Annotated in this window: 50 protein-coding genes, 1 pseudogene and 1 riboswitch (1 of these 52 only partly in view); of the genes and pseudogenes, 34 read left to right on the top strand and 17 right to left on the bottom strand. The window is 74.2% G+C overall.

The features are described 5' to 3' along the window. Positions 1-133: 133 nt before the first annotated feature. The 3 genes from ACIQ87_RS00155 to ACIQ87_RS00165 all read left to right on the top strand — a co-directional run bounded on the left by ACIQ87_RS00155 (position 134) and on the right by ACIQ87_RS00165 (position 2,566). Positions 134-490: a zinc ribbon domain-containing protein YjdM gene (locus ACIQ87_RS00155; protein ID WP_402399156.1), complete on the top strand. Its 357-nt coding sequence runs from the start codon at positions 134-136 to the stop codon at positions 488-490. 160 nt (positions 491-650) lie between these two features. After that, positions 651-2,114: an MFS transporter gene (locus tag ACIQ87_RS00160; RefSeq protein WP_402399159.1), complete on the top strand. Its 1,464-nt coding sequence runs from the start codon at positions 651-653 to the stop codon at positions 2,112-2,114. After that, the gene (locus ACIQ87_RS00165) at positions 2,114-2,566 is read left to right on the top strand and encodes a MarR family winged helix-turn-helix transcriptional regulator (protein ID WP_402399162.1); all 453 of its coding nucleotides are present in this window, start codon (positions 2,114-2,116) and stop codon (positions 2,564-2,566) included. The genes ACIQ87_RS00160 and ACIQ87_RS00165 overlap by 1 nt, the downstream gene beginning before the upstream one ends. Positions 2,567-2,609: 43 nt before the next feature. On the opposite strand, the gene cobF is transcribed toward ACIQ87_RS00165, so the two are convergent. Next, the gene (gene cobF / locus ACIQ87_RS00170) at positions 2,610-3,368 is read right to left on the bottom strand and encodes a precorrin-6A synthase (deacetylating) (RefSeq protein ID WP_402399165.1); all 759 of its coding nucleotides are present in this window, start codon (positions 3,366-3,368) and stop codon (positions 2,610-2,612) included. A 498-nt stretch (positions 3,369-3,866) separates the two neighbouring features. Between cobF and ACIQ87_RS00175 the strand changes: the two genes are divergently transcribed. Both ACIQ87_RS00175 and metE read left to right on the top strand, forming a co-directional pair. Further along, positions 3,867-4,319, top strand: coding sequence for an acyl-CoA thioesterase (locus tag ACIQ87_RS00175; protein ID WP_402399168.1), 453 nt, complete (start codon positions 3,867-3,869; stop codon positions 4,317-4,319). A 73-nt stretch (positions 4,320-4,392) separates the two neighbouring features. Then, positions 4,393-4,635: riboswitch (cobalamin riboswitch) on the top strand. Between the two features lie 156 nt (positions 4,636-4,791). Beyond that, complete coding sequence (gene metE / locus ACIQ87_RS00180; RefSeq protein WP_402399171.1) at positions 4,792-7,107, top strand: 5-methyltetrahydropteroyltriglutamate--homocysteine S-methyltransferase; 2,316 nt, start codon at positions 4,792-4,794, stop codon at positions 7,105-7,107. 93 nt (positions 7,108-7,200) lie between these two features. Here the strand turns inward: metE and ACIQ87_RS00185 are convergent, their stop codons facing one another. Next, complete coding sequence (locus ACIQ87_RS00185) at positions 7,201-8,055, bottom strand: SDR family oxidoreductase (protein WP_402399174.1); 855 nt, start codon at positions 8,053-8,055, stop codon at positions 7,201-7,203. Positions 8,056-8,124: 69 nt separating this feature from the next. On the opposite strand from ACIQ87_RS00185, the gene ACIQ87_RS00190 reads away from it, so the two are divergent. Next, positions 8,125-8,544, top strand: coding sequence for a MarR family winged helix-turn-helix transcriptional regulator (locus ACIQ87_RS00190; RefSeq protein WP_402399177.1), 420 nt, complete (start codon positions 8,125-8,127; stop codon positions 8,542-8,544). 106 nt (positions 8,545-8,650) lie between these two features. Here the strand turns inward: ACIQ87_RS00190 and ACIQ87_RS00195 are convergent, their stop codons facing one another. Then, entirely contained in the window at positions 8,651-9,607 is a 957-nt protein-coding gene (locus tag ACIQ87_RS00195) for an ABC transporter substrate-binding protein (RefSeq protein WP_402399179.1), read from the bottom strand. Between the two features lie 91 nt (positions 9,608-9,698). Between ACIQ87_RS00195 and ACIQ87_RS00200 the strand changes: the two genes are divergently transcribed. The 3 genes from ACIQ87_RS00200 to ACIQ87_RS00210 are packed head-to-tail and all read left to right on the top strand — an operon-like array spanning position 9,699 to position 12,663. Then, entirely contained in the window at positions 9,699-10,697 is a 999-nt protein-coding gene (locus ACIQ87_RS00200) for a FecCD family ABC transporter permease (protein ID WP_402399183.1), read from the top strand. Beyond that, entirely contained in the window at positions 10,694-11,806 is a 1,113-nt protein-coding gene (locus ACIQ87_RS00205) for a FecCD family ABC transporter permease (RefSeq protein ID WP_402399186.1), read from the top strand. The genes ACIQ87_RS00200 and ACIQ87_RS00205 overlap by 4 nt, the downstream gene beginning before the upstream one ends. Then, positions 11,803-12,663: an ABC transporter ATP-binding protein gene (locus ACIQ87_RS00210; RefSeq protein WP_402399189.1), complete on the top strand. Its 861-nt coding sequence runs from the start codon at positions 11,803-11,805 to the stop codon at positions 12,661-12,663. Before ACIQ87_RS00205 ends, ACIQ87_RS00210 begins: the two co-directional genes overlap by 4 nt. Positions 12,664-12,728: 65 nt before the next feature. Here ACIQ87_RS00210 and ACIQ87_RS00215 read toward each other — a convergent pair whose 3' ends face one another. Next, positions 12,729-13,577, bottom strand: coding sequence for a universal stress protein (locus ACIQ87_RS00215; RefSeq protein WP_402399192.1), 849 nt, complete (start codon positions 13,575-13,577; stop codon positions 12,729-12,731). Positions 13,578-13,784: 207 nt separating this feature from the next. Here ACIQ87_RS00215 and ACIQ87_RS00220 point away from each other — a divergent pair, with 207 nt between their 5' ends. From ACIQ87_RS00220 to ACIQ87_RS00300, 17 genes and pseudogenes are all read left to right on the top strand, one after another. Then, complete coding sequence (locus ACIQ87_RS00220) at positions 13,785-15,062, top strand: ABC transporter substrate-binding protein (protein WP_402399195.1); 1,278 nt, start codon at positions 13,785-13,787, stop codon at positions 15,060-15,062. After that, entirely contained in the window at positions 15,059-15,991 is a 933-nt protein-coding gene (locus tag ACIQ87_RS00225) for a carbohydrate ABC transporter permease (protein WP_402399198.1), read from the top strand. Before ACIQ87_RS00220 ends, ACIQ87_RS00225 begins: the two co-directional genes overlap by 4 nt. Then, positions 15,988-16,821, top strand: a complete 834-nt coding sequence (locus ACIQ87_RS00230) for a carbohydrate ABC transporter permease (RefSeq protein WP_402399201.1) — start codon at positions 15,988-15,990, stop codon at positions 16,819-16,821. Before ACIQ87_RS00225 ends, ACIQ87_RS00230 begins: the two co-directional genes overlap by 4 nt. A 98-nt stretch (positions 16,822-16,919) precedes the next feature. Beyond that, entirely contained in the window at positions 16,920-18,113 is a 1,194-nt protein-coding gene (locus tag ACIQ87_RS00235; protein ID WP_402399204.1) for an ABC transporter ATP-binding protein, read from the top strand. 86 nt (positions 18,114-18,199) lie between these two features. Then, positions 18,200-19,960 carry a multicopper oxidase family protein gene (locus ACIQ87_RS00240; RefSeq protein WP_402399207.1) on the top strand — a complete coding sequence of 587 codons (1,761 nt, stop codon included), beginning with the start codon at positions 18,200-18,202 and terminating at the stop codon, positions 19,958-19,960. A 151-nt stretch (positions 19,961-20,111) separates the two neighbouring features. Then, positions 20,112-21,026, top strand: coding sequence for a SigB/SigF/SigG family RNA polymerase sigma factor (locus ACIQ87_RS00245; protein ID WP_402399209.1), 915 nt, complete (start codon positions 20,112-20,114; stop codon positions 21,024-21,026). A gap of 93 nt (positions 21,027-21,119) precedes the next feature. Continuing rightward, the gene (locus ACIQ87_RS00250; protein WP_402399212.1) at positions 21,120-21,443 is read left to right on the top strand and encodes an STAS domain-containing protein; all 324 of its coding nucleotides are present in this window, start codon (positions 21,120-21,122) and stop codon (positions 21,441-21,443) included. After that, the gene (locus ACIQ87_RS00255) at positions 21,436-23,913 is read left to right on the top strand and encodes a SpoIIE family protein phosphatase (RefSeq protein WP_402399214.1); all 2,478 of its coding nucleotides are present in this window, start codon (positions 21,436-21,438) and stop codon (positions 23,911-23,913) included. Before ACIQ87_RS00250 ends, ACIQ87_RS00255 begins: the two co-directional genes overlap by 8 nt. 601 nt (positions 23,914-24,514) lie before the next feature. Then, complete coding sequence (locus ACIQ87_RS00260) at positions 24,515-25,258, top strand: ANTAR domain-containing protein (RefSeq protein WP_402399216.1); 744 nt, start codon at positions 24,515-24,517, stop codon at positions 25,256-25,258. Between the two features lie 59 nt (positions 25,259-25,317). Beyond that, entirely contained in the window at positions 25,318-26,043 is a 726-nt protein-coding gene (locus ACIQ87_RS00265) for a GAF and ANTAR domain-containing protein (protein ID WP_402399217.1), read from the top strand. Between the two features lie 134 nt (positions 26,044-26,177). Further along, positions 26,178-27,167, top strand: coding sequence for a DUF5133 domain-containing protein (locus ACIQ87_RS00270; protein ID WP_402399219.1), 990 nt, complete (start codon positions 26,178-26,180; stop codon positions 27,165-27,167). Between the two features lie 43 nt (positions 27,168-27,210). Continuing rightward, entirely contained in the window at positions 27,211-27,669 is a 459-nt protein-coding gene (locus ACIQ87_RS00275) for an SRPBCC family protein (protein ID WP_402399221.1), read from the top strand. A gap of 100 nt (positions 27,670-27,769) precedes the next feature. After that, positions 27,770-28,843 (top strand): hypothetical protein, encoded by a 1,074-nt coding sequence (locus ACIQ87_RS00280; RefSeq protein ID WP_402399224.1) that lies wholly within the window; start codon positions 27,770-27,772, stop codon positions 28,841-28,843. 190 nt (positions 28,844-29,033) lie between these two features. Beyond that, entirely contained in the window at positions 29,034-29,621 is a 588-nt protein-coding gene (locus ACIQ87_RS00285) for a restriction endonuclease (RefSeq protein WP_402399227.1), read from the top strand. Positions 29,622-30,266: 645 nt separating this feature from the next. Then, positions 30,267-30,536, top strand: a complete 270-nt coding sequence (locus ACIQ87_RS00290; protein WP_402399229.1) for a hypothetical protein — start codon at positions 30,267-30,269, stop codon at positions 30,534-30,536. A 166-nt stretch (positions 30,537-30,702) separates the two neighbouring features. Further along, positions 30,703-31,524, top strand: a pseudogene (locus tag ACIQ87_RS00295) (lipase family protein). 117 nt (positions 31,525-31,641) lie between these two features. After that, a complete protein-coding gene (locus tag ACIQ87_RS00300) occupies positions 31,642-32,442 on the top strand; it encodes a metal-dependent hydrolase (protein ID WP_392876617.1) in 801 nt (266 codons plus the stop codon). Between the two features lie 25 nt (positions 32,443-32,467). On the opposite strand, the gene ACIQ87_RS00305 is transcribed toward ACIQ87_RS00300, so the two are convergent. Beyond that, on the bottom strand, positions 32,468-33,211 hold the full coding sequence (locus tag ACIQ87_RS00305; protein ID WP_402399233.1) for a LuxR C-terminal-related transcriptional regulator: 744 nt from the start codon (positions 33,209-33,211) through the stop codon (positions 32,468-32,470). A 150-nt stretch (positions 33,212-33,361) separates the two neighbouring features. Between ACIQ87_RS00305 and ACIQ87_RS00310 the strand changes: the two genes are divergently transcribed. Next, positions 33,362-34,474: a LuxR C-terminal-related transcriptional regulator gene (locus ACIQ87_RS00310; RefSeq protein WP_402399235.1), complete on the top strand. Its 1,113-nt coding sequence runs from the start codon at positions 33,362-33,364 to the stop codon at positions 34,472-34,474. Between the two features lie 86 nt (positions 34,475-34,560). Here ACIQ87_RS00310 and ACIQ87_RS00315 read toward each other — a convergent pair whose 3' ends face one another. The 5 genes from ACIQ87_RS00315 to wecB all read right to left on the bottom strand — a co-directional run bounded on the left by ACIQ87_RS00315 (position 34,561) and on the right by wecB (position 39,148). Beyond that, positions 34,561-34,683 (bottom strand): hypothetical protein, encoded by a 123-nt coding sequence (locus ACIQ87_RS00315; RefSeq protein WP_402399238.1) that lies wholly within the window; start codon positions 34,681-34,683, stop codon positions 34,561-34,563. A gap of 94 nt (positions 34,684-34,777) precedes the next feature. After that, positions 34,778-34,900, bottom strand: coding sequence for a hypothetical protein (locus tag ACIQ87_RS00320; protein WP_402399241.1), 123 nt, complete (start codon positions 34,898-34,900; stop codon positions 34,778-34,780). Next, a complete protein-coding gene (locus ACIQ87_RS00325; protein WP_402399244.1) occupies positions 34,900-35,040 on the bottom strand; it encodes a hypothetical protein in 141 nt (46 codons plus the stop codon). The genes ACIQ87_RS00320 and ACIQ87_RS00325 overlap by 1 nt, the downstream gene beginning before the upstream one ends. Positions 35,041-35,106: 66 nt before the next feature. Next, on the bottom strand, positions 35,107-37,701 hold the full coding sequence (lanKC, locus tag ACIQ87_RS00330) for a class III lanthionine synthetase LanKC (RefSeq protein ID WP_402399247.1): 2,595 nt from the start codon (positions 37,699-37,701) through the stop codon (positions 35,107-35,109). A gap of 229 nt (positions 37,702-37,930) precedes the next feature. Beyond that, a complete protein-coding gene (gene wecB / locus ACIQ87_RS00335) occupies positions 37,931-39,148 on the bottom strand; it encodes a non-hydrolyzing UDP-N-acetylglucosamine 2-epimerase (protein WP_402399249.1) in 1,218 nt (405 codons plus the stop codon). 371 nt (positions 39,149-39,519) lie between these two features. On the opposite strand from wecB, the gene ACIQ87_RS00340 reads away from it, so the two are divergent. The 5 genes from ACIQ87_RS00340 (at position 39,520) to ACIQ87_RS00360 (ending at position 43,607) form a co-directional block, all read left to right on the top strand. After that, positions 39,520-39,726 (top strand): hypothetical protein, encoded by a 207-nt coding sequence (locus ACIQ87_RS00340; RefSeq protein ID WP_402399252.1) that lies wholly within the window; start codon positions 39,520-39,522, stop codon positions 39,724-39,726. A 54-nt stretch (positions 39,727-39,780) separates the two neighbouring features. After that, a complete protein-coding gene (locus ACIQ87_RS00345) occupies positions 39,781-40,398 on the top strand; it encodes an archaeosortase/exosortase family protein (protein ID WP_402399255.1) in 618 nt (205 codons plus the stop codon). Next, positions 40,395-41,882: a glycosyltransferase family 2 protein gene (locus ACIQ87_RS00350; protein ID WP_402399258.1), complete on the top strand. Its 1,488-nt coding sequence runs from the start codon at positions 40,395-40,397 to the stop codon at positions 41,880-41,882. Before ACIQ87_RS00345 ends, ACIQ87_RS00350 begins: the two co-directional genes overlap by 4 nt. Positions 41,883-42,030: 148 nt before the next feature. Continuing rightward, positions 42,031-42,783, top strand: coding sequence for a choice-of-anchor P family protein (locus tag ACIQ87_RS00355; protein ID WP_402399261.1), 753 nt, complete (start codon positions 42,031-42,033; stop codon positions 42,781-42,783). Positions 42,784-43,130: 347 nt separating this feature from the next. Next, entirely contained in the window at positions 43,131-43,607 is a 477-nt protein-coding gene (locus ACIQ87_RS00360; RefSeq protein WP_402399984.1) for a hypothetical protein, read from the top strand. Between the two features lie 111 nt (positions 43,608-43,718). On the opposite strand, the gene ACIQ87_RS00365 is transcribed toward ACIQ87_RS00360, so the two are convergent. From ACIQ87_RS00365 to ACIQ87_RS00380, 4 genes are all read right to left on the bottom strand, one after another. Next, positions 43,719-44,273 carry a hypothetical protein gene (locus tag ACIQ87_RS00365; protein ID WP_402399264.1) on the bottom strand — a complete coding sequence of 185 codons (555 nt, stop codon included), beginning with the start codon at positions 44,271-44,273 and terminating at the stop codon, positions 43,719-43,721. Between the two features lie 161 nt (positions 44,274-44,434). Beyond that, positions 44,435-50,638 carry a DNRLRE domain-containing protein gene (locus tag ACIQ87_RS00370; protein WP_402399267.1) on the bottom strand — a complete coding sequence of 2,068 codons (6,204 nt, stop codon included), beginning with the start codon at positions 50,636-50,638 and terminating at the stop codon, positions 44,435-44,437. A gap of 260 nt (positions 50,639-50,898) precedes the next feature. Next, the gene (locus ACIQ87_RS00375; RefSeq protein ID WP_402399270.1) at positions 50,899-51,141 is read right to left on the bottom strand and encodes a hypothetical protein; all 243 of its coding nucleotides are present in this window, start codon (positions 51,139-51,141) and stop codon (positions 50,899-50,901) included. 27 nt (positions 51,142-51,168) lie between these two features. Then, positions 51,169-51,405 (bottom strand): hypothetical protein, encoded by a 237-nt coding sequence (locus tag ACIQ87_RS00380; RefSeq protein ID WP_402399273.1) that lies wholly within the window; start codon positions 51,403-51,405, stop codon positions 51,169-51,171. Positions 51,406-51,741: 336 nt separating this feature from the next. Here ACIQ87_RS00380 and ACIQ87_RS00385 point away from each other — a divergent pair, with 336 nt between their 5' ends. Beyond that, on the top strand, positions 51,742-52,728 hold the full coding sequence (locus tag ACIQ87_RS00385) for a LuxR C-terminal-related transcriptional regulator (RefSeq protein WP_402399275.1): 987 nt from the start codon (positions 51,742-51,744) through the stop codon (positions 52,726-52,728). Between the two features lie 133 nt (positions 52,729-52,861). Then, complete coding sequence (locus ACIQ87_RS00390) at positions 52,862-53,653, top strand: hypothetical protein (RefSeq protein ID WP_402399278.1); 792 nt, start codon at positions 52,862-52,864, stop codon at positions 53,651-53,653. A gap of 43 nt (positions 53,654-53,696) precedes the next feature. On the opposite strand, the gene ACIQ87_RS00395 is transcribed toward ACIQ87_RS00390, so the two are convergent. The 3 genes from ACIQ87_RS00395 to ACIQ87_RS00405 all read right to left on the bottom strand — a co-directional run. Beyond that, positions 53,697-54,896: an MFS transporter gene (locus tag ACIQ87_RS00395; protein WP_402399281.1), complete on the bottom strand. Its 1,200-nt coding sequence runs from the start codon at positions 54,894-54,896 to the stop codon at positions 53,697-53,699. Between the two features lie 72 nt (positions 54,897-54,968). After that, complete coding sequence (locus ACIQ87_RS00400) at positions 54,969-55,994, bottom strand: MerR family transcriptional regulator (protein ID WP_402399284.1); 1,026 nt, start codon at positions 55,992-55,994, stop codon at positions 54,969-54,971. 3 nt (positions 55,995-55,997) lie between these two features. Continuing rightward, on the bottom strand, positions 55,998-56,330 hold the final stretch of the coding sequence (locus ACIQ87_RS00405) for a HEAT repeat domain-containing protein (protein WP_402399287.1). It continues 339 nt past the right edge of the window; only the last 333 of its 672 coding nucleotides appear in the window; its start codon lies off the right edge, out of view; the stop codon is at positions 55,998-56,000.

A 56,330-nucleotide genomic window follows, 5' to 3' on the forward strand; every position in this document is an offset into this window, starting at 1 on the left:
GCGGTCGTGACCGCGGCAATCGGCGGACGGCGGCCGCCCGCCCGGCGGTCGGGGGCGGGCGCGGAATGAGCCTCGCCAACCTCCTCACCCGTCCCACAGGCCACCCCCCGAACACCCTGGATAATCTGAACTCATGAGCGACAACCTCTCCCCGTGCCCGCAGTGCTCCAGTGAGTACACCTATGAGATGAACGCCCTCATGGTCTGCCCCGAGTGCGCCCACGAGTGGGTGCCCGGCGGCGGCGACCAGGCCGGAGCGCCGGCCGGCGAGCGCGTGATCAAGGACGCCGTCGGCAACGTGCTGAACGACGGCGACACCGTCACGGTGGTCAAGGCGCTGAAGGTCAAGGGCAGCGTCTCCGGCATCAAGGCCGGCACCAAGGTGCGCAACATCCGGCTGGTGGACGGTGTCGACGGGCACGACATCGACTGCCGGATCGAGGGCTTCGGCGCGATGCAGCTCAAGTCCAGCGTGGTCAAGAAGGCCTGACCCGCGCGCGCCTGAACGGCCGCGCCCCGCCGAGGAGATCGGCGGGGCGCGGCCGTTTCGTCGTTCGGGGGCCTCCTCGGGACGGAGGTGGAGTCGTCGCCCGAGTTAGTTGTATGCTCACAATAATTACAACAACACAAGTAATCATGGAGCGTTCGTCATGCCCGATGCCGCTCGACCGCGGCCCTGGCTCGTGCTCGCCATCTGCTGCATGAGCCTGCTGATCGTCAGCCTCGACAACACCATCCTGAACGTGGCCCTGCCCGCCATCCGGCGCGACCTGGACACCTCGGTGTCCGGACTGCAATGGACGATCGACGCCTACACCCTGGTACTGGCGAGCCTGCTGATGCTCTCCGGCTCCACCGCCGACCGGATCGGCCGCCGCCGGGTGTTCCGGATCGGGCTGGTGGTGTTCACCGGGGCCTCCCTGCTGTGCAGCCTGGCCCCCGGGCTCGGCTGGCTGATCGCCGCGCGGATGCTGCAGGCGGTCGGCGGCTCGATGCTGAACCCCGTCGCCATGTCGATCATCAGCAACACCTTCACCGACTCCCGGCAGCGCGCCCGCGCGATCGGTGTCTGGAGCGGCGTGGTGGGCATCAGCATGGCCGCCGGGCCGATCATCGGCGGCGCGCTGGTCGAGTCGGCCGGCTGGCGGGCGATCTTCTGGATCAACGTCCCGATCGGCCTGGCCGCCCTCTTCCTCACCACCCGCTACGTGCCGGAGTCGCGGGCGGCCCGCACCCGTCGGGTGGACCCGGTCGGCCAGCTGCTGGTCATCGTGCTGCTCGCCGCGCTCACCTACGCGATCATCGAGTCGCCGGAGCGCGGCTGGACCTCGCCCGTGGTGCTCGGCTGCGCCGCGGCCTCGCTGGCCGCCCTGCTGGGCCTGCTCCGGTACGAACCCCGGCACACCGACCCGCTGATCGACCTGCGGTTCTTCCGCTCCGCGCCGTTCTCGGGCGCCACCGTGATCGCGGTCGCCGCCTTCGCCGGCCTCGGCGGCTTCCTGTTCCTCAGCTCCCTGTACCTCCAGGACGTCCGCGGTCTCGACCCGTTGCACGCCGGGCTGTTCATGCTGCCGATGGCCGTCATGTCGCTGCTCACCGCGCCGCTGTCCGGCCGGATGGTGGCCACCCGGGGGCCGCGCACACCGCTGCTGCTGGCCGGGACGGCGCTGACCGCGAGCGCCGTGCTCCAGGCGGTCGGCTACTCCGAGCACCTGCCGACCGGGCTGCTGGTCGTCGCCTTCCTGCTCTTCGGCATCGGCTTCGGCGTGGTCAACGCGCCCATCACCAACACCGCCGTCTCCGGGATGCCCCGCTCGCAGGCCGGGGTGGCGGCGGCCGTGGCCTCCACCAGCCGGCAGGTCGGCCAGTCCCTGGGCGTCGCGGTGACCGGAGCCCTGATGGCCGGGACCGCCCTGACGGACCCGGCGGCGTTCACCGGGGCCGCGCGGACGGCCTGGTGGATCATCGCCGGCTGCGGGGTGGCCGTGCTGGTCACCGGTACGCTCACTTCCGGCCGCTGGGCCCGGGCGACGGCCGAGCGCGCGGCGCGACGACTCGCCGAGCAGGAGCCGGCCGAGGGAACCGAGGAGACGAAGGAGACGGTGGACGCCTGATGGAGCGCCTTGACACCGGTGGGCACCCGGAGGGGAGCGGGGCCGACGCCGCCACGGCGGCCCGGGTCTGGCAGGGGATGTACGCGCTCGTGCTCGAGCGCCACGACCGCCGCAAGACCGTCGCCGACGCCCTGGGCATGAGCTTCAGCCGGGTCAGGGCGCTGCGCCGGCTCGCCGCCGGCCCGATCACCCTGCGGGAGCTGGCCGAGCGACTGACCGCCGACCCGCCGTACACCACCGTCATCGTGGACGATCTGGTGCGGCGCGGGCTCGCCGAACGCATCACCAACCCGGCCGACCGGCGCTCCAAGCTGGTCCACCTCACCGAGGAGGGCGAGGCGAAGGCGGCGCTCGCCACCGGGATCCTCACCACCCCGCCGGACGCGCTGCTCGGGCTGCCGCCGGAGGACCTGCGCGCGCTCGACCGGGTGCTGGCGAAGCTGTTGGACTGAGGCCGCGGCCGGTTCACCACGGGAGGCCGCCGGCCGTCAGGGGTCAGCCGTCCGAGCGCCGGAGCAGGTAGGTGTCCATGATCCAGCCCTTGCGCTGCCGGGCCCGCTCGCGCAGTTCACGGATCCGCGGTGCCGCCTCGGCGAGCGGCCCGGAGTCAAGCACCTCGTCTTGGGTGCCGAGGTAGGCGCCGTAGTGGATCTCCAGCCCCTCGGGGTCGATCTCGGTGAAGGCGGCCCGGCCGTCGAGCATCACCACCACGTCGTCCACCCCCTCGGGAAAGCCCTCCGCCAGGCGGCGTCCGGTGGTGATCTGCACCGGGCGGCCGACCCTGGTCAGCGTGGTGCGGTGCCGGGCGGCGAGCGCGGAGACGCTGCTGATGCCCGGGATGACCTGGTACTCGAACGGCGCGCCGCCCCGGGTGGACACGTCGTCCACCACGGCGATGACGCTGTCGTAGAGGGCCGGGTCGCCCCAGACCAGGAACGCGCCGCTCTCGCCCGGGCCGAGGTGCTCGGCGAGCAGCCGTTCGACCAGGTCGGCGCGGCGGACGCGCCAGTCGTCCACGGCGGCCGCGTACGCCGGGGTCGTGCGGTCCCGCTCGGCGTCCGGCACCTCGACCACCCGGTGCCCGGGCCGTCCGTGCTCGGCCAGCATCCGGCGGCGCAGCGCGATCAGGTCCTGCCGTTCCTCGCTCTTGTCGAGGATGAAGAAGACGTCGGTGCGACCGATCGCCTTGACCGCCTGCAGGGTGAGGTGGTCCGGGTCGCCCGCACCGATGCCGATGACGAAGATGTGCCGCATGGGGGACATTCTGCCGTCCGCCCCGGCGTACGGCCCCGGGGGCCGTACGTGGCCGACCGAAGCGGTGGGCGGTGGCTGTGAGCTGCGCGGATGGACGTAAGCTGGCGGGGCAGCTGGTTCGCCCCGCCCGCCGGGCGGGGTGTCGTCACGAGGGAACCCGGCGGGAGTCCGGGACCGCCCCGCAGCGGCGAGCGGCAACGACCGCCGTCCTGCGCGCCGCGCCCGGCAACGGGTCCGGGGGGCGACGACCGGTGGGTGTCCGTCCCGGTTCGGCCGGGAGGGCGCGCCCACGAGTCCGAGGACGTGCCGCTGCCCGCGTGCCGTGGTGGCCCGCGGCCCACCACGACCCCGAGGGCGGGCCGATGGTGCGGGCGGGCCGTATACGGACGGCTGCCCGCTCCTTCGCGTGCCCGAGGTGCGCGACCTCACGAAGGAGAGTTCCGTGCAGCGGAACGCCGACCACGATTCCTCCGGCGCCATGACGGGCGGGCCGTCGCTGTGACCAGTCCCGCTGTCCTCTCCCGCACCCCGGCCGACTCGGCGGTCACCCTCGCCCACATCATGAGTGACCACGACACCAACCTCTACGGTTCGGTGCACGGCGGCGTGATGATGAAGCTGATCGACGACGCGGCCGCCGCCGCCGCGGGCCGGCACGCCGGTGTTCCCGCGGTCACCGTCTCCGTCCGGGAGATGTCGTTCCTCGCGCCCGTCCGGGCGGGAGACCTCCTCACCGTCCGCGCCCGGGTCGGCCGCGTCGGGCGGACCTCGATGGACGTGTCGGTGGAGGTGACCTCGGAGCGGTGGAACCTCGCCGGGCCGGTGACCCGGGTGGCGACGGCGGAGCTGGTCTTCGTGGCGGTCGACTCGGACGGCAGGCCCCACCCGGTGCCCGAGCTGCTCCCGGAGGACGGCGGCCCCGACAAGCTGCGCGGGCCTTCGGCCGAGTAACCGTACGCGGCGGCGACGTCCCACGATACGGACGCCTTTCGGGATTTGCGCCTCGACGGCGACGTCTTGCCCCTAAGCTGGCGACGCAGCTGGTTCGCCCCGTCCGCCAGGCGGGGTGTCGCAAGAGGGAACCCGGTGACGCCTTTCGACTGGCCAGTCCGGGACTGCCCCGCAGCGGTGAGTGGGAACGACCGCCGTCATACGCACTGGACCCGGGACGGGTCTGGGAAGCGACGGCCAGTAGGTGTCCGCCCCGGTTTCGGCCGGATGGGCGCGCCCGCGAGTCCGAAGACCTGCCACTGCCCGTACGCGACCGTTCGCGTGCGGCCATCCGGTGACCTCGTGGGCGGGTCGGCGACCATACCAGGCGGAGCCGTGCACGGGTGCGGGTGCCCGTCCGGTTCGTCATCCCTTCGCGTCCTCGTGCCACCACCGGTGCACTTGAGGATTCAGGCTCGCGAAGGAGAGTCCCTTGACAGCGAAGTCCGCCGCCGCGGCGTCCGTGGCCACCGCGTACGGCTACCCCCGGCAGGGTCGTAACCGTGAACTGAAGAAGGCGATCGAGGGCTACTGGAAGGGCGCGGTCACGGCCGAGGCGCTGCTGTCGACCGCGGCCGACCTGCGCCGGACCAACTGGGCCCAGCTCGCCGGGGCGGGGATCGGGGAGGTCCCGACCGGTGACTTCTCGTTCTACGACCACGTGTTGGACGCCAGCGTGGCGGTCGGCGCGATCCCGCCGCGGCACCGGGAGGCGGTCGACGCCGACCCGCTGGACGGGTACTTCGCGATGGCGCGCGGCAACCAGGACGTCGCGCCGCTGGAGATGACCAAGTGGTTCGACACCAACTACCACTACCTGGTGCCGGAGTTGGGGCCGGACACGGTGTTCGCCGCGAACCCGGCCAAGGCGGTCGGCGAGTTCGAGGAGGCCCTCGCGCTCGGCCACACCGCCCGTCCGGTGCTGGTCGGCCCGGTGACCTACCTGCTGCTGGCCAAGCCGGCCCCCGGGGTGGCCGAGGACTTCCAGCCGGTCACCCTGCTGGACCGGCTGCTGTCGGTCTACGCGAAGCTGCTCGCGGCGCTCAGGGCCGCGGGCGCCGAGTGGGTCCAGCTGGACGAGCCCGCGCTGGTCCAGGACCGGACCCCGGCCGAGCTGAACGCCGCCTCCCGGGCCTACCGCGAGCTCGGCGCCCTCACCGAGCGGCCCAAGCTGCTGATCGCGAGCTACTTCGACCGGCTCGGCGAGGCACTGTCGGTGTTGGCCAAAGCCCCGGTGGAGGGCCTGGCGCTGGACTTCACCGGCCCGGCCGCCGCCAACCTGGAGGACCTCGCCGCCGTCGGCGGCCTGCCCGGCAAGCGGCTGGTCGCCGGGGTGATCGACGGGCGCAACATCTGGATCAACGACCTGGAGAAGTCGCTGTCCACCCTGGCGACCCTGTTGGGCCTCGCCGACACCGTCGACGTCGCGCCGTCCTGCTCCCTGCTACACGTCCCGCTCGACGCCGCCGCCGAACGGGAGTTGGACCCGCAGATCGCCCGCTGGCTGGCCTTCGCCCGGCAGAAGGCCGGCGAGGCGGCGCTGCTCGCCCGCGGCCTGCGCGAGGGCACCGGCGCGATCACCGCCGAGCTCGCCGCCAACCGCGCCGACCTCGCCTCCCGCGCAAACTCCCCGATCACCCACGACCCGGCGGTGCGCGCCCGGGCCGCCGCCGTCACCGCCGACGACACCCGCCGGGCCCAGGCCTACCCGCAGCGGGCCGAGGCCCAGCGCGCCCGGCTCGGCCTGCCGCTGCTGCCGACCACCACCATCGGCTCCTTCCCGCAGACCACCGAACTGCGCACCGCACGCGCCGATCTGACAGTGGGTCGGATCGACGCGACCGCCTACCGGGAGCGGATGGAGGCCGAGGTCCGCGAGGTCATCGCCTACCAGGAGAAGGCCGGCCTGGACGTCCTGGTGCACGGCGAGCCCGAACGCAACGACATGGTCCAGTACTTCGCCGAGCAACTCACCGGCTACCTCGCCACCCGGCACGGCTGGGTCCAGTCGTACGGCACCCGATACGTACGCCCGCCGGTGCTGGCCGGGGACATCTCCCGCCCGCACCCGATGACCACCGATTGGTTCGGCTACGCGCAGAGCCTGACCGACCGCCCGGTCAAGGGCATGCTCACCGGCCCGGTCACCATGCTCGCCTGGTCCTTCGTCCGTGACGACCAGCCGCTTGCCGACACTGCCCGCCAGGTCGCCCTCGCCCTGCGCGACGAGGTCGGCGACCTGGAAGCGGCGGGCGCGGCCGTGGTGCAGGTGGACGAGCCGGCCCTGCGCGAGACCCTCCCGCTGCGGGCCGCCGCCCGCCCGGCGTACCTGGACTGGGCCACTGAGGCCTTCCGGCTTGCCACTTCCGGGGTGCGGGCCGACACCCAGATCCACACCCACATGTGCTACGCCGAGTTCGGCGCGATCATGACCGCGATCGACGACCTCGACGCGGACGTCATCTCGCTGGAGGCCACCCGCTCCCACATGGAGGTGGCCGGTGAACTCGCCGAGGCGGGCTACCCGCGCGAGGTGGGCCCCGGCGTCTGGGACATCCACTCGCCGCGCGTCCCCGGCACTGCGGAGGCGGTCTCCCTGCTGCGCGCCGGCCTGGCGGCGATCCCGGCGGAGCGGCTCTGGGGCAACCCGGACTGCGGGTTGAAGACCCGCGGCTGGGCGGAGACCCGGGCCTCGCTGGAGAGCCTGGTCGGCGCCGCCCGGACGTTGCGCGCCGAACTGGCCGGCTGACGGGGAGGGCGGCTGACGGGAGCCGGAGCGGGCGCGGTGAGGCCGCCGCGCCCGCTCCGGCCGGCCACCTAGCCGGCCCCGCGGCTCGGGTGGTCACGGGTTGACCCAGCCGGCGGTCAGGGTCTGCACGGCCGAGCCGTCGAGGTCCCTGAGCTTCACCCCGGCGAAGGCCCGGGCGGCGTCGGAGGTGAGCAGCCGGAAGGCGGGGCGCTCGGCGTCGAGCAGGCCGAGGATCCGCCCGGCCACGTCCTCGGCCGCCTGCGCGTCGGCGAAGGCGTCGCGGGTGCGGTCCAGGTAGTCGGCCAGGGCCGGCGCGTACGGCCCGGCCTGCTCGGCGGCGTCGTCCGTGAGGCCCACGTTGTTGACGAACTCGCTGGCCACCGCGCCCGGTTCGACCACGCTGACGGACACCCCGGCGGTGGCCGCGACCGGGGCGAGGGACTCCATGAAGCCCTCCACCGCGAACTTGGCGGCGCAGTACGCCTCGTTGAAGGGCTGGCCGACCACGCCGCCGACGCTGGTCACGGTCAGCACCCTGCCCCTGCTCGCCCGCAGCAGGGGCAGGGCGGCCTTGGTGACGTGCAGCACGCCGAAGAAGTTGACCTCCATGACGGCGCGGACGTCGTCGACGCTCTCCTGCTCCAGGGTGCCGATGTGGCCGGCGCCGGCGTTGTTGACCAGGGCGTCCAGCCGGTCGACGCCGGCCAGGCAGGCCTCGACCGAGGCCGGGTCGGTGACGTCCAGCGCCCGGACGTCGACGGTGACCCCGGCCTGCTCGGCGGCGGCCCGCAGCGGGCCGGCCTTCGCGGTGTTCCGCATGGTCGCGATCACGTGCCAGCCGCCGCGGGCCGCGGCGACGGCGGTGGCCAGGCCGATGCCGGAGGAGGTGCCGGTGATCAGGACGGTCTTGTTGCTCATCGCGCTGGACTCCATATGCTTATGGTCCATAACCAATATGATCCATAACTATGCGGCCCGATATTTCTCCCTGTCAAGCACCTCGATACCCTGGTGGTCATGCCCCACCCATCGGATGACCTCACCCAGGAGATCGTCGGACTCTTCGCGGCCGTCAACCGCCGCTACGGCCGGGAGTCCGAGGCGGCCGCGGCGGTCCACGAGCTGACCGCGCTGCAGGCCAAGGCGCTGCTCGCGGCCGAAGCACCGGTCCCGACCCGCCGGATCGCCGAGAAGCTGCACGCGGAGCCGTCCAACGTGACGGTGATCATCGACCGGCTGGAGTCCCGCGGCCTGGTCGAGCGCAGCGTCGACCCCGCCGACCGCCGCGTGAAGCGGGTCGCCGCCACCGCCGCCGGGCGCGAGGTCGCCGCCGACCTGCGCGCCCGGATGCCCTTCGCCGGGGATCCGCTGGCCCGGCTCGGCGCCGAGCAGCGCGAGTCCCTGCGCGAGCTCCTGCGGCTGGTCCTGGAGGCGTGACGAAAGCCCCCCGGACGGTTGTCCGGGGGGCTGCGGCCCTTCCCTCGGAACTCCCTCGGAGTCCCTTCGGAAAGTCTCGGGGGGGGGAATTCCCCTTCGGATGGGGCTACTTCGCGCCGAAGGCCTTCTCGATGTCCTCGACGACCTTCTCCGCCGCGATCGGGCCGGAGCTGCTGCTCCACACCTGGCCGTCGACGCCCGTGAGCTGGTTGCCGCCCACCGCCTTGAGGCGGGTGAAGGCCTCCTGCTTGCGGGCGGTCTCCAGGGCCTTCTCGCCGTCGGCGTTCAGGGTGGCGACGAACACCCGGTCGGCGTCGGCCTTGTTGAGGTTCTCCAGGGACAGCGGGTCCGAGTGGGGCTGGGCGCCCAGGCCGTCGGCGATCGGCATGGTGCCGGCCTTCTTCAGCAGGTCGCCGGGCATGTTGGTGGTGTTCATCACGATCGGCCCGTTGGGCATCCAGCGCATCACCACGGCGCTGCCGCTCCTGCCCTCGCCGGCCCTGGCGGCGCGCTTGTCCAGCGCGTCCAGCTTGGCCGTCAGGTCGGCCTTGTGGCCGAGCGCGTCGCCGTACACGGCGAGCACCGAGCGCCAGTCGCCGGCCTTGGGGACGATGGTCGGGGCGACCGCGGAGAGCTTCTCGTACTGCGACTTCTCGATGCCCGAGGAGGCCAGGATGAGGTCGGGGGTGGCCTTGAGGATGGCCTCGATGTTGGGCTCCTTGACCGTGGCCACCAGCGGGATGCCGTCGGCCTTCAGGTAGGCGGGGGCGGTGGTGCCGCCACGGCTGGAGCTGGTGCCGACCGGGGTGACGCCGAGTGAGAGCGCGGTGTCCAGCGAGGTGTCGTTGAGGGCGACGACCCGCTTGGCCTCGGCCGGGACCTCCACGGCGCCGAAGGCGGTGTCGATGCTGCGCTTGCCGTCCTTCGCGGCGGCGGTGGACGAGGAGCCGGAGTCACCCGCGGAGCCCTCGGACCCGGAGGAGCCGCACGCGGTCAGGCCCAGGGAGAGGGCGCCGACGGCGGCCGCGCCGAGCAGGGTCTTGGTCATGCGGGTGCCAAGCATGGGTGTTCTCCGAGCAATGGTAGTTTACGGACGAACCGTTTTTCTGAGGTTAGCCTAACCATACGTAAAGCCCTGACGGGGGAGGCCCGGTGTGACATTCCGATCACTCCTGCTGCGCGGACTGCTGCCCGCCGGCGGGATCCTGCTGCTCGCCGTACTGGCGAGCCTGCTGCTCGGCGCGGGCGATGTGGGGCCGTCACGGGCGTTCGCCACCCTCCTCGGTGACGGTGACTCCGACTCCCGGTTCACCGTGTTCCACCTGCGCGCCCCGCGCACCGCCGTGGCCCTCGCGGTCGGCCTCGCGCTCGGCGTGGCCGGCACCGTGCTCCAGGCCGCCGCCCGCAACCCGCTGGCCGAGCCCGGCCTGCTCGGGGTCAGCACCGGCGCCTCCTTCGCCGTGGTGATCGCGATCGTGCTCGGCGCCGGCGCGGCGAGCGTCGGGCCGTACGTCGCCGTGCTGGGCGCCGCCGCCGGCTGCCTGCTGGCGCTCGGCGCCGCCCGGCTGCGCGGCACCGGCGACGACCCCGTCCGGCTGGTGCTGGCCGGAGCGGCGCTGAGCGGGCTGATGAACGCCGGCTCCTCCGTGCTGCTGCTGTCCGACGCCCGGGCCGCCGACGAGATCCGGTTCTGGACCATCGGCTCGGTCGCCGGCCGCGGCACCGACCAACTGCTGGCCGTGCTGCCGGTGCTGCTGCTCGGCCTGGTCCTGGCGCTGCTCTCCGGCCCGGCGCTGACCGCGCTCAGCCTCGGCGACGACGTCGCCACCGGCCTCGGCCACAAGCCCCGCCGGGCCCGCGCCCTCGCGGTGGCCGCCGTCGCCCTGCTGGTCGGCGCCGCCACCGCGATCGCCGGGCCGGTCTCCTTCGTCGGCCTGGTGGTGCCCTTCGCCGCCCGGGCCCTGGTCGGCCCCGACCTGCGCCGACTGCTCGTGGTCTCCGCCCTGCTCGGGCCCGCCGTCGTGCTGCTCGCCGACGTGGCCTCCCGACTGGTCGCCCGCCCGTACGAGATGCCGCTCGGCGTGATGACCGCCCTGTGCGGCGCCCCCGTCCTGGTCGCCGTCGTCCGCTCGCACAGAATGCCCGCGCTGTGACCCCCACCCTGAAAGCCCCGAACCCCGACACCCCCTCGGCCGCGCCCCGGTCGTCGACCCCGCCCCGGCCGTCGACCCCGCCCGGCACCCGGCTGCTCGCCCTGGGCGGCCGCTCGGTGCTCGTCCCGGTCCGGCCGCTGCTCGGCTGCACCGCCCTGCTGCTCGTCGTGGTCGCGGTGACCGCCGTCTGCCTGGCCGTCGGCGAGACCGACCTGAACCCGGTGACCGCCCTGCGCGCCGCCTTCGGTGACGGCACCACGCGCGACGTGCTGCTGGTGGAGAAGCTGCGGCTGCCCCGCGCCGAGGCCGCCCTGGCCGTCGGCGCCGCGCTCGGCGTCGCGGGCTGCCTGATGCAGACCCTCGCCCAGAACCGGCTGGCCACCCCGGACACCGTCGGCTTCAACGAGGGCGCCACCGCCTTCGCCGTCGCCTCCGTCACCGGCGTCGCCACCCAGCTGCTGCCCTCCGCCGCCGCCCTGGTGGGCGCCGCCACCGCCGCCTCGCTCGCCTTCGCCCTCGGCGGCGGGGCCGGCCGCAACGGCTACCGCTTCCTGGTCGTCGGCCTCGGCATCGGCGCGGTCTTCGGCGCGGTGACCAACCTGATGCTCTCCCGCGCCGCCATCGACGCCGCCAACTCCGCCTACGGCTGGACGGTCGGCACCCTCAACAGCCGGGACGCCGACACCGTCGGCCTCCTCGAACTCGGCCTGCTGGCCTGCCTGCCCGCCGCCGTGCTGCTCGGCCGCCGGCTGTCGCTGCTGCGCTTCTCCGACGCCGTCGCCACCGGGCTGGGCGTGCGGGTGCGCGGCCTGCGGATCGGCGTCCTGGCGGTCGCCGTGGTCTGCGCGGGCCTGGCGGTGGCCGTCGCCGGACCGCTCGGCATGATCGCGCTCGCCGCGCCCGAGGCCGCCCGCCGGATCGCCGGGCCGCGCTGTGTGCCGGTGCTCACCTCGGCCGCCGCCGGCGCCGCCTTCACCCTGCTCGCCGACCTGATCGGCCGCACCGTCCTGTCGCCGCTGGAGGTGCCGGCCGGGCTGGTCACCGCCGTCGTGGGCGGCCCCTACCTGCTCTGGCTGCTGCTCACCACCCGTCCCCGGAGGACCGCATGACCGCCCGCACCGCGACCGCCGTGACCACCGCGACCGCCGTGACCACCGCGACCGCCGCCGCCCCGGCCCACCGCCTGGCGACCAGTGCGCTCAGCCTCGGCCACGACCGCACCATCGTGGTCCGCGAGCTGGACCTCGAACTGCCGCAGCAGCAGGTCACCGTCATCGTCGGCCCGAACGGCTGCGGCAAGTCCACCCTGCTCGGCGGCCTCGCCCGGACCATCGCCCCGCGCTCCGGCGCCGTGCTGCTCGACGGCAAGCCGCTGACCTCGCTCTCCACCCGGGCGATCGCCCGGATCATCGGCCTGCTGCCGCAGTCCGCCACCGCCCCGGACGGGCTGACCGTCCGTGACCTGGTCCGCTACGGCCGCCAGCCGCACCAGGGCCTGCTGCGGCAGTGGTCAGCCGCCGACGCCGAGGCGGTCGAGCACGCGCTCACCGCCGCCGACCTGCACGAGCTGGCCGACCGCCCGCTGGACACCCTCTCCGGCGGCCAGCGCCAGCGCGCCTGGATCGCCATGGCCGTCGCCCAGGACACCGACATCCTGATGCTGGACGAACCCACCTCGGCGCTGGACATGGGCCACGCCCTGGAGGTGCTGGAGATGGTGCGCGGCCTGACCGCGCGCGGCCGCACCGTCGTCCTCGTCCTGCACGACCTCAGCACCGCCTGCCGCTACGCCGACCACATGGTGGCCATGCGGGACGGGAAGGTCGCCGCCCAGGGCGCGCCGCGCGACATCGTCACCCCTGAGCTGGTGCGCGAGCTGTACGGGGTGGAGAGCGCGATCCTCACCGACCCGGTCCACGGCACCCCGGTCGTCTGCCCCGTCGGCCTCGCCCCCCGGACCCGCTGACCTCCCGGACCGCTGACCCCCCGGACCCGCTGACCCCCCCCCGCCCGGCTGCGCCCGCAGCGCCCTCAGCCGTACGGGACGACCGCGACCGGGCAGTGCACGTGGTGGATCGCGGCGTGCGCCACCGGCCCGATGTGGTGGTGGCGCAGCGGCATGTGCCGGACCCTGCGGCCGACCACCAGCAGCCGGGACGACGCGGCGGCGTCCACCAGGTCCACGGCGGGCTTGCCCCGGATCAGCTCGGTGGTCACCTCGACCTCCGGGTGGTGGGCCCGCCAGGGCGCCAGGGCCCGCGCCAGCCCGCTGTCCTCGGCCGCGGACGTCTCGCGCTCCAGCCCGCCGATCGCCCCGTAGGACATGTACTCGCTGCCCGCCGGCGGGGACCACACGTGCACCACGCGCAGCGGCGCCGAGCGGAGCGCGGCGGCCTCGAAGGCGAAGGCCAGCACCGGCTCCGCCGGGCGCCCGAGGTCCAGGCCGAGCGTCACCTCGCCCTCCGGTTCGTCCCCGTCGGAGCGGACCAGCACCACCGGGCAGGCCGCCCGCCGCAGCACCTCCTGGCTCACCGAGCCGACCAGGAACCCGCGCAGGGTGCTCAGGCCGCGCGAGCCGAGCACCAGCACCGAGGCGGTCCGCCCGGCGGCCTCCAGCGCCTCCACGGGATCGCCGGCCACGGAGGAGGCGGCGACCTCCACCTCGGGCGCGAGGGAGCGCAACTCGCCCTCGTGCTCGGCGAGTTGCGCCAGTGCGGGGTGGTCGCCGCGTTCGGTGCCGGGAGGGAGGTGCTTCGGGCGGGGCCAGGCCTGGAGGACGTCCAGGCGCAGGCCGCGGCGCTGCGCCTCGCGGGCGGCCCACGCGGCGGCGGCCTGGCTCTCGGGTGAGCCGTCGAATCCGACGACGACGGGTCCGGTCACGGCGTGCTCCTCGGTTCCGGTGCGGCCGGAGGTCTCTGCGTGTGCGCCCAGTATCCGCGCGGGCCCCGACCGGCGCCTCCCGGAGGCCCGGCCCCCCCCGTTCGGCCGTCCGGCTGGTCGGCGGGCGGGCGGCGCGGCAACGCCCCGCCCTGGTGGAGGAGCCCGGCTAGGGTCTCCCGGACCGGTCCGTCCCACTCCGGGAGAACGATGCCGAGGGTCCCCCGTCTCCGCTCGCGGTGGGCGAGCGCCGCCGCCGGACTGGCCGTGCTCGCCTCCGCCCTGGTCGGCTGCGGGGGCGGCGGGGGCGCCGGCGCGGCCGTCCTGAACTGGTACAACTTCCCGGACGACTCGGGCGCCCTCCAGCAGGCCGCCGACCGCTGCGGGCAGCGGTCCGGCGGCCGCTACACGATCCACTACAACAAGCTGCCGCGCGGCGCCGACGGCCAGCGCCAGCAGCTGGTGCGCCGGATGGCGGCGCACGACACCGAGGTCGACATCCTCGGCCTGGACGTCACCTGGCCCGCCGAGTTCGCCGAGGCCGGCTGGATCCGCGAGTGGACCGGGGCGATGCGCGAGCAGGCCACCGCGGACACCCTCGCCGCGGCGGTGCGCACCGCGACCTGGCGCGACCGGCTGTACGCGGTGCCGTACAACTCCAACACCCAGCTGCTCTGGTACCGCGACGACCTGGTGCCGACCCCGCCCGGCACCTGGGCGCAGATGCTCTCCCGGGCGCAGGAGCTGGCCGACGAGGGCAAGCCGCACTTCGTGGAGATCCAGGGCGCCCAGTACGAGGGGCTGACGGTCTGGTTCAACACGCTGGTCACCAGCGCGGGCGGCACCATCCTCACGCCCGACGCGCAGGCGCCCTCGCTCGGGGAGCCCGCCGTCACGGCCGCCGGGGTGATGCGCGACCTGGCGACGTCGGTGGCCGCCGACCCCTCGCTGCCGAACCAGATGGAGGACCAGAACCGGCTCGCGATGGAGTCCGGCACGGCCGCCTTCGAACTCAACTACCCCTTCGTCTACCCCTCGATGAAGGCCAACCGGCCGGAGCTGTTCCCGCACTTCCGCTGGGCCCCGTACCCCGCGGTGAGCGCCGACCGCCCCGCCACCGTGACCATCGGCGGGATCGACCTCGCGGTGGGCGCCTACAGCCGGCACCCGGACCTCGCCGCCGAGGCCACCCTCTGCCTGCGCGACCGGGACAACCAGCTCACCAACGCGTTGAAGGGCGGCCTGCCGCCCTCGCTGCGCAGCCTGTACGAGACGGCCGAACTCACCGCCAGCTACCCGTTCGCCGCCGACGTGCTGGCCGCCCTCGACTCCGCCAGCGTGCGGCCGCAGACCCCGGCCTACCAGAACGTCTCCATCGCCGTCTCGCACACCCTCTCCCCGCCCGCCGGCATCCACCCGGAGAAGGACGTGGCCGACCTCCGCGGGCAGATCCAGGACGCCCTCGGCTCGAAGGGGCTGATCCCGTGACACCGTCCACCGAGGCCGCCGCCGCGGCCGTACCGCGACCGGCCGGGCCCTCGCTCGGCGCCCGCCAGGAACGCCGGCTGGGCTGGCTGCTGTGCGCGCCCGCGGTGATCGTGATGCTCGCCGTCACCGCCTACCCGATCGGCTACGCCGTCTACCTGTCCCTGCAGCGCTACGACCTGCGTTTCCCCGAGCAGGCGCACTGGGTCGGGCTCGCCAACTACGGCGCGGTGCTGGCCTCGCCGTACTGGTGGCAGGCGCTCGGCGTCACGGTGCTGATCACCGTGGTGTCGGTGGCGGTGGAGCTGGTGCTCGGCCTGGCGCTCGCGCTGGTGATGCACCGGACGCTCTTCGGGCGCGGCACGGTGCGCACCGCGGTGCTGGTGCCGTACGGGATCGTCACCGTGGTGGCGGCCTACTCCTGGCAGTACGCCTGGACCCCGGGCACCGGTTACCTGGCCGCCCTGCTGCCGGAGGGCAGCGCGCCGCTGACGGAGCGGTGGCCGGCCGTCGGCCTGATCATTCTCGCGGAGGTGTGGAAGACCACCCCGTTCATGGCGCTGCTGCTGCTCGCCGGCCTGGCCCTCGTCCCGGACGAGACGGTCCGGGCGGCGATGGTGGACGGCGCGGGCTTCGGGCAGCGGCTGAGGCTGGTGGTCCTGCCGCTGATGAAGCCGGCGATCCTGGTCGCGCTGCTCTTCCGTACCCTGGACGCCTTCCGGATCTTCGACGACATCTACGTGCTGACCGGCGGCTCCAACGGCACCGGCTCGGTGTCGATCCTCGGCTACGACAACCTGTTCACCGCGCTCAACCTGGGCATCGGCTCGGCGATCTCGGTGCTGATCTTCGTCTGTGTGGCGCTGATCGCCCTGGCCTTCGTCAAGCTGTTCGGCACGGCGACGCCGGGCGCGGAACCGGAGCACCGATGAGCGGCCGGCGCAACCGGACCCTGACCGGCTGGGGCGTCGCCAACCTGGTGGTCGTGCTCTACGCGCTATTCCCGGTGTGGTGGATCGTGGCGCTCTCCTTCAAGGACCCGAGCACCCTCTCCGACGGCGCGTTCGTGCCCCGGAAGTGGACCCTGGCCAACTACCGCGGCATCTTCGAGACTTCGGAGTTCACCCGGGCCCTGGTCAACTCGATCGGCATCGCGGTGATCGCCACCACCATCGCCGTCGCGCTGGGCACCATGGCCGCGTACGCGGTGGCCCGGCTGCGCTTCCCCGGCAAGCGGCTGCTGATCGGGGTGTCCCTGCTGATCGCGATGTTCCCGCCGATCTCGCTGGTCTCGCCGCTGTTCGACATCGAGCGGGCGCTCGGCCTGTTCGACACCTGGGCCGGGCTGATCATCCCCTACATGACCTTCTCGCTGCCGCTGGCGATCTACACGCTCTCGGCGTTCTTCCGGGAGATCCCGTGGGACCTGGAGAAGGCGGCCAAGGTGGACGGCGCCACGCCCTGGCAGGCGTTCCGGCTGGTCATCGCGCCGCTGGCGGCGCCGGGGGTGTTCACCACCGGCATCCTGGTCTTCATCTTCTGCTGGAACGACTTCCTGTTCGCGATCTCGCTGACCTCCACCACCTCGGCCCGGACGGTCCCGGCGGCCATCGCCTTCTTCACCGGGAGCTCCCAGTTCGAGCAGCCGACCGGCTCGATCGCGGCCGCCGCCGTGATCATCACGATCCCGATCGTGGTCTTCGTGCTGCTGTTCCAGCGCCGCATCGTCGCCGGGCTCACCGCCGGCGCAGTCAAAGGTTGAACCCGAGTCGACCCCCCCCGGGTCGAACCCCCGGGTCGAACCCCGAGTCGAACCCGAGCGGATGAGCCGCCCCACCCGGCGGACCAGGAAGGCGGATCGTGGCCGAGATCGTCCTCGACGGCATCACCAAGCGCTACCCCGACGGCGCCCTCGCCGTCCGCGACGTCAACCTCACCATCGCCGACGGCGAGTTCGTGATCCTGGTCGGGCCGTCCGGCTGCGGCAAGTCCACCACCCTCAACATGATCGCCGGGCTGGAGGACATCACCGAGGGCACCCTGCGGATCGCCGGGGAGGTGGTCAACGACCGCGCGCCCAAGGACCGCGACATCGCGATGGTCTTCCAGAGCTACGCCCTCTACCCGCACATGAGCGTGCGCGACAACATGGGCTTCGCGCTGCGGCTGGCCAAGGTCGACAAGGCGACCATCGCCGCCAAGGTCGAGGAGGCCGCCCGCATCCTGGACCTCACCCGGCACCTGGACCGCAAACCCGCCAACCTCTCCGGCGGGCAGCGCCAGCGGGTCGCGATGGGCCGGGCGATCGTCCGCGACCCCAAGGTCTTCCTGATGGACGAGCCGCTGTCCAACCTGGACGCCAAGCTCCGGGTGCAGATGCGCACCCAGATCGCCGCGCTCCAGCGCCGCCTGGGCACCACCACCGTCTACGTCACCCACGACCAGGTCGAGGCGATGACGCTCGGCGACCGGGTGGTGGTGATGCGCGCCGGCGTCGTCCAGCAGGTCGGCTCGCCGCAGCAGCTGTACGACGAGCCGGTGAACCTCTTCGTCGCCGGGTTCATCGGCTCGCCCGGCATGAACTTCCTCGGCGCCGTGCTGCGGCAGGACGGCCAACACGCCTCGCTGCGGACGTCGTTGGGCGACCTGCCGCTGGACGGCCGCACCCGTCGCGCCCTGGAGCGCGCGGACGCGCCGCGCGACCTGATCGTCGGCATCCGCCCCGAGGACTTCGAGGACGCCGCCCTGGTGGAGGGGCACCCCGGCGGGGTCACCGTCACGGTGACGGTGGAGGTCCGGGAGTCGGTCGGCTCGGACGTCTACGTCCACTTCGCGGAGGAGGGCGGACCGGCGGTGGCCGAGGAACTCGCCGAGCTCGCCGCCGACTCGGGCCGGGCGGACACCGGCATGCTGGAGCACCGGGTGGTCGCCCGGCTGAACACCGCCACCCGGGCCGCCGAGGGCAGCCCGCTGGAGCTGTGGGTGGACACCGCGCGCATCCACGTCTTCGACCCCCGCAGCGGGGCCAACCTCACCCACCCGGAGCACGCGTAGCCGGGTACTGCGGAAGGCCCAACCCCTCGCGGGTGAGCGGTGTGCCTGACCGGGGCCCTGCGGAAGTCGACCTAGATTGCCCGGCTATGAGAGAAGATGTCGGAATCAGTCGCCGATCGGTGCTCAAGGCCGTCCCCGCAGCCGCCGTCCTCGCGGCGGCCTCCGACGGGATCCTCGCCCGGTCGGCCGCTGCGGCGGCGAGCTCCTTCCCACAGCCGGCCGTACGGTGCTCGGCTCCCGGCTCGCCGGGCGTGGTCCTCGGCCAGACGCTCGACGTACGGTTCACCGACACCCTCGTCCCGGGCTACGGGAGGGTCACCACGCGCACCTACAACGGGACGATCCCGGGGCCGACCCTGCGGGTGCGCGGCGGGGACACGCTCTGGCTGGCCCAGATCAACGGCCTGCCGCCGAACCCGCCGGAGCCGCCGCGTCCGCCGGAGAGGTCGGGCCCGCCGGAGAGGTCGGGCCTGTCGCGCCACGGCGGCCACAACCGGCCGCACCGGCCGAACAGCTTCAACCTGCACACCCACGGCCTGCACGTCTCGCCGTCCGGCAACGCCGACAACATCCTGCGCGAGTTCCCGCCGCGCACCGCCGAGGAGGCCGCGGCCGGCGCCGCGGAGCCGCGCTACCTGACCACCGTCGAGATCCCGCGCGACCACCCGGCCGGGACCTACTGGTACCACCCGCACGCGCACGGGGCCACCGCCGAGCAGATCGCCGGAGGGATGGCCGGGGTCATCATCGTCGAGGGCGACGTCGACGAGGTGCCGCAGATCAGGGCCGCCGCCGACCTGGTCGTCTGCGTCAACGAACTCCGGGTCAAGGACGGAAAGGTCCCCGCGTTCACCTCCGGCGAGGCCCTGGCCGCCGTCCCGCCCACCTTCACCGTCAACGGCGCGGTCAACCCCACCCTCGCGCTGCGCCCCGGCGAGGTCCAGCGCTGGCGCCTGGTCGCGGCCACCGCCTTCACCACTCTCACGCTCCAGATCGTCAGCAAGGAGCGGAAGTTGACGATACATCAGATCGCCATGGACGGGGTGACCTTCCCCGCGCCGGTCGCCACCGAGGCGGTGACCCTGGCCGTGGGCAACCGGGCCGACGTGCTGGTCCGGGGCGGCGAACCGGGGACGTACGAACTGCGGGCCAAGGGCGTACCCGTCCCGCTGATGACGATCGAGGTGGCGGGAGCGGCCGTCCGGCCGCCGATGGAGCTGCCGTCCTCGCTGCCGCAGGGCAGACCGTTCCTCGACGAGAAGGACATCGCCAACCCCGGCGGCGACCGCACCGTGGTCTTCCACGTCGACCCGGGGGTCTTCGCCAAGCCCTTCCCCAACGCCTACCGCATCCTCGGCAGCCACCCCACCCCGGCCGCCGACCCCGCGGGCGACCTCACCCGCGACCCCGCCTACGGCCTGTTCGACCCCGGGTACGTCAACCACACCCTGGAACTCGGCACCGTCGAGCGGTGGACCCTCCGCACCGACGACAGCCTGCCGGCCTTCCACCACCCGTTCCACCTGCACACCAACCACGTCCTCGTCACCCACCGCAACGGCGTACGGCTCGACCCGCCGGTCTGGCAGGACACCGTCGACCTGGCCGGCGGCAGGCCGGGCGACACCGTCACCCTCCTGGTCAGGTACGAGGACTTCACCGGCCGCACCGTCCTGCACTGCCACCAGCTCCAGCACGAGGACCTCGGCATGATGCAGCTGATCGACTACGTCCGGCCGCGGCGGCCCCGCGGGGCACGGTGGCCGGGCGGGCGGAACAGGAAAAACGGCCGGAACGGGAGTTCGGACCCGCATCCCGGGGTAAAACCCCTCATGCAGCGGCCGTGACCGTTCCGGCTGCTCCGGCACCGTTGGCGGTGCCACCGGGACCGCGCTTGAAGAAGCCGGGCACTGGTCCTGGGGGAAGAAGTCCGGGGCGCACGAGTGCGGCTCCAGCACGCGTGGCCGGGCGTCCACCCCGATGCCCAGGAGCGAACACGTGTCCATCCACCTGGAAGCCACCGATGGGGAAGCCGTGCGGTCGGGCCTGCCGCCCGATCTGCCGCCCGACCTGCCGAGAAGACCGACGGCGGCCGAACTGCGCCGCATGGGGAAGTCCGAGGCCCGGGAGCTGAGCGACGCGCTGTTCGAGCGGCTGGCCGGGCTGGCCCGGGAGAGCCACGCCTACAGCTATGTGCGCGGCACGATCATCGAGCTCAACGTGCCGCTGGTGCGCTTCATCGCGGCCCGTTTCCGGCACCGCGCCGAGGACATGGAGGACATCCTCCAGGTCGGCACGATCGGCCTGATCAAGGCCGTCGACGGCTACGACCCGCGGCGGGGCGTCGAGTTCGTCACGTATGCCATCCCCACCATCACCGGCGAGGTCAAACGGTTCTTCCGCGACACCTCCTGGCCCGTGCGGGTCCCGCGCAGCATGCAGGAGCTCTACCTCACCGTCGCCCGTGGCTCCGACCAGCTCGAGCAGCAACTCGGCCGCCTCCCGCGGCCCGGGGAGATCGCCGAGGACCTCCACCTCACCATCGAACAGGCCACCGAGGGCCTCATGGCGAGCCGGGTCTACCGCCCCAACTCCCTCGACGCGCTGCGCGACCAGGACACCGACGAAGCCGGCAGCGCCCTGCTGGACCGCCTCGGCGGCTGCGACCCCGGCATCGAACTCGCCGACTTCCGCATCGCCGTCCGGCCGCTGCTGGCCCGGCTGCCCGAACGCGAGCAGACCGTCCTCAAGCTGCGGTTCTGGGACGGCTGGACCCAGTCCCGGATCGCCGAGCGGATCGGCGTCTCCCAGATGCACGTCTCCCGGCTGCTCAGCGCCACGCTGGCCTGGCTGCGGGAGGAACTGGAGGACCACGACGCCCCCGGCTGGAACGACCAGCCCGCGTGCGGGTGAGGGAGCGGGAGACCCTGGACCCGGGTGGTTCTAGCCTGGGAGGGGAGCCCGGGCGGGGGCGGTGGCCGGGCCGAGCAACGAGGACGGTCCGTGATGAAGGACTTCCCGGTCGCCAACGGCTGGACGGTGGTGCCGCTCAGCGGGGATCTCGACGACTTCTCCGCCCGAGAGGTGCGGCTCCTGTTCGACGCGCTCGCGAACACGGGTGCCACCCGGGTGGTCGTGGACCTCACGGCCGTGGGCTTCCTCGACTCCACCGGCCTCAACGTCCTGATCGGCGCCGCTCGACGGGTGCGCGGCGAGCACGGCACGCTGCGGCTGGCCGGGGCGGTACCGAGGGTGCGGGACCTCGTGGAGCTGAGCGGCGTCGCCACGGTGCTGCCGCTCTACCCGGACGTGGCGGCGGCCTGTGCGTGAGGACCGGAACCCCGCGCAACCCGCCCTGACCGACGAGGCGGCGGTGCTGCGGGAGGCCGTCGACCGGCTGCGCGCCGAGGCCGAGGGCCTGCGGCGGGCGATGCGCACCAGGGGCGTCATCGAGCAGGCCAAGGGCATGCTCGCGGAGCGGCTGGAATGCACGCCGGAGGAGGCCTTCGGGCACCTCGTCCGGCTCTCGCAGGACACCAACCGCCGGCTCGCGGACATCGCGGCCGGCCTGGTCGGCCTCGCCGCCCCGCTCACGGGCCCGTTCAGGGGCACGGACCCACTCACGGGCACGGACCCGCTCGCGGGCACGGCGGGGGAGCCCGGCGCCGGGCCTGCGCCGGCGGCCGGCGCCGCGCCCGGGTCGCCGGTTCCCGCGACCGCCCCCGTACCCGCGCCCGTGCCCGGGCCGCCCAAGGCCGCGCCGGCTGCCGCGCCCGGCCTGGCCGCGCGCTACCACCTGGCGGCCTCGGCCCTGGCCAGCGCGGAGACGCCCGAGGAACTGGCCAGACTGCTGCACCAGGTGGCCCTGGACCCGGTCGGCGTCGTCGCCGTGGTGCTGGGCCGGCTGGAGCCGGACGGCGCGCTGGTCCTGGTCGGCAGCCACGGCGTGACGCCCCGCCGGATCAGCCAGTGGCAGCGCATTCCGCCGGAGACCGGGGTGCCGCTGGTGGCCGCAGCCCACGGCGGCAGCCTGGTCTGGGAGTTCGAACGCAGCCACGGCGGCCGGTCGCCGGGCAGTGGACGGATCGTCCCCGGCCGCAGCGCGTGCGCCGTACCGCTGCGCCGCGGCGAGCGGATCATCGGGGCGATGAGCCTCGGCTGGGACGTGCCGGCCGTGCGGGCCCGCGCGGCGACCAGGTACGTCGACGCGCTGTCCGCGCTCGTCGCGGGGCACCTGCTGCGGTTCGAGGCCACCGGCGAGGACGAGCCGCCGGCGGTGCCCGGCGGCGAGCACTGGCTCCGCGCCGTGCTGGACGCCGTGTTCGACCCCGTCCTGGTGCTCTCGGCCGTCCGTGGGACCACCCCCGGCGGTGCGATCACCGACCTGCGGGTCCGGTACGCCAACGCCGCCGCCGGCCTCGGCACGGCGGCCGGGCGGCGCCTGAGCGAACTCCACCCCGGACTGGTCGAGACCGGGCACTTCGCGCGGATCCTGGAGGCCGCGACGACCGGCGCCGGGTACGAGGGGCGGGCGGAGGACTTCACCGGTGCCGGACCGGACCGGACGCTGGTCCTGCGGGCGGAGCCGTTCCTCGACGGCGTGCTGCTCACCTGGCGCCCCGGGAACGGCGCCGAGCGCGCGGCCCGGCTGCACCGGGCGCAGCGACTGGCCGGGCTGGGCAGCTTCGAGTGGGCGCCCGGATCGCCGCCGGAGCTGTCCGCGGAGGCCCTGCGGCTGCTCGGCCTCGACCCCGACCGCACCGGGCCGGTCGCGCCGACCGAGCTGGTGGCCCGCGTCCACCCCGCCGACCGTCCGGCCGCCCGGCTGTTCCTGCGCCGGCTGCTGGCCGGGCGGCGGACGGCGGCCCTGGAGTTCGACACCGGGCGGCCCGGCGAGGCGCCGCGCACCCTGCGGGTCACCGCGGAGGCGGCCGGGGACCCGGACACCGGCCGCCCGCGGGTGATCCGGGGCGTGCTGCAGGACGTCAGCCGGTGGCACCGCACCGAGCGGGCCCTGGCGGGCGCCCGGGCCCGGCTCGCCGAGCAGCGCCGCCGGGCCGGGGCCGAGCACCGGACCGTCCGGGCCCTGCAGAACGCCCTGGTGGCCGGGCCCCACCAGCCCGAGCCCGACGGCGCCGTCCTCGACCACTCCGCCCGCTACCTGCCCGCCGGGGAGCGCCCCAGAGTCGGCGGCGACTGGTACGACCTGGCCGCTCTCGCCGACGGCCGGGTCCTGCTCGCCGTCGGCGACGTCAGCGGCCACGGTCTGGCCGCCGCCGTCGGCATGGCGGAACTCCGGCACGCGCTGCACGGCCTCTGCTACACCGGCCAGGGGCCCGCGGAGATGCTCGGGCGGCTCAACACGATGCTCTGCCACCAGGGCGGCCGCCGGATCGCCAGCGTGCTGTGCGGCCTGCTCGACCCGGAGGCGGGGACGCTCACCTGGAGCGCGGCCGGGCACTCACCGCCGGCCGTGCTGCGGGGGACGACCGCCGTCCTCGCCGAGGGCCCCACCGGGACCGTCCTCGGAGCCCTGCGGGAGACCCGCTGCCGTGACACCGTACTGCCGCTGCGGCCGGCCGAGGACACCGTGCTGTTCTGGACCGACGGCCTGCTGAACCGCCGGGACGACGGCACCATCCGCCCGGACCGGCTGCTGCGCGCGGCCGAGGAGTGCGGCGCCCGCGACCTGGCGGGCTGCCTGGACCACATCGCCGCCCGCCTCGGCGGCCCCAACCCGGACGACGACAGCTGCCTGCTGGCCGTCCGGCTGCGGCGGCGTGCGGGGCGTCAGCGATAGCGCGTCCGGGGGGCGTGCTGCCGGATCGGCCTGAACTCGGTTGTCATCGGTGGGAGTTGGGATTGTCGGCACGGCTCTCGGATGTCGGGGGCCGGACCTCCAGGTGCCCGGAGAGCACCCGGGTCTCCAGGACCGGCCGGGGCGCGGTGGCCGGGCCGTGCTGCCGGGCCGGGGGCACGTGCGGGCAGCCCTCCAGTAGGGAGCAGCAGCACGCCGGTGGTGTCGCCGAGGGCGTGCGCCAGGCCGGTGCGTCCGGCGACCGGCGCGGCCGGCGGCCGGCGCGGCCGGCGGGACCACCGGTGGGTGGGCAGGGGAGTGCTGCCCGTACCGGGGCGGCCGGGCGGGTACGGGTCCGTCAGACCCGGGCGCCGGAGTGTGTCCGGGGTGGATCGGGGTAGGCGCGCGAGGGTGGTCGGACGCCCGGTGCCGGGGCGGTCGAGCGCCGCCGGGGACGGGGCGCCGTCAGGCTGCCGTACGGGCTGCCGTCCGGCCGTGAACACCTATCCTGCGATGATCACGCCGCGGCACGGACGGGCGTACGGCGGTCGGCTGTCCGGGGGGCACCGACGGCGACAGGACGACGGAAGAACGAGGCGCGGAGATGGCCGATCTGACGCGCATCGCGCAGATCGTGGCCGAGGCCGTCAACGGCCCGGGCCGGCCCTCCCTGCCCGAGCGGCTCTGCGTCGCCTGCGTCGAGGCGCTGGCCGCCGACGCCGCGGCGATCACCCTGATGGCAGACCCCGGGCACCGGGCCGGGGTCTGGGCCAGCGACGACCGGGCGCGGCGGATCGAGGAGCGGCAGTTCGGCCTCGGGGAGGGCCCGAGCGTGGACGCCTTCCGCACCCGGAGCCCGGTGGCCGTCGCCGACCTGCTGTCGCCCGAGGAGGTGCGCTGGCCGGTCCTCACCGTCGACCTGGCCGCCGGCCCGGGGACACCGGCCGCCCCCGCCGGCTCGGCGCTGCGCAGCGCCTACGCCTCACCGCTCCACCTCGGCACGTCCGGGATCGGCGTCCTCAGCCTCTACGGCGCGCGGCCGGGCGTCCCGGAACGGACGCGGGCCGCCGACATCCGGGTCGCCGCGACCAGCGTGACCCTCGCGATCGTCGGCTCCTTCCTGGCCCCGTCCGGAGCGCTGCGGGAACAGTGGTGGCTGGACGAGTCGCCGCTCAACGGCGTCGAGGTGGACCAGGCGGTCGGCATGATCATGGTGCAGCTGGGCGTGCCCGCCGGGGAGGCGCTCGACCGGCTGCGGGCGCACGCCTTCGCGCGCGGCCGGGAGATCGACGAGGTCACGCACGACATGGTGGAGCGGCGACTGAGGTTCACGGAGGAGGACCGATGACGGATGACCGACGCCGGACCTCCGGCGTAGCCTTGCCAGGAGGGGAGATGGAGGCCGCCATGACGCGCGAGGCCCGGGTGAACGAGGCGTTCGCCGGGCTCACCGGCACGCTCGTCGGCCCGGGTTACGACACCGTCGAGTTCCTGCACCGGCTCACCGAGGTCTGCACGGCGCTCAGCGGGACGGCCGGGGCCGGTCTGGTCGTCGCCGACCGCCACGGGGCGCTGCGGGACGTCGCGTACTCCAGCGACCTGGTCCGGCGCCTGGAGAGCCTCCAGATCGCCATCGGCGAAGGCCCCTGTCCGGACTGCCGGCGGACCGGCGAGCAGGTCGTGGAGCACGACCTCGACCTGGCCCGGGCCCGGTGGCCCGGGTTCGCCCCGAAGGCCGTCGAACTCGGCTTCCGCTCCGTGCGCGCGGTGCCGCTGCGCCTGGACGGCCGGGTCATGGGCACCCTCGACGTGTTCGACGTCCGGACCGGTGCCGGGCCCGACCACGAGGGACCGGACGTCGTCCAGCCGCTCGCGGACCTGGCGGTGATCGCCCTGCTCCAGCGTCGGTACGGACGGGAGCGGACGGCCGCGGAGGAGATCAGCGGGGCGCTGGCGGACCACACCGCCATCGAGCGGGCGAAGGGCGTGCTCGCGGAGGCCGGCGGACTCGACATGGACACCGCCTTCGAGGTGCTCCGCTCCCACGCCCGCCGCAGCGGCGGCGGGGTGGCCGACGCGGCCCACGGGCTGGTCGAGGGCCGGCTGGACCCGGCCGGGCTGCTGACGGGCTGACGGCCGTGACTGCCGCGGCCGTGACCCCGGCGGGTGGGCGGGCCGCTCGGGCCGGCCCGAGCGGGTGCCTCGCCCGGCGACGTGGTTTCGCTGCGTGATCGGCGCATACTTTCCGTAAACAAACGGAGGTGCTCATGCCCATGGTGGATGTCGCTGCCCTCGGCCGACTGGTCGCGGAGTACGAGGCCCTGTCCTCGTCGGGCTCGCCGGAGGCCGGTCAGCGGCTGCGCGACGTCTGCTACACGATCGGCATCTACACGGGGGAGGCCGACGCGGACCGTGCCGTCGCCAGGGCCCGCATCCTGCTGGACCGTCAGGGCCCGGCCGGCCCCGGCGGAGCGGCCGCCGGGGCCCCGGCGACCGAGCGGGCCCGCGCGGCGCTGCTGACCGAACTCGGCGAACTCGCGGCCCGGGAACGGGCGCGGTCCGGGCCCGTCCCGAGCCTGCACGACGTGGTGCAGCTGACCGGGGTCACCGTCCCGGACTGCGTGGGTGCCGCCGTGAGCACCTGGCACGACGACGGCTCGGTCGAGACCTTCGCGGCGACACCGTCGTACCTGCTCGCCCTCGAAGGCGCCCAGGGCGGGGCGGAGGCCGGCCCGCTGCCCCGGCTCCGCCGCCAGGGCGAGGGACAGGTCGTGGTCCGGCTGGACCCGGGCCGGCCGGACCGGTTCGCGGACCGGGCCCGGCGCTGCGGCGTACGGGCCGTGGCCGGCGCCCACCTGCGCACCCACCCGCACGGCTGCACCGTGTTCAGCGCCTACCTGCGCACGCCCGTCGAGCCCGGCACGCCCGCCCTCGGGCTGGTGGAGGTGCTCGCCCTCCAGGCGTCGGCCGCGCTCGACCGCTTCGCGCTGTCCAGGGCGGTGGCCGACCTGCTGGACCGCCGGCACGCCACCGGCCTGGCCATCGGCATCACCGCCGAGCGGTTCGAGGTGACCCCGCACACCGCGCTGAGCCTGCTGGTCCGGGCCGCCCAACGGCTCGGCACGGACCTCGACTCGGTGGCCCGGCACCTCGCCGAGGGCGACCGGCCTTCGCCGGTGCCTTCCGCGTCGGGCGGGCCTTCGGTGCTTTCGCGGGCGCCTTCGTCGGTGCCGCCCGGCGGGCGGAGCGGCTCGTAGCGGGGCCGGGAGGGCGCCGACCCCACCGTCCGAGGAGGACCTGATGCACAGAGTGAAGGAGTCCGTGGACGTGGCCGTGCCCCTGCACGCCGCCTACCACCAGTGGACGGTGTTCGAGGAGTTCCCGCGCTTCATGGAGGGCGTCGAATCGGTGACCCGGCTGGACGGCCGCCACAACCACTGGCGCACCAGCATCGGCGGCGTCACCCGCGAGTTCGACACCGAGACCGTCGACCAGGAGCCCGACGAACGGATCGCCTGGCGGACCACCGACGGCGAGGTGGACCAGGAGGACGTGGTGACCTTCCAGCGGCTCGACCCGGGCCACACCCGGGTCGCCCTGGCCGTCGACCTCCGGCCCGAGGGCGCGGCGCGGGCGGCCGCCGGCGCCACGGGCACGGTCGGCCACCGGGTGAAGGCGGACCTGAGACGGTTCAAGGAGTTCATCGAGGAACGCGCCCGGGAGGAGGGCGACCGACGGGGGCGGCCCGACCCGGACTGAGCCCGCCGCCGGCCGGTTCCGCCTCCTGCTGCCACCTCGCGGTTCCACCTCCTCACGCGACGCGGCGAAAAGCGGCGGCCCGGTTCCGTACCGTTCCCGCATGCCACGAACCGCACCGAGCGCCGCCGACCGTGAACTCATCGCCCTCACCGCGGCCGACGGCCACCCCGTCAGCGCCGCCCAGCTCAAACACTGGCGCCGGCGCGGCCTACTGCCCAGCCCCGCACGGCAGTTCCTCGGCCGGGACGGCACCAGGACGGTCTACCCGCCCGGCACCCGGGAACTCGTACGCTCCCTGGCCCGGCACGCCGGCCCCGGCCGCAGCCTCGACGACCTGGCCCTGCTGGCCTACTTCTGCGACGAGGCACCCGTTCCCGAACTCGCCCTCAAGACGGCACTCGCCCGGGTCTACTTCCTGCGGCGCAACCGCCACTGGGAGGCCGTCGACACCGAACGGGCCAAGGTGCCGGAGGAGTTGCGCAGCGACGACGTCCACTACGACGTGGCCGAGGCGGAGGCCCTGATCGAGCTCCGCGGCGGCGGCGCGATCATCCGGCAGATGCGCCGCAACCTGCGCCGGCGGCCGGGGCTGGCGAAGGCGTCCCGCCAGGAGATCGACGAGCGGGTGGCCGGTGTCCTGACCAACCTGAACAGGCCCCGACTCCCTGAGGACGACCTGGAGTTCATGGCCGACCTGGAGGCCGTCCTGGACTTCGACAGCGAGGAGTCGAGCCTCGCCAGGCTCGCGGTCTGGGAAACCGTGGCGATCGCCCACGCCGCCCAGATGGCCGAGCTGCGCGAGACCTCCGGCGAGGAACGGCTGCACCGCCTGGCGGCCGCGACCATGGCCGAACTCGCGGACCTGCGCGCCGAGGTCCGGCAGGCGTCGGAGGAGACCTGGGGCCGGGCGACCGGCGGCCGCCTGGGCGCGCTGCCGCTGGACCAGCCCGGATTCGCACGCCTCACCGCCGCCGAGCTCGTGGAGTGGATGAGCGCCAAGACCGTCCACCCGGAGGGGGCGGTGCTGGCCGAGCGCTACTTCACCGACAGCCTCGCGGACCTGCTCGCGCGCTGCTACCTGGCCCGTGTTCGGCGGACCGGCGTGGGGGAGGGGCGGGAGGCCTTCGTCGCCCGCACGTCGGGCGCCACCGGGCGGCACCGGCGCGGGGGTTAGGGCGTCGAGACGTCGAGGGGGCGGGATCCGGTCAACTCGGCGGTGCGGCGGGTGGAGTTCGCCGGGATCGCGGGCGCGGCGGGCGCGGTTGCTCCTAGGCTCGCTCGAACACCGTGGGGTGAGGGGGAGTGCCATGGCCCGCAGGCCTGTCCGGCGACGCCGGTCGACCGCTGCCCGCCGGGTGCGGCGGATGAAGCGCAACGCACCGCTGCTGGGTGTGACCGCGGTGGTCGTGCTCGTTCTGGCCACGGCGGTGGTCCGCTGGTCGGCCCAGCACCTCCTCCTGGTCACCGCCCTGCTGACCGCCGCGGCCGCGGTGGTCGTCGCCGTACTGCGCTCGCGGGTGCGCGCCCGTCAACGGGAGCTGGAGACGCGGACCGCCCGACTGCGGCACATCGGGCCGTTCCTGGCGATGACACCGAAGGCCTTCGAACACGCCCTGGCGGACCTGTGCCGCCGGGACGGCTGCACGAAGGTCAGGGTCGTCGGCGGGGCCGGCGACCTCGCGGCGGACGTCCTGGCCACCACCCCCACCGGGCAGCGCATCCTCATCCAGGCCAAGCGCTACGGACCGCGGACCTTCGTCGGCTCGAACGACGTCCAGGTGGTCAACGGCACCTACCGCGACGTGCACCACTGCGACCTGGCCGCCGTGGTGACGACCAGCTCCTTCACCAAGGCCGCCGCCGCGTTCTGCGCCCAGGTCGGCATCCGTGCCGTCGACCAGCGGGCGCTCGCCCTGTGGGCGGACGGCAGGGGCAGGCCCCCGTGGGCCTGAACCGGAGGCTATCGCGCGACGTCGCCGAGTCCGCCGCTCCCGTCCTCCGACGGCTCCCGCTCGAACTCCTCGGGCGGCGCGACCTCGTCCGGCAACGGCAACGGCATCAGCGGCTGCGCCGACCCCCTGGTCGGCCCACGCGACCCCCGGCCCCGCCGGTCGTGCCACCGCCCCTGCCGCTCACGCGGAATCCTGCCGCTCACGGCGTCCTCCTCACGGCGCCGGGCGCGGCCTGCACAACACCCGTCACCGGCCCCCGCGTTCGCACCGCGCTGCCCTCGGCGGCAGCGCGGCGCTGCGCGCCCGGCGGCGTTCCTTCGTCCACGGCGGCGGCTCCTCTCACGTGTCGGCCGCTGGGCGCGTCAGGCCGGCGACGGGCCTCCGGGGCCCGCCCGGTCGCGTCCGTGCGCGGTGCCGTTCGGCCCCGGCCGGCACCGGGTGGGCCCAGTGCCCACAGAAGGTACACGCGCCCGGCTCCTTTCACGCAACCGCCGTGCCGGAGACGGCGATGCGCGTGGGAGTCGACGGGGTGGGCGGTCGTTCGGGCGCGCAGGGTGAAGGCACCGAACACGATTCTGACTAATCGTCAGATGCGGGGCGCGGAGCCGGTGCGCTGCGTCACGAAACCGATCAACGGAGGCAGTTGTGGATCGTGGATGGGAAGCCGATCCGTCCGCTTCGTTCGAGAAGCGCCTGGGGAAGTCCGCGGAGGAGCTCGGAGCGTCCGATGGCAGGGACGAGTGCCCGGACATCTGGCAGCTCTCGAACGGCGACATCGCCGTGATCGGTCGGGACCTCACCGAGAACTACCGCGGCCACCTCCCGGAAGGTGTCACCCTGGGCCCGGATGAGCGGCTCGTCGTCATCCCCGGCCGCATGCTCGGTGCGGCGGAAGCGGACATCCCGGAGGCCTGATCGGCCTGCTTCCTCGGCGGTCGGGTGGGGCGTTGCGCGGCCGCTTGGGGAGGGGGCGGGGGGTAGCGTCACTCTTGGTCACCGGAGTGTCGCGGTGTGCGGTCGGTGCCGGTCGGGCTCCGGGTGGACCAGTCGTTCTGCTCGTCGATCCGACAGGAGTGTTTCCATGGCCGTCCCCACCGTTTTCGACCAGCGCGTCACGGGTTACAGCCTTCCGCTCGCCTACTGGCTGGCCAGGGCGTCCGACCTGGCGTACAAGGACGAGGCCACCATCGACGAGTAGGCGCGTGCCTGGGGGTTCGACACCGTGCGTCACCATTGGACGCGGTTCACCCCGCCGTTCCCGCTGCAGGACACCCAGGCGTACACGATGGCCGGCGAGAACATGATCGTCACCGCGTTCCGGGGCACCGAGCCCGCGCAGATCCGGGACTGGCTCACCGACGCCACCACCCCGCCCTGGCCGGGGCCCGCCCGGACGGGTTTCGTCCACTACGGCTTCGCCGAGGCCCTGGAGTCGATCTACCCGGACGTCGCCAAGGCGGTCTCCGACCTGCGGACCGGCGACCAGACGGTCTGGTTCACCGGCCACAGCCTCGGCGGCGCCCTCGCCATGCTCGCCGCCGCCCGGCTCGACCTGGAGGACCCCCGGCTGGCGGCCGACGGCGTCTACACCTTCGGCCAGCCCCGCACCTGCGACCGGCTGCTCGCCGCCGCGTACGACAAGGGCCTGAAGGGGCGCACCTACCGCTTCGTCCACGGCAACGACATCGTCCCCGAGCTGCCCCCGGAGCCCGCCTTCACCCATGTCGACGCGTTGCGCCACATCGACTCCGCCGGTCGCGTCCAGGAGAAGGTCGGGCTGGTCGCCGGGCTGAGCGGCCGGGCCAAGGGGCTGGGCGCCGCGGCGTTCTCCCCGGACGGCGAGGGCATCCGCGACCACCTGATGCGGAGTTATCTCGCGGCGCTGGAGAAGGCCCTGGCCTGACCTGCGGGCGGGGGGGTGGCCGACCGCGGCCGGTCGGTGATCTTGGACGGATAGGCTGCCGTGATGTCAGGTCCTCGCGGTGAGGACGGAGCTGATGAGGATCGGTGGTGTACGGACATGATGGGACCGGCGCATTCGCTGTCGGGTGCGACCGCATGGCTGGGGGTGGGCGCGGTGGCGGCCGGCATGGGGGAGCCGATGCCCTGGCCGGTCCTGCTCGCGGGGGCGCTGATCTGCGCGGGGGCGGCGCTGGCGCCGGACCTGGACCACAAGGCGGCGACGATATCCAGGGCGTTCGGGCCGGTGTCCCGGGCGCTCTGCGAGGTGATCGACAACCTCTCGTACGCGGTCTACAAGGCCACTCGGGGCAAGGGTGACCCGCGGCGCTCGGGCGGCCACCGGACGCTGACCCACACCTGGCTCTGGGCGGTGCTGTGCGGGGCGGGCGCCGCGGCGGTGGCCGTGTTCGGCGGCCGCTGGGGCGTGCTGGTGGTGCTGTTCGTGCACATGGTGCTGGCGATCGAGGGCCTGCTGTGGCGGCAGGCCCGGGTCTCCAGCGACGTCCTGGTGTGGCTGCTGGGCGCGGCCAGCGCGTGGATGCTCGCGGAGGTCCTCGACAAGCCCGGCAACGGCTCGCAGTGGCTGTTCGAGGAGCCCGGGCAGCAGTACCTGTGGATCGGGCTGCCGATCGCGCTCGGCGCGCTGGTGCACTGCCTGGGCGACGCGCTGACCGTCTCGGGCTGTCCGGTGCTGTGGCCGATCCCGATCGGACGCCGGCGGTGGTACCCGATCGGGCCGCCGAAGGGCATGCGGTTCCGGGCCGGCAGCTGGGTGGAGATCAAGGTGCTGACCCCGGTGTTCATGGGGGCCGGCGGGGTCTGCGCGGTGGGAGCGCTCGGCTTCTTCGGCAACGGCTGAGACCGACCGGCGCCGGTGGCGGCGTTCACCGGGGCTCGCCGGCGGCCTCCGGCGCGTTCCCGGTGAGGCCGTGGCGCTCCGCCAGCACGCCCGCCTGGAAGCGGCTGTCGGCGCCCAGCGCGCTGTACAGGCCGGCGATGTGCCGCCGGCAGTTGCGCAGCGACAGCCCGAGCCGGCGGGCGATGGTCTCGTCCTTCAGCCCGTCGGCGAGCAGTCGCAGGATCGCGGTGCGGAGGTCGCCGGAGACGGCGCGGGCGGCGGCCGGCCCGCTGTGGAAGGCCGCGCCCCGGTGCCAGAGCGTCTCGAAGGAGTCGGCCAGGTGGCCCACCACGGACGGCTGCGTCACCAGCACCAGCCCCTCGGGCCGCCCCCGTTCCGCCAGGAAGGCGCTCTCCCGGTCGATGACCAGCAGCGGACCGTAGCTCTCGTCGGTGGTCCGCACCTCGGCGCCGGCCCGTGTGGCGGCCCGGGCCTGGCGCTGGGCGGGCAGGTGGAAGCGGGCGGGGTGCTGCTGGACGATCCGGGTGCGCGGCGCGGGACCGCCGCGCGGCTGCTCGCTCGGCGCCAGCTCGGCGAGCACCAGGTCGGCCAGTGCCGCCGCGGTCGGGTCGCTGCCGGGGCAGCAGAGGAAGACCTCCCGGCGGGCCCGCCGCAGCCGGTCGCCGACCGTGTCGCGTACGGCGGCCCGCTCCGCCGTGTCGCGTACGGCTCCCCGGTCGGCCGGGGCGGGTGCGGTGAACGCGACCCGGGCGGTTCCACGTTCTTTCATGGCGGCCCTCTTGACAGCAGGTGGCGGTGGACGACGCGTCCGGTGAACGGCAGATCTCCGGAGCGGTTGTTCGATGGTCGTCACAGGTCACGGCGGCGGCCAAGGGCCGAGGGGGGTCAGGAAGATGAATGGCCGACTGAGGAGGGGTGGATGAATCCGGTGAACACGGACACGATCCGGTCGTCGGGGCGGGAGGCCCTGCTCGACCACGAGACGCGGCTGGTCTACGAGTGGGCGGTGCGGCACGGGCGGGTCGACCCGGCCGACCCGGCGCGGATGGCCGGCGCGCTCGGGCTCACCGAGACGCGGTGCCGCCGGGCCGTCGACCTGCTGGCGGCGCTCTGCCTGCTGGTCCGGCGTCCGGGCGCCGAGCGGGGCTGCTACGCGACGGTCGGGCCGGAGGCGGCCGTGGCGCGGCTGACCGGGCAGGAGGAGGCACGGCTGCGCCTGGAGGAGGCCGAGTTGGGTCGCCGACAGGCGGAGCTGGCCAGGCTGCGCGCGGAGGTGGCCTCGCTGGCGCCGGTGTACCAGTCGCAGGGCGGCGGCTCGGACGGCTCGGTCCGGCTGCTGGAGGACGCGTACGTCCTGCGCTCGGCCCTCGACTCCGTGGTCGGCGCCGCGAAGGAGGAGGTGCTGGCGATCCGGCCGGGCGGCGGGCACCCGGAGGCGGCCCTGGCCGAGCTGCTGCCCCGGGACCGGAGCATGCTGGAGCGGGGCGTCCGGCTGCGGAGCGTGTACCAGCACCTGACCCGGTTCGACCCGCCCACCCGCTCCTACGCGGAGCTGGTCATCGCCGACGGGGCGGAGATCCGCACCCGCGCCGAGGTGCCGGCCAAGCTGGTCGTGGTGGACCGGACCACGGCCTTCGTGCCGGCCCGGCGGGCCACCGGTGCGTTGATGGTCCGGGAACCGGCCCTGGTGGCGCATTTCGTCCGGCTCTTCGAACACGAGTGGGGCCAGGCCGTGCCGTACGACGCCGCGCCGTCCGCGGCCCGTACGGTGTCCCGCGACGTCTCGGGCGCGATCGCCCGGCTGCTCGCCGCGGGGGAGAAGGACGACACGATCGCCCGGCGGCTGGGCATGTCGACCCGCACCTGTCGGCGCCACGTCGCCGAGCTGCTGGCGCGGCTCGGGGCGCAGAGCCGGTTCCAGGCCGGGGTGCTGGCCGAGCGCGAAGGGCTGACCATCCCGGCGGACCTCCCGGCGGACCTCCCGGCGGGCGTTCCGGTGGGCGCCCCCGCGGCCGGCGCGGTGCCGCGCTGAGGCGGGTCGCCGTGCCGGCCGCAGGGGCGGAAGGGCGGCTGCCCGTCGGGGTGGGCCCGACGGGCAGCCGCGTCGCCGATCGGCGGTTACTTCTCGGACTCGACCGGGCTGTCCACCCACAGGTGGGAGTCGGTGCTCAGGAAGCTGCTCACCACGGCCGACGTCGCGGTGTCGCTCTCAAGCGCCTGGAGGGCCAGGATCTTCGACATCAGTGTGTCCTCTCCTCGTTGGCCACCGGCGCCTCGTGGCGCAGGTGGTGGTTGCGCCGCTCCAGTGGCTGGGCGGCGGTTCGACGCCGGGCGGTTACTTCTCGGTCTCGACCGGGCCGAACGGCAGGGTGTGCGACAGGCTGCTGATGGAGCTCATCTTCAGCTCCGCCTGCGCGGTCTCGCTCTCGAGGCCCTGGAGGGCCAGGATCTTCGACATCAGCGGGCCGACTCGTCCGCGACGGGCGCGTCGAAGCGCATGTGCAGGGCGCTGCTGGTGTGGCTCGGGGGCAGGATGGTGGTGTAGGCGGAGGCGGCGGTCTCGGTCTCGAGGCCCTGGAGGGCGAGGATCTTCGACATGGTGAGTTCCTTCCTTACCGGTGAGGTGGTCCCGGCCACCGGTGGTGGCCGTCGTGCTCCCCCGGCTCAGGGCCGGGGGAAGTCCGTGATGCCGGGCAGCGGCACCGGGCCGAGCACTGCCTCGTGCAGTGCGGCCAGGACGCCGGCCGCGCCGGTGGCGAGGTCCGCCGAGAGCCGCATCGAGCGGCGGCCAGGGAAGGCCAGGTGGCCGCGATGGTCCATCACGTGCCACTCCAGCAGCCGCAGGTGGCGGTCGGCCTCCGCCCGGTGCCCGGTCCTGAGCTGGTGCAGCAGCAGCCCGGCGCGGCCCTCGAACAGGCCGGACGCGGCGACCAGGTCGGGGCGGCAGGCGCGCTCGGCGGCCGTGAGCGCCTCGGTGAACCGGTCGGGCAGCCGGTCGGCGCCGGTGCGCCGGGCCAGTTCGGCGATCACGCCCGCGGTGCCGATACCGCCCGCGGCCAGGTACGGGAGCTTGCGGCGGTAGCGGTCCTCGACCAGGAAGAGCATCCCGTCGGTGATGTCCGCCTCGTCCAGCTCGCGGCCGAGTGCCGCCTCGGCCGCCGTCAGCCAGTCCGGTTCGCCGGTGTGCCCGTGCAGCCGCAGGAACAGCGCGGCCTGCCCGCTCCAGCCGTCCAGCAGGCCGCGCAGCAGCGGGGCGCGCTCCTCCCGGGCCAGCTCGTGGCCGAGGGCCAGGGCCCGGTCGGCGAGGTCGTCCCGGCCGAGCGCGCCGGCCAGGTCGAGCAGGCCCAGCGCGATGCCGGCCCGTCCGGAACCGAGCCCGGGATCGAGCGGCGGTTCGGCGGCGAGCACCCGGTCGGCCAGCGCGCCGGCCGCCTCGGGCGCACCGAGGTGGGCCAGTGCCCAGGCGATGCCGGTCAGTCCGTCGTACAGCCCGGGCGGCAGGTCCGGCTCGGCGTTCGCCCGGGCCACCAGCCAGTCGGTGTGCTCGGCCGGGGCGGGCCGGCCGCAGGCCCGCAGCGCGTACAGCACGCCGGCCGTACCGTGAGCGAGGTCCAGGCCGTTGTGGACCGGGCCGAACTGCTCGACGTCGCCGGGGAAGAGACGGTCGGTCCGATCCGGGGTGGCCGTCGCCAGGATGCCCGCGGCCAGCGAGTCCAGCACCGGGCGCCAGGCCTCGGTGTCCGCCGACGGGGCCTGCGGCCAGGCCGGCCGGGAGGGCCGCGGGCCGCCGTCGGAAGGGGCCGGCCGGCGCTCGGTGGCGCCCAGCGGCAGCCGCCCGCCGGCCGCCCGGTGCAGCTCCTCGGCGACCTCGGCCCCGAAACCGGGGGCGACGGGGTAGCGCGCGGAGATCTCCCGGCCGGCCAGTTCGGCCTTGCCGGAGTCCAGCGCGAGCAGGTTGTTCACCGGCAGGAAGAGGTAGAGCCGCAGCGCGGCCAGGGCGTACGTGTCCACGGCCGTGCCGCGCCGGGCCTTGGGGGAGACGAAGCCGGGCGCGCCCAGCGGGGGCGCGGTGGCGTCGTCGGCCGGGAAGGTGATCTCGAAGTCGACCAGCGCGCAGCGCCCGTCCGGCCGGATCAGCACGTTGTTGGGGTGGAGGTCGCCGAAGACCAGTCCGCGCTCGTGGAGCGCCGTCAGCATGCCGGTGACCTGGTCGATCACGTCGAGAGCCCAGTCGGTGTACTCGGCCAGCCCGGTCTCGTCCGGTTCGGGGTGGGCGAGCGGGCAGGTGCGGGTGAAGACGTCCTCCAGCCGCTCGCCCTCGATGTACTCCTCGACCAGGTAGTGGTGCTCCCAGACCTGGAGGTGCTCGTACAGCGCGGGTACGAAGTCCAGCCCGGCCAGCGCCTCCAGCACCCGGCGCTCGCTCAGCAGCCGCTGCACCGCGTCCCGGCCGGCGTGGTCGAGGCCGGCGTGCGGGCGGGCCTCGCGCAGCACCACCTCGCGGCCGTCGCGCTGGTCGGTGGCCCGGTAGACGCCGCCGCCGTTGGAGAAGTGCAGCGCCTTGGTGACCTCGAACGGGAAGTCGGTCGTGGTCTCGGCCTCCCGCTCGGCGTCGGCGGCCAGTTGGGCCGCGACGACCTCCGGCACCGGTGCCCAGCCCGGCACGGTGAAGACCGTGCCCCGGACGTCCGGCACCGGCTCGCCGTCCGGCCCGATCATGGCCGGCACCCGCTGGCCCTGCCCGTCGGTGCAGTAGCGCTGGACGAAGGAGCCGTAGCGCAGGTAGAGCGGCCCCTCCCGGTAGCGCAGGTCGCTCAGCACGTACGGGCCGGGGACGCCCTTGAGCAGGGTGGACAGCTCGTCGAGCACCTGCGCCAGCCGGGCGTCGTCCTCCGGGTAGAGGGTGATCAGCTTGCCGCTGGAGCGGCGGTCGGCGTACTTGCCGTTCCCCGTCAGCACGGTGGCCCGGCCGCGCAGGAACTTCCAGGTCAGCTCGTGTTCCAGGCAGTACGCCAGGACCTGGTCGATCACCCGCTCGGCCTCGCCCGGGGTGGCCGAGACGTGCACCTTCCAGCCCTGCTCGGGCAGTTGCGCGCGGGGCGCCCTGATGTGCACCCAGGGGCCGTGCTCGACCCGCTGCCAGCCGGGCGGCAGCGGGACGGAGGCGGCGGCGAACCGGTCGTCCGGGCGTTCGGCGCGGGCGGGGTCGTCGTAGAACAGCGGGTCGGCGAGGCAGTGGCGCTCGTAGCGGTCGTCCATGGGGCCCGCCTCAGCCCGTGACCCGCGGCCGGTACGCGTCCGCGCCGGTCCCGGTGGTCGCCCGGCCGTCGGATGTCGTCGTCAAGGGAGCCCCCCGGATGCAGTGGATCCCGCCGGTTGCGGGCTGCTTCCGACCTTGCCAGCCGGTGTGCGCAGGGTCGACGGTTCGGATCCGCCACCTTCCTGCCAGGGGATCCGGGCCGGCTGCCGGGGGAGGTCGCCGGTCCGGTCAGTGCCGGGGGTGGGCGGCCGCGGCGGCGACGGACGCTGGGAGTGGCGCGGCCGACTGCTCCTCGATGGTGGGAGGTTCGAGGTTGAGGTCTGGCAACTCGGCGACTGTGGTGGGGAGTTCGGGGGAGAGGTAGCGGCTGTGGAGCGCGGCGACGATCTCGGCGCTCGCCTGCCCGTTGCCGTACGGCGAGGGGAGCCGTGCCAGTCGGTCGGCGGCGGCCTCGTCGGCGAGCATCTCCCGTAGCGCGCGGGCGAGTCGGTGGCCGGGGCGGGCGAGGCGGGCGAAGCCGGCCCGGACGGCCTCGGGGCGCTCGGTGGAGTTGCGCACCACCACGAGCGGGCGTTTGAGCACCGTGCACTCCTCCTGCACCCCGCCGGAGTCCGACACCAGCAGGCGGCAGTGCCGGGCCAGGGCGAGGAATCCGGCGTGGTCCAGCGGCTCGATCCGGCGCAGTCGCGCGACCGGGCCGCGCAGCCCGAACGCCTCGACGGCGGCCCTGGTCCGGGGGTGCAGCGGCAGCAGTACCGGCAGGTCCAGGGCGGCGAGTTGGTCGAGGATCTGGGCGAGCCGGGCGGCGTCGTCGGTGTTCTCGGGGCGGTGGATGGTGGCGAGCACGTAGCCGCCGGGGGTGACGCCGTGTCCGGCCACGATGCGGCGGGCCTCGGCCTCGTCGGGCAGGGTCTCCAGGGTCGCCTCGACGACGGTGTTGCCGGTGATCACCACCCGGTCCGGTTCGACGCCCTCGCGCAGCAGGTGCGCCGCGGCGGTGGCGGTGGGCGCGCAGTGCAGGTCGGCGAGCGGGGCGATCAGGCGGCGGTTGGCCTCCTCGGGCATGTCGGGGTCGAAGGAGCGCAGACCGGCCTCGACGTGGACGACGGGTATGCCCGCGCAGTGCGCGGCCAGGGCGCCGGCGGCGGCGGTGTTGGTGTCGCCCTGGACGACCACGGCGGCCGGTGGTCTGGCCGCGAGGTGGTCGCTCAGCGCGCTGACCATCCGGCCGATCTGCCGTCCGCGCGGCTCGCCGCCGATGCCCTGCAGCAGGTGGTGCGGGCGGGGGAGGCCGTACTGGGCGAAGAAGGTGCTGGTGAGGGCCGGGTCCCAGTGCTGGCCGCTCCAGACGATGCGGGCCCGCGGGCCGAGGAGGCGGGCCACTCCGGCGAGTTTGACGATCTCCGGCCGGGTTCCGAGGACCAGGGCGACATCGGTCGAGGACATGGCGCTCCGAAGGGGCGAGGGGGTGGGGTGGGGAAGTATCAGCAGACGATATGGGTGGATTCATGGGAAACATCCTGATCCGGGGGCAATGTCACCCACTTGGCCCACTCGGGCCCGTTCGGCCCGTCGGTGGCGCCGTCGATGGTTCGTGTGCCGGTGCATCAAGGCCGGTCGCAGTGCGCGGATTTGGCGGCAGCGCCCTCGCCCCCGGATACCGGCTCGCCGCCGCCTCCGCGCGGCCGGCTGCGGCAAACGGGTGATTTCCACCCGAATGGGCGCGGCGGATCTATCCGATCATCCGATCGGCCCAGCAACATACGGCTCCAGATCGCAAAGATCGGGACAACCCGGTCGCAACGAGAGGAACCCCCATGTACGGACCCATAGGCGGCGGCCTTCCCCCGACGGCGGCCGGCGGCGGCGTGCTGGCCTCGACCGGCTCGCCCGGCCTCGGCCTCGTGGCGGCGGTCGGCACCGCCCTGGTGCTGGTCGGCGTCGCCCTGCTGCGGCGCAGCCGACTCGCCGCGGACCGGGACGAGCGGGCCGGCCGGTCCGACCGGACCCGCGACGGGCGGTAGCCGCCCCGCCAGGCCGATCTCCGCCGACTCGCCTTTCTCCCAGGGGGTTTCCTCGTGACCGCAGACGTGTTCCCGCAACCCGCCCGGCCGCCGGGGCCGGCCCGACCGCCGCGGTCGCGGCCCGGCCGGGCCCCGCTGGCCGGCCGGGTGCTCGCCGGGGTGGCCGGACCGCTGCTGCTCGGCCTGTGCGGGGTCCTGGTCGCCGGCGAACGCGCCTACCGGTTCCACGAGATGACCGGGGCGCGGTGGTTGGTCTCCCACGCGCTCGGCCTGCGCACCCTGCTGCTCGCGGCCCCCGACGCGCCGGTGCTGTACGCCGGCGACGGCGGCGGGTTCGGCCGCGGGATCGCCCTGACCACCGGCTGCAGCAGCGCCCTGCTGATCGCCCCGCTGGCCCTGCTGGCCGGAGTCCTGCTGCTGTTCGGCACCCGCGGGCCGGCCCGGGTCCTGCTGGGCTTCGCCCTGGCGGCCGCCCTGGTCCTCGCCGCCAACCTGGGCCGGCTGACGCTGATCGTCGCCATGCAACACCGGTACGGCGACGAGGGGTTCGGCTGGACGCACGTCCTGTTCGGCTCGGTGCTGATGATGGCCGCCGGCCTCACCGCGCTGCTGCTCTTCCTCTTCCTGATCACCCGAACGTCCACCCGCGACGCGGAGGCCGATGCGCCGTGACCCTGCTCGACCTGTCCGTCTCCCTCTCCTTCGTGCTGGGGATCGGCTTCCTCGCCTACGTCACGGTGATCGTGCGCAACTTCCTGCGGGCCGGCCCTGACGCCCCGGGCGACCCGAGCCGGTTCGACTGGCACTTCCTCATACCCTGCCGGGACGAGGAGGCCGTGATCGGCACCACCCTGGACCACCTCGCCCGGCACTTCCCCCGTGCACGGGTCTGGGTGGTCGACGACCACTCCGAGGACCGCACCGCCGAGGTGGTACGGGCCAGGGCGGCCGAGGGGCGGCCCGTCCACCTGGTCGGCCGGCGGCTGCCGCGGGCGCGCACCGGCAAGGGGGACGCCCTGAACGCCGCCTACCGGGCGATCGAGGCCTGGCTGCCGCAGGACGCGGACGCCGACCGGGTCGTCCTGATCGTCCTGGACGCCGACGGGCGGCCCTCCCCGGGGATGCTGGACACCTTCGCCGGACCGTCCTCCTTCGGCGACCCGGCCGTCGGCGCCGTCCAGGTCGAGGTCCGGATGTCCAACCGTGACGTGGCCGTGCCGCTGCCCCACCGGGGGCGCCTCGCCAACCGGTTCGCCCGGCTGCTGGCCCGGCTCCAGGACATCGAGTTCCGCGGGCCGATCTCCGCCATCCAGATCACCCGCAGGTTCACCCGGACCGTCAACGTCGGCGGCAACGGCCAGGCCAACCGGCTCAGCGCGCTGCGCTCGATCGACCGGGCCGGCGGCGAGCCGTGGGGCCGGGCGCTGCTGGAGGACTTCGAACTCGGGCTGCGGATGATGCTGGCCGGCTGGCGCAACGGCTACACCACGACCGCCTGGGTGGACCAGGAAGCCCTGTGGAACGTACGGCAGTTGATCACCCAGAGGGTTCGCTGGGCGCAGGGCTCGATGCAGTGCGCGCCGTACCTGCGCAGGGTCTGGCGCTCCCGGGAGTTCACCACGCTGGGCTTCCTGGAAGTCCTCTACTTCATGGTCCAGCCCTGGCTGCAGGTCGTCGGCCTGGTGGTCTACACCGTGCCGATCGCCGCCTTCGGCTACAACATCGTCTTCTACCCGGAGTTCGTGCTGGCCTTCCTGCGCGAGGGCGGCGCCGTGCTGATCGCGCTCTACCTCGTCCTGGGGGTCGCCGAGTTCGCCCTCTGGGGGCCGCTGTACCGGCGCCGCGGCGAGCCGGGGATCAGCCGCCGCGCCGCGCTCGGCTACGGCCTGGCCCTCGCGGTCTACGCCGCGACCACCTACCTCGTCGCGGTCCGCGCCTTCTGGCGGATCGTGCGACGCAAGGGCGCCTGGCACAAGACGGCCCGTACGGCCGTGCCGCTGCCGGCGTCCACCGCCCGGGAACTCACCGCCCGGGAACTCACCGCCCGGGAGACCACTGCCCGGGAACTCACGGCGAGGGAGATCCCCGCCCGGGAACCCACCGCCGGGCAGATCCCCGCCAAGGAGATCACCGGCCAGGAGATCGCCACCGCCTGAGCACCGAGACTTCTCCCCGACCGGTGAGGCCGTGGCCGATCCCGATCCCGATCCCGCGGCCGGTCGGCGGAGTCGACGCACCACCCCCTTTCCTGCCCCGTGCGGCGGACACCTCCGTCCGCCGTGCCCCCGTCCGAAAGGCCCACCCGTGAGAACTCGTACCCGCAACCGTGTCCTCGCCGGAACCGCGCTCGCCGTCGCGGCCCTGTCCGTGGCGTCCCCGGCGTTCGCCGCGCTGCCCGCCCCCGTGGCCGACGCCTACGTCGTCTCCACGGAGGCACTGGGCGGGATGGTCGCCGTCGCGCCGTCGCCCGAGTCGACCTACCCGTCCGGCGGCACCCAGACCCTGGTCGGCCTCAACATCGGACCGGTCGCCACCAACTCCACGCTCACCGCGACGACCGCCGGCAACCCGGCCGCCGGCACCGCGTCCGCCTCCGCGACGGTCGACAAGCTCGGGCTCAACCTGGGCGTCGCGTCGGTCTCCCTGACCGGCGTCGACTCGACCTGCACCGCCACCCCCACCGGGGCCACCGGCAGCGGCCTGATCGCGGGCGGGTCGGTCAGTGTCGCCGGCATCCCGACCAATCTGCAGGCCAACGCCCCCGCCAACACCAAGGTCAGCATCCCGCTGGTCGGCTCGATCGTCCTCAACGAGCAGACCACCGACGCCAACGGCGTGCTGACCGTCAACGCCGTCCACATCACCCTGCTGCCGTCGCTGAACGGCGCCAACCTGGTCATCGGCCACGCCCAGTGCGGCGGGGCCGAGCCCGCGGCCGCCGTTCCGATGGTCAACCCGTCGGTCGCGGGGATGAGCGGCGGGGCGGTGCTCGCCGGCGTCCTGGCCACCGTCTACGTCCGCCGCCGCAACGCCCGGAACGCCGTCTCGGGCGTCTGACGGCAGGGAGGGCGGCCGGCCCGGGGCCCGCGACGGCCACGGTCCGGCCGCCCTCCGCCTACTGTCGTCAACTCGGCTGCCGGTGTCTTCTCCTGACGTGTGGTCGGCCTCCGCGGGGTGACGGGGAGTGGGAGGCGGGGCCCGTCCCGCAGCCGCCGTGCGCCCGTCCCGCCGCCCCGCGCCCGCCCTCGCGGGGTGCCCGGGCCCGGATCCGTCCGCCCCCGTCCGATCGGGTCGCCTACCCTACGAACGGACCGGCCGTACCGGGCCGTCGCCGTTCTAGGAGGAGTCCCGTGCCGTCCTGCGACCCCCAACACGCTCCCGTCGGCGATGTGAGCGCAGCGCTCATGGTGATCGACTCCCGGCTGAAGTCCGTCTACGACGGCAAGCCCGGGACGGACCCCGAGCACCAGCGGATGGTCGACCAGCTCACCGCGTCCTTCGGCCCCGAGGAGGCCGAGGCACTGGTGGAAGGCGTGTGCACGCTCGTCTACATGTACATGAACTGGCTGCGCTCGGCCTTCGAGAACCACGAGGAGGACGTGCTCGAACACGCGGTCCCCAGCCTGGTGGCCACCATGCGGATGATGCCGAGGACCTTCAGCCCGGAGGTGATCCCCACCATGGCCGGCCTGCTCATCGCGGCCGGCACCGGCCTGAGCCCCAACCTGTGGCGCGCTCAGTACGGACCGTGGACGAAGGAGGAGATGAACCCGCTGGAGGCCATGACGGTCCTGCTCGCGGAGTACATCAACCGGATCTCCAACAAGGGCAAGGACTTCGCCACCAAGCTGGTCACCGACGCGCTGTCCCAGCTGGACTAGCCCTCCCGGCGGGACTGGCCCTCCCGGCTGGGCGGGCTCTCCCGGCGGGACCGGCGCCGGCTCCGGACACCGCGGTCAGGCCCTGCCCGCGGGCAGGGCCGGCCGGGCCGGTCAGCCGAACATCACGCCGGTCTCGCGGGCCAGGATGTCCATGCCGTACCGGGTCGCGTGCTCGACGTTCTCCGGGTCGATGGTGCGGACGCCCTCGGCGGCGAGCCGCTCGTTGATCTTGTCCAGGTTCTGCTGGACGAGCTGCTTCTCCGCCTCGGTGGTGCGGCCCTTGTGCGGCCGTCCGGCGTGCTCCAGGCTCGCGTAGTCGACCCGCTCCCGGGCGGCGGCGGTCGCCGCCTGGGACACGGAGGCCCGGGAGGCGGGCCTGGCGGCGCGCAGCACCTCGGCCATCGGCGCGGCCGAGGCCAGCCGGTCGAACGTGGCCGCCTCCATCACCACGGTCTGCGGCTCCGCCCGGTCCGGGTGGTGCAGCTCGATCGTGACCAGGTCGAGCGCCAGCTCCCGCACCCCGCCCAACTCCCCGGCGAGCGCGTCGATCTCGACCGGACCGTCCGTCAGGTCGGGATGCTGCAGCACCACCACCCGCACCAGGTCCCGGTCGCTCTCCACGTGCTCGCCGGTCAGGTCCGAGAACCGGATGATCTTCTGGCCCATGTCTTCCTCTCCTGCCCCTGTGATCAGCCGAGAGCCTACGCCCGAAAACGATCACCGACGCGCAGAGACGGCCGGGCCCGGGGGAACATCCCCGGGCCCGGCCTCACCTGTCCTGCATCCTGTCCTGCGTCAGTGGAGCGTCAGCGGGTTTCGCATCCGGCTCAGTAGCGCGGGTCCACCCGGTAGGTCGGGTAGTCCGGCACGTACCAGTGGCTGGAGTCCCAGATCCCGAAGGTGAACCGGACCCCGTGGCTGCCCCGCTTGTTGGCGGCCTTGATGAACTTCTTGCCGATGCTCTTCATGAGGTAGGACAGCGCCCACAGGACCCAGCCGGCGGCCCGGGCGGCGATGTGCGGGAGCTTCTTCAGGATGCTGGAGATGCCCTTGGAGACCTTGCTGGAGACGATCAGCAGGCCGCCGATGGTGTTGCCCTCGGCCCGGCTGAAGTTGGCGACCCACTTCTTCTTCCAGGACATGCCGGTCAGGTCGTCCATGGTGATCGGGTCGACCGGGTAGCCGTAGGCGTTCGGCGAGCCCTCCAGGACCGGGTCGGTCTGCAGGAAGCGGCCGGTGGTCGCGTCGTACAGGCGCACGCCCATCAGGGAGAGGCCGGAGAGGCTGTCGGTCTCGCGCTGCGCCCCGCCGAGCCAGCCGTAGTCGGTCGAGCCGGTGGCGTCGACGACGTTGCCGTACTCGTCGTAGTGGTAGACCGCGAGGTCCTCGGTGCCGTCCGGGGACATCTGGACGGCCACGTCGCCGTGCAGGTTGGTCAGCAGCAGGACCGCGCCGCCGTCGGTGCCGGTGGCGGCCGTGAGCCGGCCGGTCAGGTCCAGGACGTTGCGGGTCAGCCGGCCGGCCGCGTCCTTGGACCAGGTCGGGCTGTCGTTGCCGCCGTCGAAGTGCTTGGTGTCCTGCGCGGTGACGGCCCAGGTGCCGTCGGTGCCCTTGGTCTCCGTGGTGGAGACGGCGAGGCGGCCGGAGGCGTCCAGGTCCCAGGTCCTGCGGGTGTCGCCGAGGGTCTCGCTGCGGACCAGGTCGTTGCTGTAGTAGCCGACCTGGGTGCCCTTCGGCAGGGCGGTGGTGCGGCCGAAGGCGTCGTACACGTAGCCGGTGTCGGTGAGACGGTCGGCGGTGTCGTAGCCGTGGTTCTCGGCCTGGGTGACGGCGTCGGCGGTGGCCGGGTCGCAGTCGTCGGTGACGCTGGTGCGGTTGGTCCGGTTGCTGCTCTTGTCGAACGCGTACGTCCGGGTGGCGCAGGCCAGGCCGGTGCTGTCGGCGGCCTTGGTGAGGCGGCCGGTGGCGTCGTAGGTGTAGCTGCTGGTGGTGCTGTTGCCGTCGCTCTGGGTGCGGCCGGCCTGCTGTCCGTGGACGGTGAAGTCGGCGGTGTCGGCCAGCAGGACGGTGCCCGCCTGGTTGGTGTAGGTCTTGCCGGTCTGGACGCCCTGGCTGTCGTAGGTGCTGGTCAGGGTGTTGCCGCCGGGCATGGTCTGGGTGACCAGCCGGCCCTCGACGTCGTAGGTGGCGGTGAAGGTGCCGGCCACCGAGTCGGTCAGCGAGGTGGGCAGGCCGCGCGGGTCCTTGGCGGTGTCGTAGCCGTAGGTCACGGTGGACGGCACGGAGTCGGACTTCTTCACCGGGCGGTCGAGCCTGTCGTACTCGGTGGTGGTGACGCTGCCGGCGCCGTCGTCGTAGGAGACCTGGCGGCCGAGCTTGTCGTAGCCCTGGGTGATGGTGGCCTTGCCGTTGGTGGTGGTGGTCAGCTCGCCGTTGGCCGGGTCGTAGCCGAACACCGTGTCGGCGACCGCGGTGCCGGTGCCGCCGCTGGTCGAGATCTTCACCGGGCGGCCGGCCGCGTCGTAGCTGCGGGTGGTGGTGCGGGTGACGCCGTTGGCGGTCTCGGTCTGGACCGCGACGTTGCCCCAGCGGTCGTACTGGAAGGTCTTCGTCGGCAGTTGCAGCGGGTTGCCGCCGCCGCCGGCGATCTGCGCGGCCGGGGCGATCGAGCAGACCAGGTCGGCCCACTCGGGGTGGCCGGCGCAGGCGCCGGTCCCGGTGCCGGTGTAGTACGTGGTCACCGTGGTGGCCGCGTCGGAGCCGGTGGAGTTCGGGCGGCTCTGCGCCGTCACCCGGCCGCTCGCGTCGTAGCCGGTGGCGGTGGTGATCTTCAGGCCGGCCGGGTCCTGGACGGACTTGGTGGGCAGGCCCTGGGCCCAGTCGTAGCTGGTGGTGGTGGTGCGCGGGTCGGCGTCGGCGGCGTAGCCGTCGATCCGGGCGCCGACCGTCACCGAGGTGGCCAGGTCGCTGACCGCGGCGGTGGTCGGGCGGCCCTCGTCGTAGCTGCTGACGGTGTGGGAACGGGCCGGGGCCTCGTCGCCGGCCGCGAGGGCCGGGCTGGTGCCGGAGGCGGCCAGCGGGTGCTCCAGGGTGACCAGCTGCAGCGGTGAGAACTGCTCCACCAGGCGCTTGCCGTCGGCCGAGTAGACCGAGGTGGAGGAGAGCACCTGGGCGCGGTCGGCCGTCGAGCGGCCGGCGATGCCGAGGGCGCGCAGCTTGTTCAGGTCGTTGCCGGTGGTGGCCAGGGCGAGGATGCGGTTCTCCGCGGAGAGGGTCCGCACCGGGCTGCCGTAGGCGTTGTACTCGGTGGTGGTGATGCCGCCGCCGGGGGTGGCGGTGTTGACCTCGCGGCCGGAGGCGTTGGTGTACGTCACCGAGGCGCGGTTGTAGCCGGCGGTGCCGAGCGCCTTGCCGTCATGGGTGGCCGGGACGGCGTCGGGCGGCAGCACCGCGGTGGCGTCGGTCGGGGCGTCGCTCTGGCCCCAGGCCGCGACGTCGGACGGCGCCAGCGGGTACGGCGCGTTGGCGCCGCTCAGCGGGACGTCGTAGACCACCGAGGTGATGGCGGTGCCGTCGGTGACGTCCTTGCTGCCCTGCTTGAGGGTGGGGCGGGAGGCGGCGAGCAGCATGCCGTCGCCGGCGGTGGCGGCGTTGCCGGCCTTGCCGTACTCCAGGGTCCACGGCAGCTCGCCGGGCTCGGTGACGGTGGTGACCCGGCCGGCCGCGTCGTAGCCGTACGCGGTCTTCAGCGCCGGGCTGATCCGCGGGTCCCAGACCTCGCGCAGCCGGCCCTGCTCGTCGTACGCGTACTGCGAGACGACGACGGGGGTGGCGGTGGCGGCGCCGGGGTCGGTGGACCACAGGCGGATCTGCTTCACCTGGCCGGCCGTGTCGCCCAGGGCGGACGCGGTGGCGGTGGTGGTGTCGGCGTAGACGTACTCCAGCACCCGGCAGCCGGCCGTGGACGGCACGGCGGCGCAGTTGGCGGAGGCGGTCGCCGAGGACGGGGCGACGACGAACTTCGGGCGGGCCAGGGTCCTGCCGCCGGCGACGACCTTCTCCGAGACCACCGAGGTGGTGGAGTTGTCGCTGGGCAGCGAGGAGCCGGAGACCTGCCAGGTGGTGGCGGCCGGGTCGACCTTGGCGAAGGTGACCGTGGTGCCCTCGGTGTCCTTCAGGGTGAAGGCGCCGGTGAACGCGCCGGTCAGGGTGAGGGTCTCGGCACCGGGCTCGGGCTTCCAGCCGCCGGCGCCGGTGGCGGTGAAGCCGACCTCGGAGCCGTCCGAGGAGACCACCGAGAGGGAGGTCGCCGAGGTCTGGCGGACGTAGGTGTAGGCGGAGTCGGTGAGCTCGGCGGTGGTGCCGGAGCTCCACTGCGGACCGAAGATCGCCGCCTGGCCCTCCTGGGCCGAGCCGTTGGCGGGCCGGCGGGAGGAGAAGGAGCGCTCGGCGTGCAGGCCGAAGCCCTCGGCGTCGGTCGCGGAGAGGGTGAGGTCACCGGTGAGGGTGTTCACCTCGCCGGGGCCGACCTTGGTCTCCGGCGCGGTGCCCGCGTTGCGGTCCACCGTGACGGTGTTCGGCTCGGTGGCGTCGGTGGCGGTGCCGTCGGTGAACACCGCGCGGACGTCGACCGGGCCGTTCTCGGCCAGGGTGTCGGTGATGTTCCAGGTCAGCGCGGCCGGCTTGCCGCCGGGGGCGGCGAACGGCCAGGCGGCCACCGCCTTGCCGTCGGTGGTGGAGACGTTGGCGACCGGGACGTCCTTCCAGGTGTCCGTCTCGCCGCGGCGGTACTGGTAGCGCACGCCGGTGTAGTTGCTGTTGCCCTCGGCCAGCAGCGAGGTGCGGCGGGCCGGGCGCTCGCCCGAGCCGGGCGCGACCAGGGCGGCGCCCTTGCCGGCGTAGAAGGCGTACGTCTTGTCGGCGGAGACGTTGCCCGCGGCGTCGCGGGTGTGCGCCGTGACGGTGTGGGAGCCCGCCTTGAAGGTGAGCTTGGCGCTGACCGGCGTGCCGGTGGTGGCCGCGGTGACCCAGGCCCCGCCGTCCAGCTTGTACTGGAGGTCCTTCACGTCGCTGGTCGGCGGGGTGAAGGTGAAGGTGCCGCTGTAGTCGCCGTTGGCGTCCGGGGTGCCCGACCACTGGCCGGCCGGGAAGTCCCCGGAGGCGACGGTGGTCGCGCCCGGCGCCGTGGTGTCCACGGTGAAGGTGCGGAAGGCGGACCAGGCGCTGTTGGCGGTGCCGTCCCAGGAGCGGGAGCGCCACTTGTAGGCGCCGGCCGGCAGCGCGGTGCCCGGGGTCCAGGTGAACGTCGAGCCGGAGGCCGCGTAGGCGGTGTGGCCGGTCTGCAGCGCGGCGGTGCCGTTGGACGTCCAGATCTCGAAGTCCAGCAGGATGTTCCCGCCGTCGGGGTCGGTCGCCTTGGCGGACAGGGTCGGCGTCGCGTCGTTGGTCAGCGCGGCGTTCGCCGGGGAGACCAGGGTGGAGACGGCCGGCGGGGTGTTGTAGGTCACCGACAGGTACGGGGTGTTGGACGTCGCGTTGCCGGAGTTGAACTTCTTCCAGCCGTACGGGTCGCTCTCGTCGGTGGCCCGGATGCCCAGGGTGTTGTTGGCGTTGCCGTTGGCGGCCCAGGCCTTGACCAGGCTGGTGATGTCCTGGTTCACCCAACCGTCGTTGCAGGAGCTGGAGTAGCCCTTGGTCGCGGTGGAGGTCGCCCACTTCTTGTTCCAGCCGGGCTGGGCCGTCCAGCGGGTCGCCGTGGTGGCGGTGCCGGTGTCCCAGACGTCCCAGCTCTTCGCGGTGCAGGACCAGCTGTGGAAGTTCCAGAGGTTGAGCTTGCCGCTGGTGATCTGCTTCCCGCTGATCTTCGCCATCGGGAACTGGAGGAATGAACGCGCCACCTGGCCGGAGCCGTTGTTGCCCAGCTTCAGCTCGGTCTGCGAGGAGACGTCGGTGGCGTAGCCCTCCTGGACGAAGGTGTCGAAGCCGACGCCGATGTTGACCGCGGGGTCGATGGTCACCGGGTACTTGGTCTTCGGGTCGTTCAGGAAGGCGGCGTCCGGGGTGAGCGTCAGGTCGATCGCGTTCCCGTCCTGGGTGACCTTCAGCGCGACCGGCGCGGTGCGGGTGTGGTCGCCGCTGCGCTCGTCGACCTGCGCGTCCCACATCACCGGGGCGGGCAGCTGGCCCTTCTCCTCGCCGGTCTTCGGGTCGAGGAAGGAGACCGAGTCGTCCGGGTTCTGCCGGGCCTGGAGACCGGCCGCGTCCAGGGTGAGCGTGACGCTGCCGTTGGCGGCCACCGCCGAGCGGTCCTTGAGCTCCAGGAACTGCTCGAAGCCGGTCCGGGTGGACTCGATGACCAGGTCGGTGGCGGTGAGCGCGTTCGCGTAGCGGGCCCTGGCGCCGTCCACGGTGGGCTCGGGCAGGGTGCCGCGCCAGGACAGCGACATGGCGGTGCCCTGGCCGTTGTCCAGCGAGACCAGCGGGGTGGTCGGGGCCTTCGCGTCGCCCGCCGGGGCGCCGGCGGCCTTGAACGTCGACGCGGCGGCGGGTGCGGTGGCGCCGGCCAGGGAGAGGTTGAGCGGGTGGCCCTTGGCCTTGACGCTGCCGTCCGACTGCTTGGCGAGGTCGACGTCGATCGGCTGGAGCTTGCCGGCCTTGTCCTTGTAGCGGACGGGGCCGGTGGCGAGGTCCAGGGTGGTGGTGCCGTCCGGGTTGATCCAGGTGGTGGTGGACTCGGTGCGCTCGTCGACCACCTCGATCCGGCGGTTCTCCAGCCGCGCCTTGAGGTGGGCGGTGGGGATGTCCTTGGCCTCGGCCGGACCCTGCGTCTTGGCGGCCTTCGGGGCCTGCTCCGGAGTGACCGCGACGGCCTGACCGGTCGTCATGATGACGGCGGCGGCCTCGGCGGAGAGCACCACGGCGAGGGCGACGGCGGTGTTGCGCAGCACGCTGTTGCGGCGGCGTGGCGCGGTGGGGGGAGGCGAGCCGGCTTCGGTCCGGTGCCGTGGTGATTCGCCCGTGGGGCGTGACATGGAACTCCTCGACTGTTCTGGTCGGTCTGTTCGGTCTTTTCGGTCTGTGCGGAAGGGGGAGGAGGGGAGAGGAAGGGGCGTCGGGGAAGGGGGGCATAGCCGACTTGCCGAGTGCATGTCAGCTATGTCGGGGTAAAGCCGGCGCAATGAATCGGCCAATTTTCCGGACCGGTGGGATCGGTCGAAAACCGTCCGGAAGTGCGGAAACCGTTCGGGCGTGACGACGGGTCACCGCCGCCGGGAACCGGCGGTCGGTGCGACTAGCGGAGGCCGGACGGGAGCCGGCCGGTGGCCGTCAGCGCCCGGTCCAGCAGGCCCTGCGCCCTCGACCGGGCCACCGTCCCGTCCGGGGCCCGGACGTAGAGCACCAGGCCCACGCCGTCGGGCACGGCGCGGGCGCGCACGTGCTCCAGGCCGTCACCCGGACCTGCGCACGCCCACAGCGCGGCCTGGACCTCCACGGCCGCCGCCTCTCCCGACGGGGAGGCGGCCTCGGCCGGCATGGTCAGATGGACCGCGAACACCGCAGGTCAGACCCGACCGGCGAGGTCGTCGACCGGCGGGGCGTCCCAGCCGATCGACCGGGGGGACGGAGTGTCCCACCCGATCGAGTCGGCGCCGGGGAGGTCCCAGCCGATCGACCCGCCCGTGCCCTGGACGGCGGACGGCGCGGCGGCGGAGGCGGTCGGACCGGCGGTGAGGGCCGGGGCGGCGGCGCCGGCGATGGTGAGGGTCAGGAGAGCGGCGGCGAATGGACGGACGGCCACGACGGAGTCCTGTTCTGTGCGGGAACTGCGTTGAGGGAGACCGCAGTTCTGGGTGTCCGGAAATTCGTGCATTGCGCGCACGGCGAATCCTTCCGTTTCACCGCCCCGCACGGGAAGGGAATCCGGGGGCAGGATCAGGACAGGCAGCATGCTGCAAAATCGCGCGGGGCGGCGGGACGGGTTCCCGCCCCGCCGCGGGGCCTGCCGGCGCCCGGACGCCGCTGGAGTGGGGCGTTGACCGGATCATGCCCTTGCGAGTGCGTTCCGGCCGGAGGAAAGATCGGCTCCGGGCCGACCGGGCATACGGAATCGTCCACGGGGATCAGGGGTCGTGAAGTGCTGGAACTGCTGGGGCTGGACGCCACCGCGGAAGTCGTCTACCGGGAAATGCTCGCCGACCCAGAGGGAGGGGTCGCGGAACTCTGCGAGCGGCTCGAACTCCCCGAGGCCGACGTGCGCACAGCCCTCGACCGGCTCGCCGACCTCACCCTGCTACGGACCTCCCGTGAACGGCCCGGCGCCCTGCGGCCGGTCAGCCCGGAGCGCGGACTGGAGATCCTGCTGCGCCGCCAGGAAGAGGAACTCGCTCGCCGCCAGCAGGAGTTGGCGGCCTCCAAGGCCGCCGTCGCACGCGCCCTGGGGGAGTACGCGAAGGTACGGACCGACACCCCGGTGGCCGACCGCGAGCGGCTGCTCGGCCTGGACGCCATCCAGGACAAGCTGGAGGAGCTGAGCGCCCGGCTGACCACCGAGGTCCTGGCGGTGATGCCCGGCGGCGGCCAGTCCGCGGCCAGCCTGGCCGCCTCCCGCCCGCTCGACGAGGACGCCCTGCGACGCGGAGTCAGGCTGCGCACCATCTACCAGGACGGCATCCACGACGCCCCGGAGACCCTCGACTACGCCCGCTGGATGGCCGGCCTCGGCGCCGAGGTGCGCACCGCGGCGGCGCTGCCGCCGCGGATGCTGGTCTTCGACCGGAGCACGGCCGTGGTGCCGATCGACCCGGAGAACACCCGGGCCGGTGCGCTGTGCACCAGGGAGCCCGGCATCGTCGCCTCCCTGGTCGCCCTGTTCGAGCAGACCTGGGACACCGCCGTCCCGATCTGCGGGGACCGGGACGAGGTGGCGTCGTTGACGCTGAGCACCGGGGAGCGCGAGCTGCTGCGGCTGCTGTCCACCGGACTCACGGACGACGCGGCGGCCAAGCGGCTGGGCGTCTCGGTGCGGACCGTACGGCGGCAGATGGCCTCCGTGATGGAACGCCTCGACGCGGCGAGCCGCTTCGAGGCCGGGCTGAAGACGGCGCGGCGCGGTTGGTTGTAGGGCCCGTGCGGGCCTGACCGGCGGGTGCGTCGCGGCGGCCGGTTCCGGGATTCACCGGCGGGCCGCCCGGGTACGCCGTACCCTCGGGCGCAGCCGGCCGGCCGCCGCCCTGGGCCCTGAGGAGGAGGACGGCGTGGACACGGCTGCGGAGGACACGTCCCTGGGTGGGCCCCGGATCGACCCGCTGCTCGCGGACCGCGTCACCGAGGCGCTTCTGCTGGCCGGCCTGCCCGTCGGGTACGGCGGGCACGGGCCCGGCGTCCGACTGCGCCCGGCCCGGCCGTACGACGACTCCGACGACTGCGCCGGGCTGATCGCCCTGCACTGGGAACCCGGCCCCCGGCTGGCGGCGGCCGCCGCCATGGAGGAGCCCCGGCAGCCCGCGGCCGCAGCCCGACGGGTCGTCACCGGCGGCATGCAGAACGCGCTGGCGGAGTTCCTGCCGGCCTTCGGCATCGAGGTCGTGGCCGGGCGGCTCGACGGCGAGACCAGGGTCGGCGGCACCGGTGGCCCCGCCCCGGCCACCGGCCCGGCCGGCTCCGCCCCGGCCGGCTCCCGCCCGCAGGACCTCGGCATCGGCGCGGACGTCGTCGACGCGGTGCGCCGCACCGCCGCACTCGCCGGCCTCCCGGTCGCCGACCACCTGCACGCGCCCGGCATCACCCTCGCGCCGTGCCGGCCCGTCGACGACGGCGACGACACCACCGGCGTCGCCGACCTCCGCTGGAACCCCTCCCGCCGCCTGGCCGCCGCCCCCGCCGAGCAGGCCGCCCGGGCCCGTACCGCCGTCCAGGACGCCATGCGGCACGCCTTCGGCGCCGTCCTCGGCGCCTGCGGCCTCGACCTGCGGTGGCGCCGCCCGGCCGCCCTCCCGTACCAGTTGCGCGCCTTCGGGCTCGTGGAGCGGCCGCCGGTCCGGCGCTGACGTCCGGCGGTCTCCGGTGCCGGTCGCGGGCCTTCGGTCCACGTCAGCGGAGTCTGGTCGATCGGTCCTCGACCGGACTCCGGGGCGCGGGACCTGACGGGGCGGCCGGCTGCCGCAGCGGGGCCCGGAGGCGGTGGGCGAGGGCGCTGGCGGCGACGCAGAGGAACAGGCCGGTCCAGAGCAGCGGGGGGTTCTGCAGGCCCAGGCCGATGACGGCCGGGCCGACGGCGTAGGAGACCGTCCAGGTCAGCTGGAACAGGGACATGTACGGGCCCTCGTCGCCCTTGGGGGCCATGGTGACCGCCGCCGCGGCCGCGGTGGGCTTCGAGGCGAGTTCGGCGAGCGCCAGGACCGCCGCGACGAGGACGGCGAGCGGGCCCTGGACGCGGTGCGGGGCGGTGGAGATGACCGCGGTCAGGGCGATGGCGGCGGCCACCGCGCCGATCGACAGGCGCAGCACCCGGGACCGGCTCCAGCCGGAGAGCCGGCGGCTGATCCGCATCTGCAGGGTGGTGGCGGTGGCGTAGCGGACGGCGACCACGACGGTCGGCCAGTACGGCGCCTGGTGGAGGCTCTCCACCAGGTACACCGGGAAGGCGACCGTCGGGATCAGCCAGGCCGCCGACAGCAGCGTCTGGGACGCGACCAGGGACAGGAAGCGCCGGTCGCCGAGCGCCGCCCGGGTGTTCGAGCGCGCCGCCCTGGGCCCGGGCCGCTCGGCGGCCGGCACGGTGACCCCCAGCAGCAGGACGGCGGCGAGGAGGGAACTCGCGCTGTTCAACGCGAGCGCGACCCGCAGGCCGTCGCCGCCGGCGAGTGCCATCAGGGCGGTCGCCCCCAGGGTGCCGACGCCCAGGGAGGTCGTCTTGAGCACGGTGACCGCGGAGAACCACTCGGTGAGCTCCGCCGGTTCGGCGAACCGCGCGACCAGGGTCGGCCAGGCGGCGCCGTAGAGCCGGTCGGCGGCCGTCACCAGGAAGGTGGCGGCCGCCACCGTGGCCAGGTTCCCGGTGGCGAAGAACAGGCCGTACCCGAGTGCGGTCAGCACGTTGCTGACGAGCAGACAGGCCTTGGGCCCCGCGGCCTGGACCAGCCGTCCGCAGAGCGGTACGACGGCGAAGGACGCGAGCGACCCGACCGTGACGGCGGTGCCCGCGGCGGCCGCAGGGAAGTGCTGGACGGTGACGAAGAACAGCAGCGACAGCGGCAGGAAGACCCCGGAGCCGAACGTGTCGATCGCCACCGAGAGGAACAGCCGCCGCTGCCGACGGAACCGCCCGGCCCCTGTCACCCCGCCCCCGTCCCCGCCCCGCGACTATCGCGTGCCGCGCAGCTTGAGAATGTACGTCGCGGTGAGCGCGACCGCACGGTCCTCGTCCCGGGCGAGCTCGTCGAGGGCGCGGTCCGTGGTGCCGCCCGGGACCTCGGCGAGCGCCTGGGCCAGGCGGCGGCGGGCGTCCGGGCCGACGGCGTCGTGGGCGAGGCGCTCGACCAGCCCGGCGGCGATCCGCTCCGCCAGCGCGGGGTCGCCCGCCAGGGCGCCGAGCGCGTCGGCCGCGTCGGCGTCGTTCACCGCCTCGACGATCATGTCGACGAGCGTCGGGACGGCGTCGGCGACCCCGCGGGGCCCGAGCGCCAGGGCCGCGTACCTGCGGACCACGGCGTCGGGGTTCCCGAGGGCGTCCCGCAGCAGCGCCGTCGCCGCGCCGTCCGGCAGCTCGGCGAGGGACCGGACGGCCCGCTCGCGCACCTCGGCCGCGGGCGAGCGCAGGCCCTCCGCGAGCAGGGCCGCCCCGTCCCCGCCGGCCCGCGCCAGCGCCCAGCGCAGGGCCCCGGCGACGTTCGGGTCGGACTCGCCCAGCACGGCCGCGACCAGCGCCTCCACCGGCACCGCGACGTCCTCGCCCGCGGACCGGGCCGCGTCGCCCGCCGACAGGGCGGCGCGCTGCCGGGCGCCCGGGCTCTTCGACTCCAGCGCCTGGAGCAGCGCGACGACCCCCAGCACCTCCTCCCAGCCGGCGGGCTCCGCGGCGTCGATCCGCCGCAGCCGGGTGAGCAGCTCCGTCTCCGCCGCGATGCGTTCGCGGGTGCGGCGGATGAGGTCGTCGACGAGTTCCGCCGGCGCGAAGCCGGGGTCGTCGAGCGCCCGGCCGACGTCGCGCAGCGACAGGCCCAGCGACCGCAGGCTCTCGATGTGGAAGATCCGCCGGATGTCCTCGTCGGAGTAGCGGCGGTAGCCGGAGCCGGTGCGCCCCGTGGGCCGTACCAGTCCGAGCGACTCGTAGTGCCTGAGCATGCGGGCGCTGACCCCGGACCGCCGGGCGACGTCGCCGATCAACACTGCCTACCGTCCCTCCTGGCGGCCCTGGCCGTAGACCGCCGTGCGCTTCGCCTCCTCGATCGCGGACTCGAATCCGGCGTCCGGGTCGTGCCACAGCCGTTCGGTGGCGAGCGCGTGGGCGCGCACCCGGGGGTCGGGGTCCGTCGTCGCGGCGTTCAGCGTGGGCAGCACCGCCTCCCCGAGCGCGACCAGCGCCCGGCTGAGGCTCAGCCGCGTCTCGTGTCCGCCGCGTCCGAGTTGAGCCGCCAAGACTACGGCCAGGTCGCGCCGCCCACCGTCGGGTACCAGGACGACCGCGGCCCGCCAGGCGCTGCGGGCCACCTCGTCGTCGGCGTC

The organism is Kitasatospora sp. NPDC096204, assembly GCF_044763205.1.
GTDB lineage: Bacteria > Actinomycetota > Actinomycetes > Streptomycetales > Streptomycetaceae > Kitasatospora.

Coding starts and splice junctions, on each gene's coding strand:
- ACIQ87_RS00315 (WP_402399238.1), bottom strand. CDS start 34,683: ATGTCGAAGATCCTGGCCCTCCAGGCGCTTGAGAGCGACACCGCGACG.
- ACIQ87_RS00285 (WP_402399227.1), top strand. CDS start 29,034: ATGAAGCGCAACGCACCGCTGCTGGGTGTGACCGCGGTGGTCGTGCTC.
- wecB (WP_402399249.1), bottom strand. CDS start 39,148: ATGTCCTCGACCGATGTCGCCCTGGTCCTCGGAACCCGGCCGGAGATC.
- ACIQ87_RS00365 (WP_402399264.1), bottom strand. CDS start 44,273: ATGGGCCAGAAGATCATCCGGTTCTCGGACCTGACCGGCGAGCACGTG.
- ACIQ87_RS00305 (WP_402399233.1), bottom strand. CDS start 33,211: ATGAAAGAACGTGGAACCGCCCGGGTCGCGTTCACCGCACCCGCCCCG.
- ACIQ87_RS00340 (WP_402399252.1), top strand. CDS start 39,520: ATGTACGGACCCATAGGCGGCGGCCTTCCCCCGACGGCGGCCGGCGGC.
- ACIQ87_RS00230 (WP_402399201.1), top strand. CDS start 15,988: ATGAGCGGCCGGCGCAACCGGACCCTGACCGGCTGGGGCGTCGCCAAC.
- ACIQ87_RS00260 (WP_402399216.1), top strand. CDS start 24,515: ATGGCCGATCTGACGCGCATCGCGCAGATCGTGGCCGAGGCCGTCAAC.
- ACIQ87_RS00270 (WP_402399219.1), top strand. CDS start 26,178: ATGCCCATGGTGGATGTCGCTGCCCTCGGCCGACTGGTCGCGGAGTAC.
- ACIQ87_RS00165 (WP_402399162.1), top strand. CDS start 2,114: ATGGAGCGCCTTGACACCGGTGGGCACCCGGAGGGGAGCGGGGCCGAC.
- ACIQ87_RS00375 (WP_402399270.1), bottom strand. CDS start 51,141: ATGCCGGCCGAGGCCGCCTCCCCGTCGGGAGAGGCGGCGGCCGTGGAG.
- ACIQ87_RS00310 (WP_402399235.1), top strand. CDS start 33,362: ATGAATCCGGTGAACACGGACACGATCCGGTCGTCGGGGCGGGAGGCC.
- lanKC (WP_402399247.1), bottom strand. CDS start 37,701: ATGGACGACCGCTACGAGCGCCACTGCCTCGCCGACCCGCTGTTCTAC.
- ACIQ87_RS00195 (WP_402399179.1), bottom strand. CDS start 9,607: ATGCTTGGCACCCGCATGACCAAGACCCTGCTCGGCGCGGCCGCCGTC.
- ACIQ87_RS00160 (WP_402399159.1), top strand. CDS start 651: ATGCCCGATGCCGCTCGACCGCGGCCCTGGCTCGTGCTCGCCATCTGC.
- cobF (WP_402399165.1), bottom strand. CDS start 3,368: ATGCGGCACATCTTCGTCATCGGCATCGGTGCGGGCGACCCGGACCAC.
- ACIQ87_RS00370 (WP_402399267.1), bottom strand. CDS start 50,638: ATGTCACGCCCCACGGGCGAATCACCACGGCACCGGACCGAAGCCGGC.
- ACIQ87_RS00300 (WP_392876617.1), top strand. CDS start 31,642: ATGATGGGACCGGCGCATTCGCTGTCGGGTGCGACCGCATGGCTGGGG.
- ACIQ87_RS00280 (WP_402399224.1), top strand. CDS start 27,770: ATGCCACGAACCGCACCGAGCGCCGCCGACCGTGAACTCATCGCCCTC.
- ACIQ87_RS00320 (WP_402399241.1), bottom strand. CDS start 34,900: ATGTCGAAGATCCTGGCCCTCCAGGGCCTCGAGAGCGAGACCGCGCAG.
- ACIQ87_RS00155 (WP_402399156.1), top strand. CDS start 134: ATGAGCGACAACCTCTCCCCGTGCCCGCAGTGCTCCAGTGAGTACACC.
- ACIQ87_RS00325 (WP_402399244.1), bottom strand. CDS start 35,040: ATGTCGAAGATCCTCGCCCTCCAGGGCCTCGAGACCGAGACCGCCGCC.
- ACIQ87_RS00190 (WP_402399177.1), top strand. CDS start 8,125: ATGCCCCACCCATCGGATGACCTCACCCAGGAGATCGTCGGACTCTTC.
- ACIQ87_RS00275 (WP_402399221.1), top strand. CDS start 27,211: ATGCACAGAGTGAAGGAGTCCGTGGACGTGGCCGTGCCCCTGCACGCC.
- ACIQ87_RS00220 (WP_402399195.1), top strand. CDS start 13,785: ATGCCGAGGGTCCCCCGTCTCCGCTCGCGGTGGGCGAGCGCCGCCGCC.
- ACIQ87_RS00360 (WP_402399984.1), top strand. CDS start 43,131: ATGGTGATCGACTCCCGGCTGAAGTCCGTCTACGACGGCAAGCCCGGG.
- ACIQ87_RS00250 (WP_402399212.1), top strand. CDS start 21,120: ATGAAGGACTTCCCGGTCGCCAACGGCTGGACGGTGGTGCCGCTCAGC.
- ACIQ87_RS00210 (WP_402399189.1), top strand. CDS start 11,803: ATGACCGCCCGCACCGCGACCGCCGTGACCACCGCGACCGCCGTGACC.
- ACIQ87_RS00265 (WP_402399217.1), top strand. CDS start 25,318: ATGACGCGCGAGGCCCGGGTGAACGAGGCGTTCGCCGGGCTCACCGGC.
- ACIQ87_RS00240 (WP_402399207.1), top strand. CDS start 18,200: ATGAGAGAAGATGTCGGAATCAGTCGCCGATCGGTGCTCAAGGCCGTC.
- ACIQ87_RS00185 (WP_402399174.1), bottom strand. CDS start 8,055: ATGGACCATAAGCATATGGAGTCCAGCGCGATGAGCAACAAGACCGTC.